Annotated in this window: 53 protein-coding genes and 2 pseudogenes (1 of these 55 running past the window's edge); 27 read left to right on the top strand and 28 right to left on the bottom strand. The window is 55.0% G+C overall.

All coding sequences use genetic code 11. The annotated features are described in order from the left end of the window. The 12 genes from A6U86_RS13550 to A6U86_RS13490 form a co-directional block, all read right to left on the bottom strand. Window positions 1-232: the start of a 5-oxoprolinase subunit PxpA gene (locus A6U86_RS13550; protein WP_068391866.1), read on the bottom strand. It extends 536 nt beyond the left edge of the window; the window shows 232 of its 768 coding nt (coding positions 1-232); the start codon lies at window positions 230-232; its stop codon lies beyond the left edge, outside the window. A gap of 31 nt (window positions 233-263) precedes the next feature. Next, the gene (locus tag A6U86_RS13545; protein ID WP_068391737.1) at window positions 264-1,259 is read right to left on the bottom strand and encodes a biotin-dependent carboxyltransferase family protein; all 996 of its coding nucleotides are present in this window, start codon (window positions 1,257-1,259) and stop codon (window positions 264-266) included. Next, the gene (gene pxpB / locus A6U86_RS13540; protein WP_068391734.1) at window positions 1,256-1,963 is read right to left on the bottom strand and encodes a 5-oxoprolinase subunit PxpB; all 708 of its coding nucleotides are present in this window, start codon (window positions 1,961-1,963) and stop codon (window positions 1,256-1,258) included. Before pxpB ends, A6U86_RS13545 begins: the two co-directional genes overlap by 4 nt. Next, on the bottom strand, window positions 1,960-2,388 hold the full coding sequence (locus A6U86_RS13535) for an acetyl-CoA carboxylase (RefSeq protein ID WP_068391732.1): 429 nt from the start codon (window positions 2,386-2,388) through the stop codon (window positions 1,960-1,962). Before A6U86_RS13535 ends, pxpB begins: the two co-directional genes overlap by 4 nt. Further along, the gene (gene accC, locus A6U86_RS13530) at window positions 2,385-3,773 is read right to left on the bottom strand and encodes an acetyl-CoA carboxylase biotin carboxylase subunit (RefSeq protein WP_068391729.1); all 1,389 of its coding nucleotides are present in this window, start codon (window positions 3,771-3,773) and stop codon (window positions 2,385-2,387) included. Before accC ends, A6U86_RS13535 begins: the two co-directional genes overlap by 4 nt. Continuing rightward, window positions 3,770-4,204 (bottom strand): acetyl-CoA carboxylase biotin carboxyl carrier protein subunit, encoded by a 435-nt coding sequence (locus tag A6U86_RS13525; protein ID WP_068391726.1) that lies wholly within the window; start codon window positions 4,202-4,204, stop codon window positions 3,770-3,772. The genes accC and A6U86_RS13525 overlap by 4 nt, the downstream gene beginning before the upstream one ends. A 350-nt stretch (window positions 4,205-4,554) precedes the next feature. Continuing rightward, a complete protein-coding gene (locus A6U86_RS13515; RefSeq protein ID WP_068391720.1) occupies window positions 4,555-6,207 on the bottom strand; it encodes a GMC family oxidoreductase in 1,653 nt (550 codons plus the stop codon). Further along, a complete protein-coding gene (locus tag A6U86_RS13510) occupies window positions 6,204-6,644 on the bottom strand; it encodes a gluconate 2-dehydrogenase subunit 3 family protein (RefSeq protein WP_068391717.1) in 441 nt (146 codons plus the stop codon). The genes A6U86_RS13515 and A6U86_RS13510 overlap by 4 nt, the downstream gene beginning before the upstream one ends. A 27-nt stretch (window positions 6,645-6,671) precedes the next feature. Beyond that, window positions 6,672-7,487, bottom strand: coding sequence for a carbohydrate ABC transporter permease (locus A6U86_RS13505; RefSeq protein WP_068391714.1), 816 nt, complete (start codon window positions 7,485-7,487; stop codon window positions 6,672-6,674). Between the two features lie 13 nt (window positions 7,488-7,500). Then, window positions 7,501-8,433, bottom strand: coding sequence for a carbohydrate ABC transporter permease (locus A6U86_RS13500; RefSeq protein ID WP_068391711.1), 933 nt, complete (start codon window positions 8,431-8,433; stop codon window positions 7,501-7,503). A gap of 1 nt (window position 8,434) precedes the next feature. Then, complete coding sequence (locus A6U86_RS13495) at window positions 8,435-9,730, bottom strand: ABC transporter substrate-binding protein (RefSeq protein ID WP_068391709.1); 1,296 nt, start codon at window positions 9,728-9,730, stop codon at window positions 8,435-8,437. Window positions 9,731-9,787: 57 nt separating this feature from the next. Then, entirely contained in the window at window positions 9,788-10,549 is a 762-nt protein-coding gene (locus tag A6U86_RS13490) for a sugar phosphate isomerase/epimerase (protein WP_068391705.1), read from the bottom strand. A 156-nt stretch (window positions 10,550-10,705) separates the two neighbouring features. Here A6U86_RS13490 and A6U86_RS13485 point away from each other — a divergent pair, with 156 nt between their 5' ends. Continuing rightward, window positions 10,706-11,746, top strand: a complete 1,041-nt coding sequence (locus tag A6U86_RS13485; RefSeq protein ID WP_068391702.1) for a LacI family DNA-binding transcriptional regulator — start codon at window positions 10,706-10,708, stop codon at window positions 11,744-11,746. A gap of 295 nt (window positions 11,747-12,041) precedes the next feature. Here A6U86_RS13485 and A6U86_RS13480 read toward each other — a convergent pair whose 3' ends face one another. Next, the gene (locus A6U86_RS13480; RefSeq protein ID WP_068391698.1) at window positions 12,042-12,956 is read right to left on the bottom strand and encodes an AraC family transcriptional regulator; all 915 of its coding nucleotides are present in this window, start codon (window positions 12,954-12,956) and stop codon (window positions 12,042-12,044) included. 135 nt (window positions 12,957-13,091) lie between these two features. Here A6U86_RS13480 and A6U86_RS13475 point away from each other — a divergent pair, with 135 nt between their 5' ends. From A6U86_RS13475 to A6U86_RS13450, 6 genes are all read left to right on the top strand, one after another. Then, entirely contained in the window at window positions 13,092-13,934 is an 843-nt protein-coding gene (locus A6U86_RS13475) for an SDR family oxidoreductase (RefSeq protein WP_068391695.1), read from the top strand. A 657-nt stretch (window positions 13,935-14,591) separates the two neighbouring features. Further along, window positions 14,592-15,401: a DUF3313 domain-containing protein gene (locus A6U86_RS13470; RefSeq protein WP_244509929.1), complete on the top strand. Its 810-nt coding sequence runs from the start codon at window positions 14,592-14,594 to the stop codon at window positions 15,399-15,401. 85 nt (window positions 15,402-15,486) lie between these two features. Further along, the gene (locus A6U86_RS13465; protein ID WP_068391688.1) at window positions 15,487-16,179 is read left to right on the top strand and encodes a response regulator transcription factor; all 693 of its coding nucleotides are present in this window, start codon (window positions 15,487-15,489) and stop codon (window positions 16,177-16,179) included. Further along, window positions 16,176-17,444, top strand: a complete 1,269-nt coding sequence (locus tag A6U86_RS13460; RefSeq protein ID WP_068391684.1) for a HAMP domain-containing sensor histidine kinase — start codon at window positions 16,176-16,178, stop codon at window positions 17,442-17,444. The genes A6U86_RS13465 and A6U86_RS13460 overlap by 4 nt, the downstream gene beginning before the upstream one ends. A 153-nt stretch (window positions 17,445-17,597) precedes the next feature. After that, entirely contained in the window at window positions 17,598-18,686 is a 1,089-nt protein-coding gene (locus A6U86_RS13455) for an efflux RND transporter periplasmic adaptor subunit (protein WP_068391681.1), read from the top strand. Beyond that, a complete protein-coding gene (locus A6U86_RS13450; protein WP_068391679.1) occupies window positions 18,683-21,820 on the top strand; it encodes an efflux RND transporter permease subunit in 3,138 nt (1,045 codons plus the stop codon). The genes A6U86_RS13455 and A6U86_RS13450 overlap by 4 nt, the downstream gene beginning before the upstream one ends. Window positions 21,821-21,866: 46 nt before the next feature. On the opposite strand, the pseudogene A6U86_RS34750 reads toward A6U86_RS13450, so the two are convergent. Further along, window positions 21,867-21,980 (bottom strand): annotated as a pseudogene (locus tag A6U86_RS34750) (ATP-binding protein); the annotation flags it as partial. Further along, window positions 21,950-22,885: a LysR family transcriptional regulator gene (locus tag A6U86_RS13445; protein WP_068391676.1), complete on the bottom strand. Its 936-nt coding sequence runs from the start codon at window positions 22,883-22,885 to the stop codon at window positions 21,950-21,952. The pseudogene A6U86_RS34750 and the gene A6U86_RS13445, both read right to left, overlap by 31 nt. 172 nt (window positions 22,886-23,057) lie before the next feature. Here A6U86_RS13445 and A6U86_RS13440 point away from each other — a divergent pair, with 172 nt between their 5' ends. Beyond that, window positions 23,058-24,086 carry an alcohol dehydrogenase catalytic domain-containing protein gene (locus tag A6U86_RS13440; RefSeq protein ID WP_083196830.1) on the top strand — a complete coding sequence of 343 codons (1,029 nt, stop codon included), beginning with the start codon at window positions 23,058-23,060 and terminating at the stop codon, window positions 24,084-24,086. A gap of 390 nt (window positions 24,087-24,476) precedes the next feature. On the opposite strand, the gene A6U86_RS13435 is transcribed toward A6U86_RS13440, so the two are convergent. From A6U86_RS13435 to A6U86_RS13425, 3 genes are read right to left on the bottom strand one after another with little or no spacing between them, the layout of a single operon-like run. Further along, window positions 24,477-25,331, bottom strand: coding sequence for an MBL fold metallo-hydrolase (locus A6U86_RS13435; RefSeq protein ID WP_068391670.1), 855 nt, complete (start codon window positions 25,329-25,331; stop codon window positions 24,477-24,479). A gap of 21 nt (window positions 25,332-25,352) precedes the next feature. After that, a complete protein-coding gene (locus tag A6U86_RS13430) occupies window positions 25,353-25,679 on the bottom strand; it encodes a hypothetical protein (protein WP_068391667.1) in 327 nt (108 codons plus the stop codon). A gap of 6 nt (window positions 25,680-25,685) precedes the next feature. Further along, window positions 25,686-26,231: a sugar ABC transporter gene (locus A6U86_RS13425; RefSeq protein WP_068391863.1), complete on the bottom strand. Its 546-nt coding sequence runs from the start codon at window positions 26,229-26,231 to the stop codon at window positions 25,686-25,688. Between the two features lie 170 nt (window positions 26,232-26,401). Here A6U86_RS13425 and A6U86_RS13420 point away from each other — a divergent pair, with 170 nt between their 5' ends. Continuing rightward, window positions 26,402-27,301 carry a LysR substrate-binding domain-containing protein gene (locus A6U86_RS13420; protein WP_068391664.1) on the top strand — a complete coding sequence of 300 codons (900 nt, stop codon included), beginning with the start codon at window positions 26,402-26,404 and terminating at the stop codon, window positions 27,299-27,301. 423 nt (window positions 27,302-27,724) lie between these two features. Here A6U86_RS13420 and A6U86_RS13415 read toward each other — a convergent pair whose 3' ends face one another. The 3 genes from A6U86_RS13415 to A6U86_RS13405 form a co-directional block, all read right to left on the bottom strand. Continuing rightward, window positions 27,725-28,738, bottom strand: coding sequence for a histone deacetylase family protein (locus tag A6U86_RS13415; protein WP_068391662.1), 1,014 nt, complete (start codon window positions 28,736-28,738; stop codon window positions 27,725-27,727). Between the two features lie 41 nt (window positions 28,739-28,779). After that, entirely contained in the window at window positions 28,780-30,090 is a 1,311-nt protein-coding gene (locus A6U86_RS13410; protein ID WP_068391659.1) for an MFS transporter, read from the bottom strand. Window positions 30,091-30,328: 238 nt separating this feature from the next. Further along, window positions 30,329-30,955: a TetR/AcrR family transcriptional regulator gene (locus A6U86_RS13405; protein ID WP_068391656.1), complete on the bottom strand. Its 627-nt coding sequence runs from the start codon at window positions 30,953-30,955 to the stop codon at window positions 30,329-30,331. 234 nt (window positions 30,956-31,189) lie between these two features. On the opposite strand from A6U86_RS13405, the gene A6U86_RS13400 reads away from it, so the two are divergent. The 7 genes from A6U86_RS13400 (at window position 31,190) to A6U86_RS13370 (ending at window position 37,635) form a co-directional block, all read left to right on the top strand. Continuing rightward, the gene (locus tag A6U86_RS13400) at window positions 31,190-32,269 is read left to right on the top strand and encodes a hypothetical protein (protein ID WP_068391653.1); all 1,080 of its coding nucleotides are present in this window, start codon (window positions 31,190-31,192) and stop codon (window positions 32,267-32,269) included. Window positions 32,270-32,321: 52 nt separating this feature from the next. Beyond that, window positions 32,322-33,431 (top strand): fatty acid desaturase, encoded by a 1,110-nt coding sequence (locus A6U86_RS13395; protein ID WP_068391650.1) that lies wholly within the window; start codon window positions 32,322-32,324, stop codon window positions 33,429-33,431. 29 nt (window positions 33,432-33,460) lie between these two features. Further along, window positions 33,461-34,525, top strand: a complete 1,065-nt coding sequence (locus tag A6U86_RS13390; RefSeq protein WP_068391647.1) for an alanine racemase — start codon at window positions 33,461-33,463, stop codon at window positions 34,523-34,525. A gap of 76 nt (window positions 34,526-34,601) precedes the next feature. Then, window positions 34,602-35,567 carry a succinylglutamate desuccinylase/aspartoacylase family protein gene (locus A6U86_RS13385; RefSeq protein WP_083196828.1) on the top strand — a complete coding sequence of 322 codons (966 nt, stop codon included), beginning with the start codon at window positions 34,602-34,604 and terminating at the stop codon, window positions 35,565-35,567. Next, window positions 35,564-36,538: a DMT family transporter gene (locus A6U86_RS13380; protein WP_068391644.1), complete on the top strand. Its 975-nt coding sequence runs from the start codon at window positions 35,564-35,566 to the stop codon at window positions 36,536-36,538. The genes A6U86_RS13385 and A6U86_RS13380 overlap by 4 nt, the downstream gene beginning before the upstream one ends. 346 nt (window positions 36,539-36,884) lie before the next feature. Next, a complete protein-coding gene (locus A6U86_RS13375) occupies window positions 36,885-37,208 on the top strand; it encodes a hypothetical protein (protein WP_068391641.1) in 324 nt (107 codons plus the stop codon). Window positions 37,209-37,218: 10 nt separating this feature from the next. Beyond that, on the top strand, window positions 37,219-37,635 hold the full coding sequence (locus tag A6U86_RS13370; protein ID WP_068391638.1) for a hypothetical protein: 417 nt from the start codon (window positions 37,219-37,221) through the stop codon (window positions 37,633-37,635). A 196-nt stretch (window positions 37,636-37,831) separates the two neighbouring features. Here the strand turns inward: A6U86_RS13370 and A6U86_RS13365 are convergent, their stop codons facing one another. The 3 genes from A6U86_RS13365 to A6U86_RS13355 form a co-directional block, all read right to left on the bottom strand. Then, window positions 37,832-38,791, bottom strand: a complete 960-nt coding sequence (locus A6U86_RS13365) for a S1/P1 nuclease (RefSeq protein ID WP_083196827.1) — start codon at window positions 38,789-38,791, stop codon at window positions 37,832-37,834. Between the two features lie 162 nt (window positions 38,792-38,953). Then, on the bottom strand, window positions 38,954-39,757 hold the full coding sequence (locus tag A6U86_RS13360) for a sugar phosphate isomerase/epimerase (protein WP_244509927.1): 804 nt from the start codon (window positions 39,755-39,757) through the stop codon (window positions 38,954-38,956). A gap of 112 nt (window positions 39,758-39,869) precedes the next feature. Continuing rightward, a complete protein-coding gene (locus tag A6U86_RS13355) occupies window positions 39,870-40,535 on the bottom strand; it encodes a hypothetical protein (RefSeq protein WP_068391632.1) in 666 nt (221 codons plus the stop codon). A 660-nt stretch (window positions 40,536-41,195) separates the two neighbouring features. Here A6U86_RS13355 and A6U86_RS13350 point away from each other — a divergent pair. Further along, window positions 41,196-41,780, top strand: a complete 585-nt coding sequence (locus A6U86_RS13350; protein ID WP_068391854.1) for a TetR/AcrR family transcriptional regulator — start codon at window positions 41,196-41,198, stop codon at window positions 41,778-41,780. 122 nt (window positions 41,781-41,902) lie between these two features. Beyond that, window positions 41,903-42,666, top strand: a pseudogene (locus A6U86_RS13345) (alkene reductase). A 601-nt stretch (window positions 42,667-43,267) separates the two neighbouring features. On the opposite strand, the gene A6U86_RS35195 reads toward A6U86_RS13345, so the two are convergent. Both A6U86_RS35195 and A6U86_RS13340 read right to left on the bottom strand, forming a co-directional pair. Beyond that, complete coding sequence (locus tag A6U86_RS35195) at window positions 43,268-44,278, bottom strand: hypothetical protein (RefSeq protein WP_141683702.1); 1,011 nt, start codon at window positions 44,276-44,278, stop codon at window positions 43,268-43,270. Window positions 44,279-44,374: 96 nt separating this feature from the next. Continuing rightward, complete coding sequence (locus A6U86_RS13340) at window positions 44,375-45,148, bottom strand: methyltransferase domain-containing protein (protein ID WP_068391629.1); 774 nt, start codon at window positions 45,146-45,148, stop codon at window positions 44,375-44,377. Between the two features lie 170 nt (window positions 45,149-45,318). Here A6U86_RS13340 and A6U86_RS13335 point away from each other — a divergent pair, with 170 nt between their 5' ends. The 8 genes from A6U86_RS13335 to A6U86_RS13305 all read left to right on the top strand — a co-directional run bounded on the left by A6U86_RS13335 (window position 45,319) and on the right by A6U86_RS13305 (window position 53,966). Further along, on the top strand, window positions 45,319-46,110 hold the full coding sequence (locus A6U86_RS13335) for a hypothetical protein (protein WP_068391626.1): 792 nt from the start codon (window positions 45,319-45,321) through the stop codon (window positions 46,108-46,110). A gap of 11 nt (window positions 46,111-46,121) precedes the next feature. Next, on the top strand, window positions 46,122-47,198 hold the full coding sequence (locus A6U86_RS13330) for a GSCFA domain-containing protein (protein ID WP_068391851.1): 1,077 nt from the start codon (window positions 46,122-46,124) through the stop codon (window positions 47,196-47,198). A 278-nt stretch (window positions 47,199-47,476) separates the two neighbouring features. Then, a complete protein-coding gene (locus A6U86_RS35450) occupies window positions 47,477-47,647 on the top strand; it encodes a hypothetical protein (protein WP_158008757.1) in 171 nt (56 codons plus the stop codon). Window positions 47,648-47,697: 50 nt separating this feature from the next. After that, window positions 47,698-48,324 (top strand): hypothetical protein, encoded by a 627-nt coding sequence (locus A6U86_RS13325; RefSeq protein ID WP_068391622.1) that lies wholly within the window; start codon window positions 47,698-47,700, stop codon window positions 48,322-48,324. Between the two features lie 64 nt (window positions 48,325-48,388). Continuing rightward, entirely contained in the window at window positions 48,389-49,465 is a 1,077-nt protein-coding gene (locus tag A6U86_RS13320; protein WP_068391619.1) for an NAD(P)-dependent oxidoreductase, read from the top strand. A gap of 12 nt (window positions 49,466-49,477) precedes the next feature. Next, a complete protein-coding gene (locus A6U86_RS34745; RefSeq protein WP_083196825.1) occupies window positions 49,478-51,490 on the top strand; it encodes a glycosyltransferase in 2,013 nt (670 codons plus the stop codon). 22 nt (window positions 51,491-51,512) lie between these two features. Then, complete coding sequence (locus tag A6U86_RS13310) at window positions 51,513-52,667, top strand: glycosyltransferase family 2 protein (protein WP_083196824.1); 1,155 nt, start codon at window positions 51,513-51,515, stop codon at window positions 52,665-52,667. A 516-nt stretch (window positions 52,668-53,183) separates the two neighbouring features. Beyond that, on the top strand, window positions 53,184-53,966 hold the full coding sequence (locus tag A6U86_RS13305) for a sulfotransferase domain-containing protein (RefSeq protein WP_068391616.1): 783 nt from the start codon (window positions 53,184-53,186) through the stop codon (window positions 53,964-53,966). A gap of 295 nt (window positions 53,967-54,261) precedes the next feature. Here A6U86_RS13305 and cysC read toward each other — a convergent pair whose 3' ends face one another. Then, a complete protein-coding gene (gene cysC, locus A6U86_RS13300; protein ID WP_068391613.1) occupies window positions 54,262-56,169 on the bottom strand; it encodes an adenylyl-sulfate kinase in 1,908 nt (635 codons plus the stop codon). Then, window positions 56,169-57,068, bottom strand: coding sequence for a sulfate adenylyltransferase subunit CysD (gene cysD, locus A6U86_RS13295; protein WP_068391610.1), 900 nt, complete (start codon window positions 57,066-57,068; stop codon window positions 56,169-56,171). Before cysD ends, cysC begins: the two co-directional genes overlap by 1 nt. A gap of 388 nt (window positions 57,069-57,456) precedes the next feature. Here cysD and A6U86_RS35845 point away from each other — a divergent pair, with 388 nt between their 5' ends. Next, entirely contained in the window at window positions 57,457-57,558 is a 102-nt protein-coding gene (locus tag A6U86_RS35845; protein ID WP_244509925.1) for an ATP-binding protein, read from the top strand. Window positions 57,559-57,671 lie beyond the last annotated feature (113 nt).

Raw genomic sequence — 57,671 nt, 5'->3', positions numbered from 1 at the left:
ACGGCATCTCGCGCCTGCCGAATCCGGTTCGGTCCGGCAGGCCCGGATGCGCGCCGATACCGACGCCATTTTGCTTCGCAAGACGTACCATGCGCGCCATCGTATCCGGGTCGCCGCCATGAAAGCCGCAGGCGATATTGGTCGACGAGACGATCTTCATCATCGCTTCGTCATCGCATAGCCGATAGGGGCCAAAGCCCTCGCCCATGTCGGAGTTCAGATCGATCTTCACCATTTCCCTCCCCATGATCCCCTCGAGCGCGTCAGGCCATCGCCTTCAAGGCGCGCTTGACCATCTGCGAGGTCTGCCTGATGTCCTCGACATAACGGGTAACTGCCTGCTCTACAGTGCGTGCCTCGGCATGCGTCGAGCGGACGAACCGCAAACGGTTGCCGATGCGAGCCTGGCCGAGACGCCACAGATCGCATTCGATGACGCCCGCGATCTTGGGATAGCCACCCGCGGTGTTGGCATCGCTCATTTGAACGATCGGCTCGCCACTCGGCGGAACCTGGATCACCCCAGGCACGACACCATGAGAGCGCATCTCGATGGCCTTTACCGGCCTGATCGGCTCGCCGGAAAGGCGATAGCCGGTGCGGTCGCTACTCGATGATATCCTCCAGGTCTGGCCCCAGAAGGCCTCGCCATCGGCGGCAAACAGATCATGTTCGCCAGCGGCGATCGCGCGGACTGGCAATACCCCATCGACCATAGCCGGGAAGGCGTCGCGCAACGCTACCGCCGGCTCGATGACCGCCATGCCGCTTGGCAGCAGGGGGAGCGCATCGCCAGATATGCCAACTCCAATTCTGTCGCCTTTGGCAAGCGGCCGGCCGGCATTTCCGCCAAATCCGCCGCGCAGGGCTGTGCTTCGCGAGCCCATGAGAACCGGCACGTCCAGACCGCCGCCGAACACGATGTAAGCACGCGCCAATCTCGGTGGTTGCCTGAGTTCCAGGATCTGACCAGGCTCGGCGACATAGGCACACCATGGCAGCAACTCACGGCCGTCCAGTATCGGATTGCCATCGGCACCCGTCACGGCAAAGGCCATGCCGGCCTCAAATCGCAGCCTGAATGGAAATGTCTGAACTTCTATCGCTGCCGCATCATCGCCGTTGCCGATCAGGATGTTGCCGATCCTGACAGCCAGGCAATCCATAGCGCCGCTGGCCGATACCCCGATGTCACGATAGCCGGGGCGCCCAAGATCCTGGACGGTGTTGAACGGACCGGTTTCGATGATCTCGATCATAGCTCGATCCTTGCCGGCAAAAACCGCACCGTATCGCCGGGCGCCAAAAGAGCCGGCGTCGAGGAAGACGGATCAAACATCTGCAATTCGGCGTGGCCGAGGGAGTTCCATCCATTCGGGCCGGTCAGCATGGCAATGCCCGTCTGCATTCCGCCGATTGTCACGCTGCCCTTTTCCATCTTCAACGAGGGCACGGTCTTGCGAGGCATGTATATGCGCGGATCGAGGCCATGCAGGTAGGCGAAACCGGGCGCGCTTCCCAGGGCGAAGACGCGGTAGCTTGCCTCATGGTGAATGCGCACGACCTCGCGGTCGCTCAATCCGCAAAAATCGCAGATGGCTGGAAGGTCGATTGCGTAGGGACCACCGTAATGAACGGGAATTTCGACAATCTTTCCCGCCAAATCGAGACTTCCAGCGGCATCCCACGCCTCAAGAAGCCGGCTCACGATGGCTTCCGGATCTTCAGGCGTCTCCTTGAAGATCGCCAGGAGATTGGTCATTCCGGGGATCAATTCAGCGATATCCGCCCAGCCCTTTACCGCTTGTGCCAAGGACCAGATCCATCGCTGCGCGGGAAGATCGAATTCACCTGGTGCTTCGAGCAGGAAGGATCGAGCACCGATGCAGGAAACCTGCGGCGCGCCTTTGGTAGCGGAAATGATCTGCCTCGATGCGGCGAGATGGTTCGAGGTCGCAATCATGATATCGGCTCGATTTCGAACAGGGGATCTCCAAAACCGACGAGGGCGTTGGGCTCAGCCAAATGCCTGGTCAACGATCCCGCCCTTCCAGCGGCGATCGGAAGCAGAATCGAGCCGATGCGGATGAAGCCGATCACGTCCTGTTCCGAGACCATGCGTGGTAGATGCAGTGCTGCGTCGGAAGCGGTAGGATGCGAAGGGCAGAAGTGCCCTGCCATCGGCGCTTTGACGATCAGCGGCAGTATTCCTGCCGGATTTTGCTGGGTATTTCCTGTCAGGCTGACTTGAGCGCCCTCAAGCTTCGAGACCACGATGCGCAACTTGCCAGCGGGTTTCGAGATTTCTATCCCATCTACGCCGGCTACCGTCAGTGCATCGGTCAGCACGGCAATAAGCGAAGGATCGCTGAAATCGAGCGTGCTCATTGCGCCCTGCTCCGCTTTAACCATTGCTCCAGGTAGTGGATGTCCGTCTCGCCACAGGCAAAGGCATCATCTTCGAGCAGCGCGCGCAGCAATGGCAGATTGGTGGAGACGCCTTCTATCCGCGCGGCGGCCAACGCCTCGCGCATTTTCGCCATCGCCTCCGCGCGCGTCGGCGCGTGAACGATCACCTTGGCGATCAGCGAGTCATAGTAGGGCGAGACCCGATAGCCGGGATGAAGGTGGGTATCGACCCGGATACCCGGCCCCTCGGGTAGGGCCAGATCAGTGATGGTGCCGACCGAAGGAAGGAAATTGTCGGGATCCTCGGCGTTGATACGGCATTCGAAGGAATGACCGTCGCAGGTTACGTCCTCCTGATGCAGCGCCAGTGGAGCGCCTTGTGCCGCCATTATCTGCGCATGAACGATATCGATCCCACTGGTCATCTCGGTAACGGGATGTTCGACCTGCAGACGCGTGTTCATTTCGATGAAATAGAAAGCGCCGTTCTCGTAAAGAAACTCGAAGGTTCCAACGCCATTGTAGCCGATCTGCCGGCATGCTTCGACGCAGGCTGCGCCGACAGGCTCAATGGCTTCAGGCGAAATTCCGGGTGCCGGCGCCTCTTCAACGACCTTCTGATGTCGGCGCTGCATCGAACAATCGCGGTGCCCAAGCCAGACGGCGTTGCCATGGGTATCGCATAGAACCTGTATCTCGATATGGCGGGGATGCTGGAGGAATTTCTCCATGTAGAGCGCCAGAGAACCAAAGGCTTGACGCGCTTCCTCGCGCGTAAGCGCAATCGCCTCGTGCAGATCTTCAGCGCGCGGAACTACGCGCATACCCCTTCCGCCACCGCCCGCAGCGGCCTTGATGATCACGGGATAACCGATCTCCTGCGCGATGCGCTCGACGGACGCCGGATCGTCTGGAAGTGAGGTATCAGGACCGGGCACGCAAGGCACGCCCGCCGCGATCATCGCACGCTTGGCCGATATCTTGTCGCCCATGGTCGCGATCGACGCAGCGTCAGGGCCGATGAAAACGAGGCCAGCTTTCTCGATGGCTTCAGAGAACCCAGCATTCTCCGACAGGAAACCGTAGCCTGGATGGATCGCCCCGGCTCCGGTCAAACGCGCCGCCAGGAGGATCGCATCCTGGTTGAGGTAGCTTTTGGCCGCATTCGAGGGACCGATGCAGAGAAAACTGTCGGCGGTTTCGCCGTAATGCGCCTGCCGGTCGGCCTCGGAGCAGATCGCAACCGTCTTCAGGCCAAGTTCGCGGCAAGCACGCTGAATTCGTGTGGCGATCTCGCCTCGGTTGGCAATGAGGACCGTATCAAAACGCCGTTCCACTGTGGCTGTGCTGTCAAACTCCGTCACCTCGAAATCTCCGCCAGCACGTCGCCTGGTTCAACCTCTTCGCCCTCGATCTCGGTCAGGGACAAGACGCGGCCAGCATGCGGCGCAGCGATTTTGTTGAAGACTTTCATAGCCTCGAGGACAAACAGGGTTTGGCCTTCCTGCACCGCGTCGCCAACCTCGACGAAAGGCTCCTGGCCGGGCGCCGGCGCGCGATGCAGGATGCCGAAGATCGGCGCCTTCACGGTAATGATCGAAGCGCGCTCATTTACAAAGGCGTCGCGATCATGCTCTGCAGATCCAGTTTCCACGCCCTCCAGCGCCTGCGCCAAATCAACGCTAGCCAACATGCGGAAAATTCGGACAGAGACATCTTTTTCCGTTACCGTGAGTTCAGTAACGCTGGATCGCCCAACAAAATCGATCAATGTTTTTATCTTCGACAGGTCCATGCGGAGGCTCGCGATTTCGCAGTGCCTCCCGCAATCCAATCGGTGACGACTGCGTTTGGCTGACCTCCTCCCTACACGATGGCTCTCGCGATGGGGTCAAACGAACTTTTGATGGCACTGGCTATCAACTGGTGCGCCAGCCGGTTCGAGAAGAGTCGCCGTGCGATCTTCGTGATTGCGGCGTTCGGTTCGTGTGGAAACTCTATCTCCAGCAAACAAGCGGCGGTCTTGAAGGGATTCGAACACATAGTATCAGCAAGCACCGTGAAGCCGAAACCGCCAGCTGGCTCCCGGTTCAGCCTCGATATGGGCCTCGCTGTCGGCGATGCGGCTGTTTGTAACAGAGGTGTTTAAAATGCCGTACCGACAATATGATCCGCGTTTCGGAAGGCCAAGGCTAGAATCGTCAGGACGGGATTGTAGCCGCCATTGGTCGGGTGCAGCGAGGCGTCGCATATGAAAAGATTGTCATGGCCCCACACCCTGCCGAAACTGTCGGTAACCGAGGTAGCAGCATCTTGTCCCATACGACAGGTTCCTGCCTGATGCTGCCCAGCGGATAGACGAAGTGTCTGCTTTTTGCTCCATGTGCGAACTGCTCCCGCCGCCTGCATCCAGGCATCTGCCTTGCCCAGAATATGGTTGGCGGTACGCACCGTTTCGGGATGGGTGGTCCCCGACAGCTGAGCGACTGGCCTCCCGTATTTATCGCGAACATCGGGATCAAGGCTAACGCGACAATCGGCGTTCGGAATCTCGTGCACGGGCCCCTTGATTTGTGCGATGCGCGTGAAATTATCACGCATGAAGTGTTTGGCCTTTAGTCCATAACGCGGCAGATCATCCGGCAGTCCGGATTTCCATAGAATGATGGGTAACAAGACGAAATCGTCGGCCAACATCGCGCCGCCGATCACACCTTCATTGTCGTGATTATAGTCAGTCGTTGCAATCGTGACGCCCGGGCCCCTGCTGTCTTGAACAGGCTCGTCAAACAGCCCGAAGACCGTCGGATAGTAATGGCCCTGCAGATTGCGGCCGACCTGATCGTCGTTATTGCCGAGCCCGTGCGGCTCCCGGTCGGTGCGCGTCAACAGCATGAGACGCGCCGTTTCAATAGCACCGGCCGACAGGATGACGACGCGGGAAAGAATCCTGCGGCGTGAAAGCAGCCCGCCCTCGCCCGCCTCGAGAATATCGACACCTATGACATTGCCGCGATCATCGGTGGCGACCCGCTCCACTACCGTCTTGGTCAAAAGATCGCAGCGCCCGGTCGCCAGCGCGCGCAGCAGGACGGTGTTCTGGGTGCCGTTCTTGCCATTGCTTGGGCAGGGAAAGCCCACGCATGAACCACAGCGCATGCAGGCACCGCGTCCGGCACGAGGCACGGTATTGACGAGAAGCGGCGGTGTGAAGGTCGAGAGGCCGAGCGTCTGTGCCCCGGCCCTCAGATGGACGCTTGTCGCATTGTCAGCGACAGGAGGCATCGGATAGTTGCTGCCGCGAGGCCCGGAATTTCGATCGCCTGTGCTATCGCCCGAAACGCCGATCTCCTGCTCGGCCTTCCCGTACCACGGCTCCAGATCCTCGTAGGAAATCGGCCAATCGACCAGAGAGGAGCCTTTGGGGCGCCCATAGGACGACGCCATGCGGAAATCCTTGGGATGAAAGCGCCAGGCGAGGCCGCCGTAGACGAAGGTGCCACCACCGACGACCGCGGCGTTGACGTGGTAATTGTCCTGATGCGGCCTGACAACGTGCCGTCCACCCTGTTGATCGACAAAAACGCGCGGATTGCCGTCGAGTTCGGGACCTGTATTAAATCCATAGGCCTGAAGGCGGTGATTGCGAAGATGGTCGCGATGCCCGTCCTCGGTATAATTGCGTTGCTTGCCGCGCTCTATAAGTAGGACGCTTTTGCCTGCCTCGGATAAGACGCAAGCCGCGACATTGCCGGCAGCGCCGGCGCCCACGATGATCACATCATAGCCGATTTTCATGCCCACAATCTCCCGCGCACAGCATCTTGCGGATTTTCATCCGGGCCGCTTGGTCCTTCCGGCAGGCTTGGTCGATAACCGATCATCTGCCACGAGACCGCATCCGGATTCGCACCGTTGCCGGGGTCGGCGTAGAAGCCTTCGGCCGCAAGTTCGCAAATTGCAAGGAACCACGCTTCCCCCTCGCATTCGGCAAGCAGCCCGTCTTGTTCCTCTGCCGTAAGAGCCTCGAAGGCGGTCGATGCCTGCTCGTCCAATGCAAGAAGGCCTGACTCAATTGCCGCAGGATCGGCAATCAGCCCTGCATCCAGGAGCGCGAGAATGAAGCGGTCCACGCCATTGTCGGTCGCGCTGGGAAAGTCATCCCTCGGGATGATGCGATCAAGCACGGCACGAAAGGTTTCGGGCCTGAAGGCATGGGTATTGGAATGAGACATTTGAAACCTCGTGTCAGCGATCAGCGATCAGCGACCGGCGAGCGAGCCGCCAATGCCCCCGACGCTGAAGAAGCGATTGAGCACGGCAAAGACGATAACCGGCGGCGCCAGCATGATGACGGCACAGGCCATGACGGGTCCCCAATCGGTCTGGTTCTGCTGGAAGAAAGTCTGCAAGCCCACGGGCAAGGTGAAACGGCTATCGGTGCGCAGGAATACCAGCGCGACCAGGTAATCGTTCCACGCCACCAGAAACCCGTAGATCGCGGTGGATAGGATGCCCGGTAAGGAGTTTGGCAACACGATGCGCAGGAAGGCGCCGAAAACGCTGCAGCCGTCGATCCAGGCCGCCTCTTCAAGATCTGCCGGAATTGTGTCGAAATACGCCGCCATCATCCAGCAGGCCACGGATACGCTGGAGGCGACGTAGATGATGGCGACCCCCGGCAACGTGTCGATGAGCCCGATCTTCGACAGCATGATGAAAAGCGGAATGACGAAGACAACGATCGGAAAACTCTGAATGACGAAGATGAGCATCGAATAGGCAGACACGGCCGTGCCGCGCGCTCGCGACAGCACGTAACCTGCGGGAGCTGCGACGAACAAAGCCAGACACGAGGCAATAACCGAAACGAGAAGGCTATTCTTCAACCAGACGAGAATGTCGGTATTCCGGATCACGTAGACAAAGGTTTCGAGGGTCGGACCTGTGGCTTCGGAATAAAGACGCGGTCTCAGCGCCAGGCCGAAGATCACCAGGATCGGGCTTAGTGCGACAAGCGAAATCAGCGACAGAACCGCCGTGCGCGCCCAGCCGGAGCGCTTTACCATCATCGACATGATAGCCTACCTCCTAGAAATTGGATTTCCGCACCTGCCTGAAAAGCAGAAGCGAAAGAGTGACCAAGATGATCGTCATCATGAAGGAGATCGCGACGCCGTATCCGGGCAGGAAATCCTGGAAGACCGAACGATAGGCAAGCACGATCAGTGACGTTGTTGCGTTGACGGGACCCCCGCCGGTCATAAGGTAGATCGTGGCGAAGTCGTTGACGGAAAACATCGTCATCAGGATCCAGCTGATGTAGGTGGATTTCGCGGTCATCGGTAGAACGATGTAACGGATCTGCTGACGCGGCGTCGCACCGTCGAGTGTCGCGGCTTCATAGACGCTGTTGTCGATACCCTCGAGTGCAGCAGCCCCTATCATCATCATGAAGGGGTAGCTGATCCAGATCTTGAAAAGACAGACGGTGACAATCGCCATCGTTGGATCGGCAAGAAACAGGACCTGTCCGAGACCCAGCGTCTCGGCAAGCTCGGGCAGGATGCTGCGCGGCGTCGCAACGAGCCAGTTCCAGCTCATCGAGGTGACGACGATCGGAACGATCCACGGCAGCAACAAAAGCACCTTGAACAGGCTTCGCCCCGGAAATTGCGGTTTCAATAGGATGGCGAGACCAAAGCCAACCAGCCAGCTGCCGAAAACACCACAGACGGTGAACAGAAATGTGAACCAGGCGGCCGACCAGAACGCGGGGTCGGTGAGAACATTCTGATAGTTTCCAAGACCAATGAATTTGCCGAGCCGCAGCAGGCCGCCATTGTGCAACGACTGCACAAAGGCGAACCCCAGCGGATAGGCATTGATCAGTGCCATAAGCACAATGGAGGGCATGGCGAGGCCGGCCATCGTCATCCTGCGCCCGGTCTGGGTGCTGGAACGAGCACGAGCAGATGCCTTGCCGCCCTGCCCCGCGCCCACCAATACCTGCGCTTCAGCCATCTTACTGCACGACCTTTCGCAGCGATGCCTGCAGCGTCTCTAGGATATCCTTGGACTTGGTCTTTCCCTGGATAATCTGCTGGACAAACGCCGCACTTGCAGCGCCGCCATCAACTGCGTTAAGTGCCGCAAAGGCATGCGGTGCCTGTGCGCCGATCGTCTTGCCGACCGGCTGCCATTCATTGATGGAGCGGACCAGATTTGGATTGCTTTGTATAACGGGCAGATCCGCGATGCTCTTCTTGACCGGAACGTCGATCGCGACGCCGCTCGTCCAAAAGACATGCATATTGTCGAGATACCATGCCAGAAACGCTTCTGACGACTCTTGCGAAGGCGTGGTCGTGAACATCCAAAGCGAGTTGATGTAGTAGACGGTGCCGAGATCGCCATGGCGAGCTTTGACGGGATGGGCGACGACTGCGTCCGCTTGGGTTTCCTTCGGAAGCGTCTTGTCGAGGCCAGTTTGCCCGAAGCCCATCGCGACCCGGCCGGATTTCCAGTCCCCCGCCAGATTGTCCGAGGTGTAGCTGGCGGCATAGGGATCGATGATGCCCTTGCGCACGAGTTCGTTGATGAAATCAAGGGTCTCGATATTGCGGTCGCTGACGCAATCCAGCGAGCCGTCAGGGGCAAAGAAACCGCCGCCATTGTTGATCATCAGGGCCGAGACGGTGTGCTGCGCGTCGGTAGTCGTGCTGCCGGCGGCGAGGCCGAGGCCAACAAGGCCGTTCTTCTTGAGCGCTTCGCCGGCCTTGATGTAGCTGTCCCAATCTGTCGGTGGTTCTACACCCGCCTTTTCCAGCAGCGATTTGCGATACCAGATGACGCGCAGATCCATGGACCAAGGAACACCGGCATAACCATCGTCCGCTTTCATGGCGGGCAACAATCCCGGCAGAAAGTCGTTCTTGCCGTCCTTGTCCAGTTTGGCGATCAGATTGTCGGCCGAAACCGACGCGCCTTGCTCGAGAAAGTAGAACGGCAGGAAGGCCGCGCCGGAACTGACGGCGGGCGTGGTTCTTGACGCCGACGCCGAGGTAAAAGTCTGGTACCAGTTGGCCCAGGGGATCGACTGATAGCGCACACCAAGCGCGCCGTTGGCGGGCGTATATTGGCCGGTAAGATCTCTTGCCGCTGCCGTATAGGTCGCGCCCGTTCCCCAGACCATGTCCCAAAAGGTCAAGGTTTCACCGGCCGCGAAGCTTTTACCGGCAACGCTTGCCGCAAGCGCCGCTGCCGAAGCGCCCAGGAATGATCGACGGTTCATTGTCATGCTATCCGACTTGCCGTTCATGTGTGGTTCCTCCCCCTTATTGAACGAAATCGATCTGCATTGATTTTGATGGTCCGGCTAACGGACCTTCTGAAGATAAACGAAGCTCCTGGCAGCAAACCCCGCCGGATCCTTCGGATTATCATGCTCGACGACCATCAGGCGGGCGCCGTATCCGGTCGCGGATACCCAGAGATCGACCCAATTCAGGATGCCGGCACCGACATCGCACCAACCATCCTCGTCTTCATTCTCACCCGCAGGCGCTTGATCTTTCACATGAGCCGAGACCAGCAGCCGCGCATATTTTTGCAGCAGGGTTTTCGGATCAGCGCCGCCGCGTGCAAGCCAGGCGATATCTGCCTGCCAGACAAGCGGGCTGCCTCCAGCACCCTCGAAGAGACAGTCGAGCGGTAGCTCTCCATTGCTGAATGCCGCAAGCTCCCAGTGATGGTTGTGATAGCCAAGCGATATGCCGCGATCTATCAGCCGGCTGGCGATTTCGCCGAGTTCCGCGCCAGCACGACGCCAGTCATCGGCATTGCCGCCGCGCTCGTCGGGTGGAAATGCCGGCATGAAGAGTTGCTTTATTCCGGCCTCGCTCGCCGCATCGGCGACGCGTCCAAGATCGCTGCGCAGAGCCGGCATGCCGATATGGCCGCTCGGCGCATCAAGACCTCGACCGGAAAGCGCGGCCTTCAGCGCCTTTGGATCGTCCAGATGGCTGCCGATCGTTTCCACATGGGTAAAGCCCGCCACTGATGCAGCGTCGAGCTGAGCATCCAGGCCGCCCAGATGGCGAAGTGAATAAAGCTGAATCGAAAGTATTGGCGCCGTCATCGCATCTCCTCCCGGAATGCATAGCCAGCGTCTCCTCGCCTGACCGTGCATCTACGCAATCGATTGCGTAAACCTAACAGCGCAATCGATTGCGTGCAAGAGCATCATGACATATTCATGCTAGGAAGGATGAAATGATCCCGTCGCAGAGGGCCGATGCCAAAACGCAAGCCGACCATAGCCAATGAGGCACGCATTCCAACGATGGCCGATATTGCCCGCATTGCTGGCGTATCCGCTTCGACCGTCAGCCGAGCGCTCGCCGGCCTTCCGCCAATTACGGAAGAGACAAGACAAAGGGTTGCTCAGGCTGCGAAGGAGGCCGGATATGCGGTCAATCGCCACGCGCGCTCCCTGCGGTTGAAGCGCAGCAGGTTGATGCTGGTTCTTATTCCGAACCTTGCCAATCCCAATTTTCCCGACCTTTTGATGCACATCGATCAGGCCGCCTATGATTGCGGTTACGACATCATGATCGCTCATATAGCGGTCGATCCGCATCGATCGGACCGCTATGTAGACGAACTGCTCGCCGGAAGCATCGACGGCGTTCTCCTGACCTCCAATTACTGCCCGCCGAGGATTCTTGAATGCATCGCTGCAGGACGGCGTATGCCGATTGTCCGAACGTTGAGCCCGACACCCAACCTTGACGGCATCAGCGGCGTTCAGATCGATGAGGTAAAGGCCGCTTACGATGTCGTCGATCATCTTGCAAAGCAGGGCTACAAGCGCATCGCCCATCTTGGTGGCCCACCCAAGGAAGCAGTCGCCATCGCCCGTAAGCAAGGCTGGAAACTGGCACTTGCTGACCACGGCCTGCCATCTTCCCGCGACCTCTTCATCCAGGCAGGTTTCAGGATAGAGGATGGGCGACAAGCCGCAGCCCGGATAAGCGGCATGCCGCCACGACCGGACGCCATTTTCTGCTCGAACGACGAATCCGCTTATGGCCTGATCGCAGCTCTGAAAGAACAGGGATTGCGGGTACCGCAGGACATTGCCGTCGCGGGCTTCGACGACCTCAGCTTTTCGAACGTTATGGATCCACCGCTAACGACAGTCCGCCTTCCCCGACGCGATATGGCGGAACTATCCGTGCGGAAGCTGAAGGCGCTTATCGAGGATGAGACGGAAAACGACATCACGGTCCTAGCTCATGAACTCGTGGTACGGGCAAGCAGTCTGAAAACTTGAGTGGACAAAATGGCTTGCAACGCCGAAAAAACAACGCGGCTAAAGGGAAACGCTCCAAGCGTAGCGGCGCGGAAGGTACCAGCCTAGAGATCGACAGCCATTATCTGCTCTTCCCTAAGCATGTTGTCAAACTCGACTGCGGGCTGGCGCCGGATCTGAGCCTGACACGATTGAAATAGTAAGGATCATGACTTGCGTTGCTCGTGACCTTACCGCCACATAGATTTACGCACAAACATCAATAAGTTGCGTGCCATCTGAAAGGCGTCCAACCTAGGCTTCGTTCGAAAATTTGTCAGCCCGCTGCATTTTTGAAGCGCATCGGAGGACGCCCGGTGACGCGCTTGAAGGCGTTGCTGAACGCGCTCTCCGACGTATAGCCGAGCGATCGTCCAATGTCGCCGATATGGACCGAGTTTTCGCGAATGGCTTGCTCCGCAAGTCGCATCCGCCACTCCGTCAGGTAGGACATCGGCGCAATTCCCGCGACGGTTTTGAAATATAAGGCGAACGTCGCGCGCGACATGGCCGCAGCCCTCGCCAATTCTTCGAGCCGCCAGGATCGACCGGGGTCGTTGTGCATCAACCGGAGCGCCGGAGAGAGGCGCCTGTCGGTCACCGCTCTTAGCCACCCCGCCGTCAAGGGTTTGGTCGTCTCGAAGTGAGCGCGCAATATCTGGATGAACATCAGATGGGCTAGCTGCGTTGAGGCAACGTATGCACCCGGTGGATCGTCCTCACGTTCTTGGATGAGTTGGTCCATGAGCCAACAGAGTGTCTGCGCTCGTCGCGATCCCGCGTGAACGTGAATGAATGGTGGCAGGGCTCCGGTCAGAAGCTGACCATATTCTGCATTCAGTTCAACATTCCCGCCGATCACGAAGCAATCGTCGCCGGTTCCGTGGTGGGCAACGGCACCCACACGGTATTTCAAGACATCGTCCAGGTCGACTAGGGGCGCAGCCAGGTCGCTGGCCATGACGACTGCGCGAGGGGCGGAGAGGAGGAACACATCGCCTTCCTCAAGATGGATCGGTGCTGCCTCGCCCTCAATCAAGAGCCAGCAGTTGCCTCGTACGACGCCCCAGAACTTGATCTTATCGGGCGGTGGAATGGCGATCGCCCATGGGCCACCCGCCACCAATCCACCCGACAGGACAGACCGCGCGCTGATGAGATTGAGGAAATCCGAGAATGGGTCATCCTGCATAATCAGACGATGGCGCTAAAAATTGAGAAGATCAAGCATTAATAATCTGATCCCCCAGCACTACTATCCACTTGCTGGATGTAAGGGGCGCCGCCAGGCGCCGGTAACCAGTCACTGATCTAAAAGGATTGAACAATGACACAACGCACCTGGTTAATTACCGGCGTGAATAGCGGTTTCGGTCGCGCCATGACGGAACAACTCCTCGCACGCGGCGATCGCGTCGCCGGCACCACCCGCAAGATGGGTGCGATGGACGATTTAGCGGAGAAGTATGGCGATCTGCTGTGGCTGGACCACCTGGATATGACGGACACGACCGGTATCCAACGAGTCGTAAACAAGGCTTTCGCTGATCTCGGCAAGATCGATGTCATCGTTAGCAACGCCGGCTACGGCTTGTTCGGCGCTGCGGAGGAGTTCAGCGACGAACAGGTCGATCATCAACTGTCGACCAATCTTATCGGCCCGATCAGGCTTGTGCGTGCGGCACTGCCTCACCTGCGTACTCAAGGCGGCGGCCGGATCATCGGTCTGTCCACGTTCGGTGGCCAGGCGGTCCTTCCCGGTGGATCATTGTATCATGCGGGAAAATGGGGGCTGGAAGGCTTCCTGGACGCGTTGTCGATTGAACTCGCACCCTTCAAGATCGGGGTGACTATCATCGAGCCGGGCAGCGCCCGCACGAATTTTCGTTTCGGTGGGGCACAGCTTGGCGAGCCTTTGGAGGCGTACAAAGGTACGCCGGCGGCCATGGTTCACGCGATGATGAAAGACACGTCACGCCAGCCTCTGGGCGACCCTGCAAAGATGTCGGCAATCATCCTCGCAAGCGTTGATCAGGAGCCGGCGCCGAAGCGGATCGTCCTTGGCTCAGATTCCTGGGGGATCATCTTCAAGGCGCTGACTGATCGCCTGGCAGCGCTCTCGACACAGAAGGACATAGCCGCGTCAACGGACATTTCCACAAACGCCTAACCTTCCTTACCTTCTCGTGGGTTCATTATATAAAGTGTCCCCACGAGAAGAGCTGCTTGAGCTTTCAGATGGAAGTCGCAAATGATGCGTTTGGGAGGACGCGTACGCGCCTCCGAGTTGCACGCCTCACTCCTAGGTCAGGCAGCATCTCACAGCGTTCGCAAGGCCAAAGGAATTTCGGTCTCATAGTCGCCACTCCGACGTTAAACTGTGCCTTTCTATCAAGCCCGCACTTCGCCCCAGCGGTTGCCAATGGCGACAAGGGGAATACGTCTTTACACAACTTTACGATGGTCTAACGGAGCTTAACAAAAGATCTGCTACATCCGGTTTCGAACGGCGACATAGCGGGATGCAATTTTCCTATGCCAGAAACCGATCCAAGTAGCCAATGTCCCCTCGTTTCGTACCTATTCAATACTCGAAATTGTGTTCCGCCTCTCTTCCATTGGAATTCGGGAAAATGCGATCTGAAGAAGATTTTGGCCGACTGCCTGCTCTCAGCCTTTCATCTGTCAGTTCCAACATAACGGATGGAAACCTTTATAAAAATTGCCACGTAGACCCCTTACTAAAAGAGAGTTTATGTATCCGGTGAATCAAAATCCTCAAGATTGCAACCTCCGACCTACGCAGGCCTCGGGAACGAAACTAACAATGTCTGTCGCACTCATGATTTGCCTTTCAGGCTGCGCCAGCATGCCTCTTCAACGGGGCACGACGCTTTCATCCTATCAAAACCTGAAACCATCGAATGGAACCATGACCAAGAGCGAGATGAGCGTAGACCCTCACGCACTTGCAATGGCAAAGACCGTCCGGATTGTCCCAACTACCATCTCGGTCAACGTGGCTGCCACGGTTCCAAATCTTCGCGAACAAGCTCTTACATCGAATGCGGTGGACAGAGCCTTATGTGTGGCATTGAGTGACAGGTTTGAGATTGTAGGGCCTGGTCAGCCTGCAGATTTGACAGTGCGTGCATCAATCGTCGCGATCAAACCTACCAATAAGACCGCGGCAGGGGTGTCAACGGTAACGTCACTTGGAACGGCCGCGGTACTGCCAGTGTCGGTGCCGCGACTACCAATCGGAATGGGTGGCCTTGATGCAGAGGCAGAAGCGATAGGCGCAGACGGAGCGCAGAAGGCGGCCATGGTCTGGTCGCGAGGCGCGGATTCCTTTACAACGGCAGCACGCGTCTCGGCGGTGGGCGATGCTTACGCTCTTGCTGGTTCATTCGGAAATGACTTTGCCAAAATGCTGGTAAAGGGGGACACACCCTTCAAGGGTGTCGGTTCACTCCCTTCAAAGCAGAAGGTCTGGTCGGCACTCGGCGGACGGAATAAGTATACTGCATGTGAGAGCTTTGGCCGAGGCTCCGGTATCGCGGGTGCCATAGGCGGAAAACTTGGTCTGCCGCCAGGGTGGACCGACAAGAAGAGCCAAGCCAACAGCAAAACCTGAGTGCCCATCGCGGATGCGGTCAGTATTTACAAAAATTGCCCGGCACGCGTTTACTGATCACTCCAAAAGGCTTGGGATTACGTCAATGACAAAAGTTCTTCTCATCGATGACGACAGGGAGCTGACAGGGCTGCTCGTCGAATATCTAGCAGAAGAAGGCTTCGACGCCAGAGCCATCGACGATCCTCGCCTTGGCCTTCAGGAAGCCACCTCAAACTCATATGAGATCGTCATTCTCGATGTGATGATGCCGCGCATCAACGGCATAGATGTCCTTCAACGCATCCGGAAGACAAGCAGTATCCCTGTTCTCATGCTGTCTGCCCGAGGAGAAAATGTCGACCGAATTACAGGGCTTAACCTTGGCGCCGATGATTATGTCTCGAAACCATGTTCGCCGGGCGAAATCGTCGCAAGGCTGAGGGCGATCATGCGTCGTCTCAATCGAGGTACCGACCCCGATCTCGACATTAACCTCGTCCAGGCTGGAGACCTCATCCTCTATCCGTCCACGAGAAGTGCCGAATGGAAGGGACAACCCCTGGATTTGACGGGCGCAGAATTCAATCTGCTTGAGGTTTTGGTGAGGAATGCCGGGCAACTCGTCTCCAAAAGCGAGATCTCCCGTCGAGCGCTTGGGCGCGCATTGACCCCGTTCGATCGAGGCATCGACGTCCATGTCAGCAGTATCAGGCAGAAACTTGGGTTGCGCAACGACGGCCAGTCCTGGATCAGGACGGTGCGAGGCCAGGGATATCAACTGGTCCAGGATCGATGAGCAAGCTGTTCTGGAAACTATTCGTTGTTGTCTGGCTATCTATTGCCGGCCTGATTTGCGTTCTCATCCTGTTGACCAATGTCTTTGGATTTCAGCCGCCGCAGCGTGAGTTCGATCTTCGAAAGCAGCGTTTTCTGATTGAGATCGCAGAAGCACTGGTTGTCGATCACAATCTGACCGCTCTTCCCTCGGTCGCCCGTATGGCGCGAACCTCGGGCTCTCCAATCGACCTGAAAGTCAGCGTTTCAGATGATGTCAGTTGTGCGAAGGCGAACGGCTATCAGCGAAATGAGCGATATTTGAGTGCCGATCAGAAATGCTATCGAATCACTGCCGATTTTATTGATAATGGTGCGCAGACATACGGTTTTCTGATCTTTCCGTTTCTTGTCGATGCCGTGGCAAGTTTGATCGCGGCCTGTGCCTTGGCATATTATCTCGCCGGTCCGATCGTGACCTTGAAAGACGGCCTCAATGCCTTGGCGCGGGGGGATTTTCGCATCCGCATTGGTAAAAAATTCGGTGGCCGCCAGGACGAAATTTCCGACCTCGGGCTGGACTTCGATTCCACCGCATCCAAACTGCAGGCACTTCAGGAGATCCAGCAGAGACTCTATCACGATGTGTCACACGAGCTTCGATCGCCACTTTCCCGCATCCAGGCCGCGATCGGCGTGCTGCGGCAAAACCCGTCCAAACTGGATGCTATGATGGAGAGGATGGATCGCGAAATCGAACGATTGGATACACTGGTCGATGAAATCCTGACCCTGGCCAAGCTCAACACCGGCTACGCTTCGTCATTCGAGAAAAGCAAGATCGATATCATTGATCTGCTGGGTGCCATCGTTGACGATGCCGGGTTTGAAGCCAAGGCGAAAGGCGTTGTCGTCAGACTGGAAGGCGTGGCATCGTTTGTCAGCGATACCAACGGTGAACTGATTTATCGCGCGCTCGAAAACGTCGTGCGAAATGCCGTTAAATACACTGCGGATGAAACCGAGGTGATCGTCGATGCACACTTGGACCAAGCCCACCCACATATGCTGCGAATAACTGTTTGTGATCATGGGCCTGGCGTGCCGGACGACGAGATCGAGCGCATTTTCGAGCCGTTTCAGCGCGGTGTGGACAGCGCAGAGGTCACCGGCCATGGACTTGGCCTTGCCATTGCGCGTCAGACTTTAGAGATCCAGGGTGGGAGCGTTCGCGCCGAAAACGGCCCCAATTCGGGGCTCAGGATCATCATTCAAATTGCAGCCTAAGTCTGTTGCTCCGGATCTTTACATAACTTTACGCATTCCTAACAGCACTTAGCGGTCGAGCCATTATCGTCTGTCCAATTAGCGTTCCGTGTGATCGAGCCTTGTCGCGCCTCGACCGATCATTCGAACGTTGGATCACGCAGGACAAACGATATGTATCGCCCGATCTCATGTATGACCTTCGCTTCTTTTCTCTTTGTCGCCTATGGCGTCAATTCGTCCGTTGCACAGCAGACCTCTACGGCAGCTCCTGCCGCACTCACGGTCGAACTGGTGAAGCCGCTCGTCCAGCAATGGCCGCAAACGGTACCTGCCTCCGGGTGGTTGGCACCATGGCAAGAGGCTATAATCTCATCCGAGACCGGAGGCTTGAAAATTGCCAGTATCGCAGTCGACATCGGCTCCAAGGTCAGACGCGGAGAACTGCTGGCAGAGCTCGCGTCGGAAAGCGTTCTTGCGGATCTTCATAAGCAGGAGGCGGCTGTGGCGACTGCCGAGGCAAATCTCGACGAGGCCAACGCAAACGTTGATCGAGCCCATAAGCTCTCGGGTACCGGCGCGCTATCAGATCAAACAACGACACAGTATCTGATCACCCAGCGGACGGCCGCAGCCAGTGTCGCCTCGGAAAAGGCAGCCCTTGAAGGTGAAAAAATCAAGCTGCAACAGACCAGGATCATCGCTCCAGACGATGGCATCATTTCTTCAAGGTCAGCAACGCTTGGTGCGGTGGTTTCGTCGGGAACAGAGATGTTCCGGATCATCCGTCAGGGTCGCGTCGAGTGGCAGGCGGAGGTGCCGGCGCAATTCCTGAACTCGGTCCGGCAAGGACAGACAGTCCAAATCGAACTGGCGAATTCTTCTAGGCTGTCGGGCGTGGTGAGACTCATCTCGCCGACCGTCGCAAAGGAAACCGGTCGCGCTCTTGTCTATGTCTCGCTCAAAGACGCCGCGGCCCAATCAGGTCAGTTTGCGACCGGCTCCTTCGATATCGCAGTCACAAAAAGCATTGCCCTGCCGCAAACCTCAGTGATCCAGCGAGATGGCATGAGCTACGTTTTTGTCATGACGGACACAACCCACGTGGAGCGCAAGTCCGTTTCGATCGGCAGGCGCCAGGGAGACCTCATAGAGATCGCCAGTGGCATCGATGCGGAAGCAAATGTCGTGAAGGCCGGTGGCGCATTCCTGGCCGACGGCGCCACCGTGAAAGTCGTGACGACGTCGGAGGCCGGCGAATGAATTTCTCTGCCTGGTCCATCCGTAATCCCGTTCCCTCGATCCTCCTGTTCGCGCTGCTAAGCGTCTGCGGCATTCTCGGCTTCATGGGCCTGTCGGTGCAGAATTTCCCTGACATGGATCTACCGACGATCAAGATCGCGGCAACGCTGGACGGGGCAGCGCCCGATCAGCTCGAAACCGAAGTTGCACGCAAGATCGAGGATAAGCTCCCTTCCCTCACCAAGCTTGACCACATTACAACGAAGATCACGGATGGGTCAGTGTCGATCACCGTGACGTTTGAGGTCGGCAAGAACACCGAAGCCGCGCTCAATGAGGTTCGAAATGCAGTCGACAGCGCGCAGGCGGATCTACCAAAGGAGATGGATCCGCCCACCGTCTCGAAGGTGACAGTTCAGTCGTCCCCACTTCTGACTTACGTGATCAAATCTGATCGCCTGAATGAGAAGGAGCTATCTTGGTTCGTCGACAATGATCTCTCCAAGATGCTGTTGTCGGTGAAGGGTGTCGGAGAAGTCGACCGAACGGGGGGCGTCGACCGCGAGGTGCATGTCGACCTCAATCCGTCTGCCATGCGATCGCTAGGTGTAACGGCCTCCGATATTTCGACGCAGCTCAAGGCGGTACAGGTCAACCAGTCCGGCGGGGTCGGAGAGGTTGGAGACGCGCGGCAAACACTGCGCACACTCGGCGCCGTCGCCTCGGTCGACGAGCTGAAGGCGGTTGCGGTTCCCCTGTCGAATGGCCAGCATATTCGCCTGGACCAGATCGCCACGGTCAGTGATACCTTCGCGGACAGGACATCGCTTGCCTATGAAGACGGCAAGCCGATGATCGCCTTCCAGATAAAGCGATCGAACGGCTATTCCGACACCGGTGTTGCAACCGCAGTGCGAAAGGCGGTTCAGAATTTCAAGGCAGCATACCCTCTGATCGTCATCAACGAGGCGAGCAATACTGTCACCCCCATCGAAGACAATTATCATGCGTCGATGGAAATGCTCTACGAGGGGGCAGCGCTCGCCGTGATTGTTGTCATGCTTTTTCTCCGTGATTGGCGCGCTACCGTCCTGTCAGCGGTCGCACTGCCGTTGTCGATCATTCCGACATTTCTGATGATGTATCTCGCCGGCTTCAGCTTGAACATCGTTTCGCTACTGGCGCTTTCACTTGTTGTCGGCATTCTCGTCGATGATGCGATTGTGGAGGTTGAAAACATATCGCGTCACATCGGCATGGGCAAAAAACCCTATGAGGCAGCGATGGAGGCCGCAGACGAAATCGGCCTGGCGGTGATCGCAACGACGTTTACCCTGGTGGCTGTGTTTCTTCCAACGGCATTCATGGCCGGAATTCCCGGCCTGATATTCCGCCAATTCGGAGTGACTGCAGCTGTGGCAGTGCTTTGCTCACTGCTGGTCGCACGTCTGCTAACGCCGATGATGGCCGCCTACTTCATGAAGGCCCATCCCGTCGAGGCGAAAGATGGCTGGCTCATGTCGGTCTATCTGAGGATCGTGGGCTACTGCCTTAGCCACCGCAAAACGACGGTACTAATCGTCGCTCTCTTCGTCGCCCTATCCTTTTCCATCATTCCATTGTTGAAAACCGGATTCATTCCGGCATCCGATAACGCCCAAACGCAGGTATCGCTGACAATGCCGCCTGGCAGTTCTCTTGAGCAAACAAAACTGACCGCGATGAAGGCAGCAGAAGTCGTCTCGAAAATCCCGAATGTGACGCATGTTTTCAACGCTGTTGGAACGGCGCAATCCGGTAGCGGTGCACTTGATGCTTCGACGACAAGCGACGCAACCGCTGCAACCCTGATCGTTGATCTGACGCCCATCGGCAAGCGCTCTGAAAAGCAATGGCAGATTGAAAACGCGATCAGAGAGGCGCTGACAGCACTGCCAGGGGTGCGTGTCCAGGTCGGATCCGGGGGCAATGGAACGAAGCTGGACATCACCTTGGCGGGCGACGATTCAACGATCCTGGATAATGTTGCTGCAGATCTTGAGTCTCAGCTCCGCACGCTTCATGGCATCGGGAACGTGACGTCCAGTGCAGCTCTGCAAGCGCCGGAAGTTCAAATCAGGCCGAATTTTGAGAAGGCGGCGGCGTTGGGCGTAACGTCGCAAGCGATTGCCGATGCGATCCGGATCGCGACCAACGGCGATTATTCATCATCAATGCCCAAGCTCAATCTTCCCGAGCGACAGCTTCCGATTCGCGTCCAGTTCGACCAAGGCATCCGCAACGACCTCTCGAGGATCTCCGAATTGACCGTGCGCGGAGCCGGCAACGATATCGCTCTCTCATCCGTGGCCTCAATCGCGATCGGTGGCGGTTCGTCGCAGATTGACAGAATAGACCGGTCGAGGAACGTCACCCTTTCCGTCGAACTCAACGGCCGCATATTGGGCGATGTCATGAAGGATGCGCGCCAGCTGCCCGCCTTGAAAAACCTCCCGGTCGGCGTTCATCTGGTGGAGCAGGGAGAGCTTCAGCGCTCGTCAGAACTGTTCGCAAGCTTTGCCATCGCGATGGGCATTGGCATCTTCTGTGTCTACGCTGTTCTGGTCCTGCTCTTCTCCGACTTTCTGCAGCCGATCACGATCCTGATGGCGCTGCCCCTGTCTCTTGGGGGGGCATTGCTCCCCTTGGTCATCACGGGCACGAGCTTCTCGTTCCCGGCCGTCATTGGCCTGCTGATGCTGATGGGTGTGGTGACCAAGAACTCCATCCTCCTGGTCGAATACGCCATCATGTCCCGGCGGGAGGGTGTTGAGCGAATGGCCGCTTTGATCGACGCATGTCACAAGCGCGCCAGGCCAATCGTCATGACGACGATCGCGATGGGCGCCGGAATGTTGCCTGCCGCTCTGAGCCTGAGTGGCGGAGATCCGAGCTTTCGCCAGCCGATGGCCATTCTCGTCATTGGCGGGTTGCTGACCTCGACGGTCCTGAGCTTGCTGGTGATCCCGGTGATCTTCACCTTCGTGGACGACCTGCTGCTATTGTTGTTGCGGCCGTTTCGAAAGGAGAAGCGGCTCGGCGAACCGGCAAGCAACGCGGACGTCGACGCCACGACAGTTGCGGAGCTGCCCCGCTCCGCAACGGCTCGGAGGTAACAAACGGAATACCGTGGAGAAGAATGGGATTGCCGGTAGAATCCGTTGAACTATTTCTGAATCGGAAACTGTCGTTTCCAGTTCCAAGGATGCGGCAATGGTGGGTAAGCCGGTCGAGCAGCGCGGTTGTCATCTGGGCATCATCGAAGACGCTGGCCCATCCGATGAAGTCAGCGTTGTAATCAACGCGCGAAGGCCGGAGGAGACATGACGGTGGCCCGGATAGTACAGACACAGACCCGGAAACTCTGGACACCAATCTTCCAGGACCCGCTCCAGGCGGCCATCGCGTAGCCCACCGATTGCAAGGTGGTCTGGCACGAACGCGATGCCGAGCCCGTCCATTGCCGCTTCGACCATCAAAGGTTGATCGGTCAACGTCAGCCGTCCCGTAACGTTGATCCGTTCGGTGCCCCCTCGACGTTCAAACTCCCAGCGGTAGATTGCACCGCTCTCAAACCGGAACCGAATGCAATCGTGATGGAGTAAGTCTTGAGGCACGGACGGGCGTCCACGCTCAGCAAAATAGCCTGGCGATGCGACCGCCGCAAAACGTACTGGCCCCATAACGGTAACGGCGATCATGTCTTGCGGCACGGCTTCCGCCAGACGTATCCCCGCATCGAAGCCCTCGGCAACGATGTCATCAAGTCTTCCATCACTGACGATGTCGAGATGAACGTGAGGATAGGCCCTAAAAAACCGCGCAAGCACCGGCTTCAGTACCAGGCGGATTGCACCCTCGCTGGCGTTAATCCGCACCGTGCCGCTCGGAATATCTCGATTGCCTTCAATCTCCTGAATGGCCTCATCAATCGCAACCATTGCGGGGCGCAATTTGTTTGCTAGGCGCTCCCCTGCATCCGTCAGAGAGACGCTACGCGTCGTTCGATTGAAAAGCCGAGCCCCCAGCCGACGTTCCAGCGTCTTGATCGAATGGCTGATCGCCGATGGCGTAATGTCGAGTTCAATGGCCGCGCTGCGAAAGCTGCGATGCGCAGCAACCGCCAGAAAAGCGACGTATGCCGACAGGTCATTGGTTTTTGATTGATGAATTTCTTTCATTCCAACATCAAATATTAGCGAGATTGTTTCCACAGTCAAGGCGACTTAAATCTCAAAAGGTTCGCATGAAAAGATCGAAGACGGACGACGCGGTTGGATTGAGTTTCCCGCTTTGCTGAGGCGAAGACTTGCGTCCCCGCCCCGCGGTCGAGAGTAAAACAAGGAGCTGACGATGAAGATGAAAGCTGTCGTGATGACGGGTGCCAACCGACCCTGGGAGATTCACGAGGTGCCTGTTCCCAAAGCGGAACCGGGAAAGGTACTCGTCAAAGTTCACGCGTCGGGAATGTGTTATACCGACATATGGGCCACACAAGGCTATGGAGGCGACATCTACCCACAGACGCCAGGGCACGAGGTCGTCGGCGAGGTCGTCGAAGTGGGTGCGGGCGTCCGCACGCGAAAGGTCGGTGATCGCATCGGGACGACTTGGGTGCAATCCGCTTGCGGTCGCTGCCCCTACTGTCAAGAAAACCGTCCACTGACTGGCCAAACGGCAATGAAGTGTGACTCTCCCACGACGACGGGATTTGCGTCACAGGGAGGGCACGCGGAGTATATCGCAATTTCCGCCGAAGGTACGGTGCTTCTGCCTGATGGGTTGGCTTACACGGACGCCGCCCCCATGATGTGTGCCGGTTATACCACGTGGAGCGGGTTACGGGACGCGGCACCCCAGCCGCGTGAGAAGATCGCCGTTGTCGGCATAGGCGGCCTGGGGCATGTCGCCTTGCAGCTTTCCAAGGCATGCGGTTTCGAGACCATCGCGATCACACACTCAGCCGACAAGCGCGACCTGGCCATCCAACTCGGCGCGGACAAGGTCGTAGCGAACGGTGAAGAGCTTCGCGACATCGGCGGCGCGGATATCCTTCTCGTCACAACCAACGACTTCAACACCGCCCATGATGCAATTGCGGGCCTAAGGGTCGATGGACGGATCGTCCTTTGCGGTTTGGATTTCACAAAGCCGTTCTCCATCTCGTCGGAGGGCGTGCCGTTTCATATGATGCGTCAGCGCGTCATCGGTTCGACACATGGTGGTCAGCACTATCTGAGTGAAGTCCTCGATCTCGCCGCCAAGGGCAAGGTCAAACCGATCGTCGAGACCTTTACACTTGACCAGGCCACAGAGGCATATGATCGGCTGGCTTCCGGCAAGATGCGCTTTAGGGGCGTGTTCATCCCCTCGGCGGGTTGATGTCAAAGAGCGCTTGCTGCTCGTAACTTCAAACTCCGGGTACAATTCCTGCACTGTGCCCGGAGTGATTTGGAAAAGCTAACCCAAGTGTGCATCATGCCTGCCGATATGCGCAGCCGCTGTCGGCCGCCATGGCAGGACTTGGAGTACCTCGACAGACTTCTGTGTCTGCCGAGTTGCAGATGGAGATCTTGAAAAGATCAGAGCCGACGACCCTGTTGTCACAAAAATCCTCCTCCTCAGATTTTCCAACAACATACACGGTTTAGCCCCGAGGGAATGGCTGATTTTGGAGCCGGAAGGGGACTGACAAGCTCCTAAGAAGGCTATCGCGAAAAGTAGGCATCCAATGCGCTGATGCGGACGGTCGGGATCGGCCCAAGGCGGATGTCAGATATCTCGCGAAAATCCCACATACTTGATGCCGTAATTTCCATCCATTCGTTCGATGCGCGCAAAACCGAGTTCGCCGAGGTGCATACCGGCGATCAGAAGCCTCTCCGAGCTGACGAGATCCAACAACCTCGACCGTGTGGCTGCTGCGAGATGTGCATCCTGATCGAAGGCGATCGACACATCCGGTCTCGGCACCTGAATCCGAGGGAAGTGGACCACATCTCCCCAAACCAGCAGATTCCGGCCGCAAGATTCCAGACGAAAGCCTGTATGCCCAACCGTATGGCCCGGAAGCGGCATCGCCATCACACCGGGAAGTACCTCCCCGGCATCGAAGGTGCGCAGTCTCTCGCGATAACCATCGAACGCCCGACGCGCCAATAGAAAGCTATCATGAGCACGTTCGGGCGCGCGGCTCAGGTTGCCGTCATCCTGCCAGAATGCGATTTCGCGATGGTGAGCGACAAGCTCGGCATTCGGAAAGGCGGCCTCTCCTGAAGCATCCACCAGCCCTCCGACATGATCGGGATGGGCATGTGTCAACAGGATCGTGTCGATCTCGGAAGGCTGAATACCGGCCAGCGCAAGATTGGCCTTCAGCCGACCGCCCCATTGCTTGAAGCCACCGGCTCCTGCGTCGATCAGGATGGTACGGCTACCGCCACGTAACAGATAGCAGCCGATGTGGATCGCGGCATGATCTTTTATTCCCGCCCTCTCCTGCATGCGGGTGGCATCAGCAGGGTCGATATTCGAGAGCAGAGCGAGGCTGCCAGCGAGATAACCATCGCTGATGGCAGTGATTGTTAAGTCGCCGACCCGCTGGCTGGGAAATGCAATATCTGTCATCGGTTCTCTCCGAGCTTCCGCTCAATTTCGCGCGTGAATGTTCGACGCTGCATAGCCGAAGCAACGGATGCGCGCGGTGAGGTCGAGATTGCGCCTGATGGCATCATCCAGGCCTTCCATGAACCGAGCCATCACCGGCGGCGTCCGAAAGGGTTCAAGGCGATATTGAATTTCTGCAAAGGCGGGGTGCCCCCGCCCATGCCGAACAGCGACATAGGCGACATGCATATTCATCAATGAGGCTCTGAGGATGCCGGTGCAGAGTTCCGCGCATTGCTCCGTGAGGTCGGCGAGTGCACCGTCCGGCGGCATCCTGTCTGAGGGGATGAATATCGTAACATTCGGCATCGGCGCTTACCGTGCCTTGGCGAAGGCGGCGCCATCGTCACTCGTCAATTGCGCCGTCATCGGTTCATAGATATGGACGCCTTCCGGCAGACGCTCGCGGTCAGGCGTCTGGGTGCGCTCCACCTTGGCGAGCCAGCGGTATTCAGGGGATTTCTCCATGGCGACCGCGTGCATCGCCTGCGGATTGAGGCCCAGCCGGATCAGAGGCTCGGGGCCCTTTGCGCTCAACGCCAGATATTCGCTCTTACCGATTGCCGGCGCTCGCTCGACGCCACCATAGAGGTTTCTATGCCAGTCGGTAATGTGTTGCTGCCAGCGCGCAAAATTGCCGCCGCCCTTTTGGCGATATTCCTTACCCGTCAGGATATCGAGGCCATCGATGGAATGAATGGCGAGATAGACGGGGCAGCCGGGGCTCAACGCCTTGAAACGCTGCGAGGTGTGGAAGCCGTTCACCGAAATGAGGGCTGGCAATTTGTCCAGGCTGTAGAAATCATTCCATTCCGCTTCGCTAACTGGATCGGCAAAGCTGCATTCCACCGTATAGATCATCGTATCACCTCCGACCGCAAGCACAGAGCTTCCGGTCTTGTTTCTCATTGATATTTGATCATGATAGAACGACGATCGCCGCCAATATATCGACAATAGATCATGCTTCAGTGATCTAATATCAAGGTAACAACGGCTCGCCTACAGAACCATCATGCCGGGAGCCATCCATGCGCCGCAAGATTCCAAGCAATTCAGCCCTCATGGCATTCGAGGCATCGGCTCGTCACGGAAGCTTCGCTCGTGCTGCAGATGAGTTGGCACTGACCGAGGGAGCAATCAGCCGCCAGATTGGCCGGCTCGAAGCTTTCCTCGGCGTTACGCTGTTCGAAAGGGTCGGCAATCGCGTTCGGCTTTTGCCGAATGGAGAGCGTTATGCCGTTCAGGTTCGCGAGTCACTCGACCGGCTGGAGCGGGACAGTCAGTATCTGATGGGTGAGCCGAGCGACGGCGGGAGCATCGACATTGCTACCATCCCGACCTTTGCCGCGCGTTGGCTCATCCCCCGCTTGCCAAGGTTTCAGGAAAAGCATCCGAACATCATCGTGCATCTTGCCGAACGCATGGAGCCCTTTGTCCTTGCCGGAAGCGGTTTCGATGCTGCGATCCATTTCGAGCATCCGGCATGGAGCGGAATGAGAACGCACCGGCTGCTGCATGAAATGTTGGTTCCTGTTTGTCATCCCGCACTTCTCGATAGAGGGGAGGGCGCGGCATCCCTCGATGAACTCCCACGCCTTCATCGGCGCCAGAACCCCGACGCCTGGCAACGCTATGCGCAGGAGACCGGGGTCGCGCTGACCAATCCTGCCATCGGTCCCCGGTATGATCTTCACATTATGCTGATTGAGGCCGCGCTGACGGGACTCGGCGTCGCGCTGGTGCCGCGCCTCTATGTTGAAACAGAATTGGCGGAAGGGCGCTTGATCGCACCTTGGCCCGATGGCCGATCGATCTCCAAAACCTTCTGCCTCATCCTGCCGGAGCCGATCCGATTGAGTGACACTCCAATACAGGTTTTTGCGAATTGGCTTATTAAGGAAGGGCAGTCCGCAAACTCCATGCTTTGAGGCGAGCTCTTGATATTGTCGAGAAAGTTCCGATTGACGCGGAACTTCCATTCCCACTTTTGCGACATCGTAAAATAGATAGACTTGCGGCAACCACAATGCCTCATTCTGCAGGCGCAACACGCTGCTGCGCTCCGTCCACATGTCTGCTAGCGAGGCTCTGCTACAGGATGACCTGCGGCGGGGATAAGACGCAAACCCGTCATAGGCCGAACCATTTTCAGTAATGCTCCCTTGGATTTTATGATCGTGAACGGATTTGAAACCGCGACCCGTTCAGATATTTTGGCATATCATTCAATCACGGAATTCTTACGTTGCGACGACGTTATAGAGATTGAGAAGCGTGATTGCGATCATTCGCGCTGGGACGTGACTATGCCACGAACTGATACCTGGCAAACGCATCATGCAATGGCCCTCTCAAAACGCATGCATGAAGCTGCGAAGGTAGCTACCGAGCTGCGGACTGAGATAGCCTCCCTCTTGCACCAATAAAGTCGGCAACCCAAGACCCCGAAATCGGCTTCCCGCCGCGGAAAAGCCGTCGTGGGTAATTTTAAAGGCCGACACCGGGTCATATTCTGCCGCGTCCAAACCGAGAGACACCACAAGTGCCTCCGCCCCATAGTACCGTACCTTCGCAAGAGCCCGGTCAACGGCTTCCAGCCACACAGCATCTTCGGTACCCAGCGGGAGTGGTTGGTTAAAATTGAGATCCTTGCCTGGTCCAGCACCGGTTTCGTCCGCATATCCTGCATAGTATGGCGCAGCTTCCGACGGATCGACGTGAATGGAGCAAAACAGGACGTCCGCCCGATCCCAAAATATAGATTGCGTACCGTTGCCATGATGGACGTCGATATCAACGATCGCAACCCTTCCATATCGTTTGGTCAACTGATGCGCGGCCATGGCAGCGTTATTCAGGAAACACATTCCCGACATTAGGTCAGAGTAAGCGTGATGGCCCGGCGGCCTGCAGAGAGCGTAGACATTGCCGGTTCCGGCTTGGAGCAAGTCGGCGCCATGCAATGCCGTTTGAGCGCTGGCATAAACGGCTTGCCAGGTTCCCGCCTGCATTGGGCAGGAGGTCGAATTTGAATACCATCCCAACTCGCCCAAAAGTTCGGTCGGCTTGCGATGCATGCGCCGGGTGGCGTGCACATTCGCGACAACCTCGGGTCCATAGTCTCCGTGCGCGGACCACCGGTCATAGGCCGTTCGGAGGAATTCGATGTAATCGGCACAATGAATCTCTGTTATCCGATCCAGTTCTCCAAAACGCGCCTCGGTGATTTGGTGGCCCCCGTCAATCATTGTTGACAGAAATATTCGGTATCTCTCCGCGTGATCTGGTTGATCGATGAATTTCCCGCCCCGAAAGACGACCGCCGGATCATGAAGGGCTTGGTCTGGATGGTGTACCACGAGCATGTTGGCTCCTTCTTTTGCGAAATTGCGTCTACGGAATCCTGTCAATCGAGCGAGCGTCCGAAAGTCTCCGGCGCCACAAAGAGGTAGATGAGAATGCTGACAGCGCAGATGAGCATGACATAGCCGGCGATGTAGAGGGGGCCTCCAAGACCATGAAGCCAGGTTGCCACCATTGGGGCGGTTCCTCCGAAAAGAGCAGCGCAGATGGCATAAGGAATCCCTATGCCAGATGTGCGAACTTCTGTCGGGAACAGTTCAGCGAAGACCGTGCCTATCACCGCATTGTTCAATGCCAGAAATATCACTCCGGAAATTGCAACGAAGAGAAACCCGCTGAAGCTCACCTCACCAGGCAGGATCGAGAGCAATGGGTAGGAAAACATCAAGAAACATGCGGCAGAAGCAATAAGAAGCGGCTTACGGCCGATGCGATCGGAAATACTGGCAAACAGGGGTACAGCGACGCAATAGACCAATGTCGCAATCATATTGGCAACAAAGCCAGTTGATCGATCAAGCCCACCTATCAAATTGGCATATGTCGGCAGAAATATAAGCCACAGATAATACTGAACAGTGTTCATCTGGATAACGAACACAGTCAACGCCTCTCTGGGGTAATTGAACAGGGACTTGAGAATGGCAATCAATGTCCTGCCCCGATGATCTTGAACCTTGAAAAAGGCCGGCGTTTCCTGAAGGCAACGGCGAATATAGAGGCCATATAGCGAAAGAAATGCGCCAAGCAGGAACGGGATTCTCCATCCCCAGGACGACAACGCATCCGGGCTCAGAAAGTAAGTTGTCATCGATGCAACGCCGTTGGCAACAAGTACCGATGCGCCGATTGAAATCATCTGCGGCGATGCCGACAATGCTCGCCACTTGGGGCTAGCGTGCTCATTGAGGAATGTCAGGGCAATCTGGAATTCACCACCCGAGGAAAACCCTTGCAGCAGTCTGGCCGCTATAATGATGAGCGGAGCTGCAATGCCGATCTGAGCGTAGGTGGGACATAATCCGATGATCAGGCTGCCAATGCCCGACATGATGATCGTTGCCGCCAGGAGCGCTCGTCTCCCGTATTTGTCAGCCATCGGAGACAGGATGAAAGCTCCGATCGGTCGGCCGGCAAAGCCGATGGCAAATACGGCAAAGCTTGCCATCACTGACGCGGCCACGCTGCCTGCCGGGAAGAGTTGCGTTGCAAAGATACCGGCAAGCAAACCGTAAATCGACCAGTCGTACCATTCGATGAAATGGCCAATCGACCCACCGACCAACGTCAAGGCTTTCCGATTTAAGGTCTGATTGCGTGAAGTGGCCCCAACTTCTAAAGCATCCGTGCCCATCTTATCGACCCTCTGGTTAAAGTACCCCCACCCCGGCACGGCACAAACCTGCGCCGTTGGCGCAATTCCTGCACGAACCAGACCAAATCAAAATTGGCAATTTCCTCGAGTTTGAATGAAGTGCGATAACGTAACATACATATTAGTTAGTATGTCAATGGATGTCTACAATTTTACGCCAGGATTTCGCCCACAGGTTTTAACACCAATATACCAGATACACTCGAGTGAAACTGCGCTACTCAGCCAGCGATCTGCGCTCGGCGAATATCGGCTCGATGCTCGCAACCAAAAGCGTCAACTGGTCGTGAAAATACTGCTCGTCGCTCCGCATAAAACGATCCATACAAAGGCCGCGAATGGAGGAGAGCAAGAGGTCAAGCACCCTCGCGGTCCTTTGATCGATGAAAGTCAAGTTTGGGTTCATCGTGAGCCAGCATTGGTTCAATGCTTCCATCGTCCGCTCGCGATGCTGGAGAAGGCGCTCCCGCATCCGCTCATCTTCCCGCGAACCCATGATGATTTCCCAAATCGACCAATATTGAGGGCCACCATAGATGCTCCAAAGCTGTTTTACCAGCAATTGCAGATCGATAGGTTGCCCCCTACCCTTCCTGCCAAAGGCACGGAACTCAAGCACGATCCGTTCAGATACATAGTCAAGAACACCGAACAGCAGATCATCCTTTGTCGAAAAATGATGATGAAGAGCCCCTGTCGTCACCCCCGCGCAGGCCGCGATGTTCGCAGTCGTCGCTCCGGCGAACCCTTTTTCGCAAAGCATCTCGATTGCCGCCTCGATTAGCAATTGCTGGGTTTCGGCGCTGCGCTCGACTTGCCGTTTCTTGTTCAGAGCCCGTCGCATCAACATTCTCCGCGTTCGGTGTGCTGGTCTCTTATAGCCCGGGCGTCTCTCGATAGGGAGAAAATACTCGCCAATATTAGAAAACGCTTGACACTACCTCTACTTCCGGTTTGGTTATCACATTCTTCGTAATACGTACTGTGCAATATGGATTAATCCACAGATCTGGTTGGCTTAGGCCGCCGGCGCTGGGAGGCCGGCTGCGCGCTTCGGAAACAATATCTTTGGTGGACAATGAAAACGATATGGGTCCGTGGAGAAGTAAATCCCAACGAACGTCGCTCGCCCCTCACCCCGGACGATGCGGCGAGCCTGATACGGCAGGGCTATGAGGTTCACGTCGAGACAGCGCCGAAGCGGGTCTTCTCGGACAGCGAATACCAGCAACGTGGCTGCATCATCGAACCGCGTGACAGCTGGCGCCGACAACGGGATGAGGCTGTAACGCTCGGCATCAAACTGCCGGAGCTGACCGAAGATCCGCTGTTTGGTGAACATGTTTTCTACGCCCACCAGTATACGAAGACGCGTATCCTCCACGAAAAGCCAACGGCGCGTAAGATGCTGGACGGGTTTTCAAGGGGAGGAGGAACGCACTACGACACCGAGTTCTTGACGGACGAAACGGGCGCGCGGGTGCCAGCCTTCAGTACCGTCGCCGGCGGAGTTGGTACGGTCCTTGCCATCGTCCTTTGGTCGGAAATAGAGGGGCCTGCAAAGACCACCCCGAAAAGACTATTTACTGCTCCAACCAGAATGGATGAACTCAAGGGTCAAGCGCGCTCGGGCCTCGGTCACTGCTCACGTCCATCGGTCGCGCTATTGGGGGCTCGCGGTCACTGCGGAATCGGTGCCGCAGCTGTGCTGAATGAACTGGAGATTCCCTACGCCACCTTTTCACGTCAGGCCCTTCTTGACCCTCGCATCGATCAGGATCTCTCCGGCTACGACATCATTGTCAATTGCATGGCCGTCGATGAATCGACCCCGAAGTTTCTAAACCCGGCGAATATTGGGCCGGACAGTAAAATCCGGATCATCTCCGATATCGGATGCGAGACCAATAACAATAATCCCATTTTGCTGAGGGGCCGCCTCTCAAACATAGATGAGCCCTTCTACGAGGTCTCCACAAACGGAAGGCCGGTCTACGTCATCGCGATCGATCATCTGCCGGCGATTACACCGCTTGAAAGTAGCCAGGCCTTCTCCGCGCAGATGACACCACTTCTTCTTTCCCTGCTCGGAGGCGGCGACAAGAGCCCCCCTTGGGTAAATGCCCAGTCGGTATTTTTGCGCGCTCTGTCCCTCTAACAGCGTCACCTGCTCTCATCTCGCCAGCTCTTGAATTGAAGGAGGCAATGATATGGTTCTCGCGCTATTTCTGTTTGCAGTTGCCAGTCTCATGCTCGCGGCAGATGCTCTATATCATCGCGCCGATCTTTCCCATGTGCCACGCCCGGCCGACGGCACTGATGCGGTGCGGCACTATCGCAAATACTTCAAAGGCCTCAGTTATAAGCCGCTGGATTGGTTCTTCGGGCCGATGGCATTTGCCTGGTCCTATCTGTTTATTCTGGCGGCGGTACTGGCATTCCATAACACCGACAGCTGGGCGCTGAAGTTTCTGGCGATCCTGTTTGTCACCGGCCGCTTCAGGGCCCTGCAGGAAATTGGTCACCACGCTGCCCATGGCTCGTTGGGACCAAACCGACGCTTCAACGAAATCATCACGAACCTCCTCTACCAGTTCCCGGCGTTCATGCCCGAAATAAGACGCAGGCACCAAGTCCACGTCATCGAGCATCATCATTCGGTCAATACGGAAGACGACCCTGACAGGCTTGAGATGGTGGAAAAGGGATTCGTGCCCGGAATAAGCGCAATGCAATATTGGCTTGGCGTCTTTCGCCCGCTCACTCCGATGGGTATCGCCGAACGGCTGAAGGAATGCTGGGGCTACATTGTGATCGACATGTGGAACTGGAATTTGCTGCTTCGCATCCTGTCCGTTGCAGCGGTGGTCACTCTATTCGCCTATTTCGGCTTCTACACGGAATTGCTGTTCCTCTATGTCGTTCCAGTCCTGATCACCTATCCGCTCTTCTACTGGTTGGCCCATATTGCGCTGCATCGCTGGTTTGCCACATGCGAGACGGATATCCCCTATCACCAGCGAGAGCTTGCGCTCGGCAGGCCGACGGACTTTCCAGGTGTCATCGGCGCCGTGGTCAAGCACAATATTTTTCCATTCGGCGACTCCTATCATCTGGCACATTCGCTTTTCCCGGCCGTTCGATGGAACTACCTGCCAGCCGTCGACAACCTCATGAAGCGCGACAGTCCGGAATACGCCAATCATGGAAGTGTCGGTCTGTTCTTCGGCAGCAAGGGAAAACCGTCAGCTCTTGGCGAGCTGAGACTGCGGATGATCCAGAACGACGGCAAGAGCCTAAGCGAGCCTCAGGTTGCCTAAAGTCTCAATCAAACCTCAAGGATAATAGAATGGCTGAGCTCGCAGTTAATTTGAAATCCATTGAAGCAAACCTGCGGTTTATCAAGAACGAGGCCGATCGAAACGGGCTCGAATTGGTTTTCGTGGTCAAGCCCTGCCACGATTACGCTCCGATCCTGCAACTCGTCGATCGGCAATCGCCTGCCTATCTCGGAATGTCGAAGATTCAAATCGCCAGGAACTTTTCTGAGCGCCTGAGGACACCTGTCCTGACCACAAGTTTGCCGACCGCACATCAGGCCGACGACATCGTGCGCTATTCGAAGGCCAGTCTCAATTCCGATCCAAGCATCTTGGATGCACTGGATCGAGCGGCAGAAAAATATGGCGTAAAGCACGGCTACTTCCTGATGGTCGATGTCGGTGACCTCAGAGAGGGCGTCTTGCCACATGAGGCACCCGCCGTGATGCGGAGGATATTGGCGAAGAATCATCGCAATCTGATTTTTGAAGGACTTGGCACGAACTACGCATGCGCCAATGGCGTGCAGCCCACCTATGAAAACCTGAATAGCCTCTACCGCCTGGCCCGTGGCCTGGCAGAGGAAGGGATAAGAGTTCCGAAGATATCGCTCGGCGGGTCGTCCATCATTCACTGGATGAGCTCTGAAATCCTAGCCAGTTGGCCTACCCAGGTCAGGATCGGGCAGGCAGCCTTCTTGGGAACGATACCCGTCGCCGATGAACCGTTTGTCGGGCTACGGACCGATACCCTCAGATTTTGCGGCACAATCGTTGAAATTCAGGACAAGCCAGCCGCCATAAATGGCGCGTCGCCCCTTGGCGAGCAGTCGGCAGTTGAAGCAATTGGCATCCGAAAGCGCGCTATTCTCGATTTCGGCGTTGTCGACGCTGATCCGAGAGCGCTTATTCCGCGCGAATCCGGCGTGAGGATCGTTACTGCAAATTCCGATTACACGGTGATTGACGTAACCGGCTCCGCCGAGAGCCTTCACATCGGATCTTCGATCTATTTTGACCTCAAATACCGGGCGATGCTCCAGGGTTTCCTGTCGCCTTATCTCTCGAAACGGGTCGTGGAGCAGCTTTCATGAGCGGTTCGGCCCTCTTGCAGCCTTCCACCCAAGGCCGCCGATTAAACAGAATTCTACTCTTTCCAAGAACGAGCCAATGACCCTTCAGATACTTAATCAAGCACAGAGCAATGCCGGCGCTATTCGCCGGATACTGAATGAGGCCTTGCCAGGTTTGACGAAAATCGAGTGCGAGCCTATCGACGGTCACGTTCTGCCAATCGTCATTATAAAAGGCCTTTCGGCAGGGCCCACCGTCTGCATCAGCGCCGGCGTTCATGGCTCTGAATATTGCGCTATCGAAGCAGCACAGCGCCTCCTGACCATCTCCCCGACAGCTGTCGTCGGCACATTGGTGATATTGCCGCTGGTCAACGGCGGCGCCTTCAAAAATAGAAGCGTCTATCTAAATCCCGCCGATGGGAAAAATCTCAATCGTGTCTTTCCCGGCAATGCGCAGGGCACAGCGAGTGAAAAGATTGCGGCCTGGCTGGTCGAGGAGGTTCTCCGCGGTATAGATGCTCTCGTCGATCTTCATTGCGGAGACCTGAGCGAGAGCCTGACCCCTTTTACGATTTTCTGCGATGGAGATGATCGTTCGAAAAGCCTCGCTCTAAGTTTCGGGCTGCCTTACGCGATCGCGAGCCAGGCGACGGGAATGATGATCGCCGGCGCCCTCAGCGTTGGTGTGCCGGCGATAATCGCCGAGGCGGGAGGAGCTGGCAAATATGACGAGACAGCAATCCGGGCTCTCGTTGACGGCCTTCACAGGCTGCTGAAGGCCACTGGGTCTCTTGACGGACGATCATCAAGCCAAATGCCTGATCGACCTGTCCAAGTGCTGTGTTGTGAGAGTGTTGTTGCCAAGGAATCTGGCCTTTGGTATCCCTCGTATTCGGTTGGGGACGCGGTGGAGGCCAAAATAAAACTGGGAACCGTTCGCAATCCATATGGCGAGGAAATTGGGGCACCCATTTCCCCTGTCGGTGGGAAGATAATGTTCCAGATTTCGAGCCTTGCCGTGAACGGCGGCGAGACGATCGCGTGGATCGGCACCCAATGAGCGTCGAAAAGCAGGACACCCTTCAAGGCAATGAGAGGTTCAAACGGCAGACTGGCAGCGGCGGATTCGGGCCGACGGCTTCGCTAGCCGGCGCCATGGCACTGTCGGGAACCGTTGGCGTTTTTGCAATTCAAACCGGTCAGCCAACTCTAAACATTGTCTTTTTCCGCTGCCTGTTCGGAGCCTTGTCGCTTGTCACCTGGTGCCTGTATCGCGGCACCTTGTCGGGCATCTGGCGAATTGAACGCAAGCTGATTGTACTTACGATTGCCAGCGGCCTCTGCCTGGTCCTGAACTGGGCCGCATTGTTCCAAGCCTTTCGCTCAACGTCGATTGGCTTTGCAATTATCATCTATCATTTGCAGCCATTTTGGATCGTTATCGTCAGTGCCGTTTTTCTTGGCGAACCGCTCTATCGCGACAAACTGCTTTGGTTAGCCATTGCGTTCGCCGGGTTGCTTTTTGTCGTCTGGCCTCATATCGGCGACATCATGGGCAACGGCACATGGGCTCAAGGAGTCGCTTTTGCCATTTTGGCGTCACTTCTATACGCGGGCTCCACTTTGACGGCCCGGAGGCTGAAAGCAGTCGATCCGTCCGTATNGACAATCATTCATTGCTCGATAGGTCTCGTCTTGTTTGCACCTTTCCTGACCCTTGAGCCGCTCCACAATGCGGCTCTGCCGGTCTGGGGTTGGTTGATCGGACTTGGGGCGCTCCACACCGGTGTCGTCTACGTGTTGCTCTACGCGAATTACCCTAAAGTCCAAACTGCGACGATCGGCGTCTGCGCCTTCCTCAATCCGGTAACAGCGCTGCTCAGCGACTATGTTTTCTATTCAAAGGAAATCAGTCTCGTTCAGGCGCTGGGTGTTTCCTTTGTGCTTCTAGCGGGCCTTGGAACAACACTTGGTTGGGGCAAGCTGCTGCGACGCAGCGAACAGCCGCAGATGACTCGGGCCACTCGGTAAAATCCGTTTTCAAACGGGTCAAATCATGGTGGAGTTCAAAAGGAGAGCGATGATCACTGACACTAAATCGCCCGAGCATTCATTCCCTTCAGATTGAGCCGTTTCGCACAGAGCGGGGACAAGCAGAGAACGCAGGAGCGACCAAACAATACTCTCGTTGTATTGCGTCCCCCGGGCACGTCGAGCAAACCGCTTTACATATGAGACAAGTTTGTTGAGTATAGCGGCTGGAATTCCAAGAATAGATGCAAGGAGAACGCTGGGGTCCTTCACGCTGTAGGTCATTGCCGGAGGCACCGCAGATAGAGCGCGTTAAAGCAAGCGACGATTGAGAAGGGACGCAGCCGTGGCGGACAATTCCAATGAGCTCATCGATGATCTGGCTGCCAGGCTCGGTGTGCCTCGAGATGTCATGCGCGCCGCGCTTGAAAATTTCAGGGACAAGGATATCTCGGATTTTTCCGATCAAGATGAAGCGACAGTGCGCAATATCGTTCAGAGGAACATAGAGCAGGTCTTGGCGCAACGCGGCGGATCGAAGGGCTTCGTCGGTGGGATCACGCCGGCCGTCGTCCACCCTGCCCTTGTCCGCTCGCGCCAGGATCTGCTGGCTGATCAGACGGTCAGCGACAAGGTCAAGGCATTCGTTAAGGATCACTGCCTGTGCTGAGGGCGCTTGAATGGACAAGCTGATCGACTACACGAAATATACGACCGCAATGGCGGTCGCCCTTCTTCTCTACATACCAGCCAACCTGCTTCCGACCGAGAGCCGCCTGCATCATTGGATCCTCGGCCTCACCACCCTTGCCGCCGGCCTTTCGGCCCTCGCCGGCATCCTGTTTTACACCCGCACGACCAAGGTCCTTCTTGAGAATCAAACGACCGATCCGAAAGGGTACATGACGCTCTGGGGCAATATTCATATGTGGCTTCTCGTCGCCAGCTATATTGTCGGCGCCGCTTACTTCTTCGCCGACAAGGTCATCGCGCCTGAACCAGAGTCAGAATGTTCCGCATCAATCCCTGGGACCGGAACCCCACCGATGACGGTAAAGTTCAAGTGCTCCAGTTCCAAGCCCGGTCCGACATCCTGACGGTAAATCCGCCTTCCCGCCTTGAGGCGCACGACCACAGGCGCTCCAAAAATGCATTCTGAGTCAGGGATGCGCGTCCGCAGCAGGAGACGGAGCCTGCCGATCGCCACGGCCGGATAGCCCGACATATCGGCAAGCCGACGCAAATCAACCCGGGCGCTGGAACCGCGCAGCTATCACCAGCCTCTCCAGCAATCTATTGAAGGGTCGCGGTAATGAGGTTTGCCAGCCGCGCGGCGGCAAGGGCTGCCTGCTTGCGTGCTGCCGCCATCGCGTTGACTTCATAGGTGCGATCGAGGATCACCGGCGAAGTCCCGGATTTCACCGGTTCGGCATAGGCGACATCAACTGCAAGCTTCTGGCTCTCTTCGAACCATTTCTGCGGATCGGCTTCGGCTGCAAGCACCGGATCAGGCTCGGGAAGCTTCGTGTCCGGGTTGGTCAATCCGTCGAAGATTGCGCCATAGGGCGTCGAGTAACCACCGAACAGGCCATCCCAATAGGCGTGGAGTCTCATTTTCACACCCGTCGCATTGACGACTTCCGACAGATTGCCGCCCTGGTCGCCGTGCGGTTGATCATGCGAAAAACGCGCGGTGGCGTGCAGCGGCTGGTGTGCGTCACCAACCAGGTGAAGGAGCCAGACGAGATCGTAGGAACGAACGTCGTCCGGCAAGCCAGAGGACGCCGACAGCCCCTTGCGCAGGGCGAGGATCTGCGAGAGGGCATTGACCGGATCCGCGTCCTCGATCTGCGTGCCGTCGGTGGAAAAGCCGATATCCTCGAAATGCCAATAGGCATGCGAAAGATGGTCATAATAGCCGATGTTGCGGCCGGCATTGGCGTTCGTTGCATTATCACCACTGCTGGAATAACCAATAATCTGGCCCTTGATGTCGTCCGCCCAGGTTGCCGCCTTGACGAAGGCATATTGTGCCTTGAGGCTCTCGGGAACGCCTGCAACCCATCGGTCGTATTCCGGATTGAGCCTGATCAGTGCGTCGGCCCTCAACCGGATCTCGGGGCTTAGGCGATCGTAGGCGACAGCGGCAATCTGCATATGACCTTCGTCCCACCAGGCGCGGGCAGCGGTCGGAACGCTTAATAGCGCGCAGGTCACTACCAAACCAAGCATCGAGTTCGCAGCATGCCTCATGTCGATGAACCTCCGGGAGAATGGGCGATCATGTCAGAGCTTATGTGTCTTGTGTGTCGCTAATATTGATGCCAGCCATCTGCATGCCAGACCGGTGCTATCGCCTGCGAGGGAATTTTCTCGTGACCATGAGCTCAGCCGATGCTCGGGTGCAAAAGAACCCTACCCCGAATGGGCCATGAACCTGCTGAGATAAGCAAAACTCGCCTGCGCAAACTCAAATGGCCGGCGCGGACTGTCATGCTCAACCACCAGCGTCCGGGCGCCATTCGCCAGCGCCAGCCGCCAAAGAGACGGCCACGTCAAGGTTCCGGTTCCCACATCTGCCCATCCGTCTTCATCCGGACTGGCATCCTCAGGTGCCCGGTCCTTCACGTGAGCTGAGGCGAGGATTTTGGAATACCGCTGCAACCACTCGGCAGGGTTCGCGCCGGCACGTGACATCCAGGCGATATCGGCCTGCCAGATGAGCGGACTTCCGCGTGCTGCCTCGAACAGCACCTCGATGCCGTATCGGGCAGTCGGCAGAAGTGCGAAGCCGTCGGCCATGTTGTGATAACCAACCGAAACGCCGTACTGTTTGTATCGCTCCGCCAGCCGCCCGAGCTCGGCTCCGAGCCGCTGCCAGGCAGTGGTGGTTTTCTGCGGCAGAAATCTCAAGGATTGCGGTATGAAGAGCTGCTTGATGCCACACGCACTGCAGGCCTCCCCGACCCTGCCGGGGTCATCGCGCAGAGCGTCGAAACCAATATGAGCCGTGGGAGCCGTCAGCCCATGCAGGGCAAGGGTCCTGCGCAAGCCGGCGGGATCCTCCAGATGATGGCCTAATGGCTCGACTGACCGAAAGCCTGCCCGTGCCGCGGCCGAGAGCTGGTCATCTAATGACCCGAGCTCACGCAGCGAGAAAAGTTGCAGGGATAATGTCGGCTTTGTCATCATCACAGGATAGCACGACAAAACCGCCATGTCATAGCGGCCCCCGACAGGTAGCGTTCTTGCAAACACTACCTTGGCGGCTCGCGATGTCGCCGGAAGGGCCTCCACCCCACTAGGTCTCCGACGACATCGACCATCAAATCTATTGGAGCCGTGTACTCCATGTCCCGTCGGCGTTCAAGGTGATATCGCACTGGGTGTGGCCGCCGGTGAAATCGGCAAGACCAGCGTTCACGCTCGATTCCGAGAAGTCGATGACTGTATCCACGTTGCCGTATCCGGTCTGAACGTAGAATTTCAGGATTGGCTGGCAATCAATATTGGACATCGGATTTGCCTGCACGAAGTTGGACAGCACTGTACGGTGCATGGCGACTATTGCAGAGCCGGCATTGTATGATTCGTAGGAGTTGAAGCTCGGCGTGGTAATACGGAAGGCTCCCGGTTGTACGCCTGGGGCATTGGCCGGGTCAGAAAGACCGAGTGGTGAAACGGTCGCAGTCGTCCAGTTCTTCGGGGCGCCACTGCCGCCATCAGCAAGGTCGATCGCACGACTGACAGTGGGCCAGCCCGAGCGTTGGCCAACTTGTGGTGGCGCGCCCGCCTTCTCGATACCGGCAAAATATTGCGGTTTGACCTGGCAGACCAGGACCGCGCCGGATTGATCGTAACTTAGGAGATCCGAGGAATAGAGGCTGTTCGAATAGGCCGTTCCACCACCGGTATAGATGGCTGGCTGCTGGAAGAAATAGAAGCTCTGCATCTTGGACTGTTTATTCATCACATAGATGTTCAGCGGCGTGGTCATGGTTGGCGATCCTTTGGTGTCGTGGAGCCAACAAGCGAACGCACGTGTGGTCTCGCCCCTGAGTGCAGATGGGGCATCCGAAGCCCCGCCGAGACGATGCATGTTATTATTTGGCAAAGCAACCTATGGAAGTTTAAATAATCATAAAAATCGCCAAATGCGATAGGCATGTGGAGCCGGCGACGAGCGATGACGGGTTTGAAAGCCTCTTCATTGATGATCATCTCGTTTTCATCTTGGTGCCAGCCTCGCATGCCGTTACGCGCGAGAGCCAGAGTGCTGTGCTCCGACCAATCCTGTGTATCTTCATGGATCAATGCAAAAATGCAGCAGCTGGATCACTTTCTGATGGCAACCAAGATACCCAGCCCAAAGCCGCAGATAGAATTTAAAGCTCTGCGTGTTGAATCCCATGTGAAACTCACCCAATTTTCCATTTCGAGACTACCTGCAGATGGTTCAAAATTATGAACGATTTCAAATGCCTGTCTCGGCCTAATTGGGTCAACGCGAAGCGGAAAGACGGGTCAAACCATGGTGGAATTCAACGCTCCACCGCAAAAATTACGATCGAGCGAGAACCAAAAATTAATTTTGGACTTTAACATCCGAAATAAATAATGGATGTCGGGCGAAATCGAAAATTCGAGGAAACCCGTTATGGCCAGGCCAAAATCGTTTGACAAAACCGAAGCGTTGCAGCGGGCGGTTCAGATATTTGGCGAGCAAGGTTATGCAGCTACCTCGCCGGACGCGCTAATGGCCACGCTAAGCATCGGTCGGCAGAGCATGTACGACACGTTCGGCAATAAGCGATCCCTCTTTCTTACGGCTCTTGATCTGTATGTTGGCCAGAGCGCTGCCATTCTGCTTGAACACCTACTGGGCCCCCGGCGTGGCCTCGATGCGATCAAGGGTGCAATCACAGCCTTTGCCAACCGGGACGATATGGCATTTGGCAAGGGATGCATGGCAATGAATGCTATTGGTGAATTCGGTTCAAGCGACCCTGACATTATGGCTATTTTTCATAGACACGGAGATCCGCTTCGCGCGGTCCTTCGAGATGTATTTGAAGACGCGATTGCGCTTGGTCAGTTGCGCAAAAATATGCACCCCGACGAGGCCACCGATTATTTCGATGCCGTTCTCATTGGAATACGCGCAGCAGCGAAAATGGGAAAGTCCCAAGCCGAGCTTCAGTCGATCGCAAGCATTGCCATTGGCAACTTATCTGGCTGCTAGCGAACAACCAGAGCTGAGGCAAGAACTACCTCGACACCTATCCTCCAAATGTGGAAAGACGCAACGTGAAACTTCTTGAACCTTATCAGCTGGGCGATCTCGAGTTGAAGAACCGTGTGGTTATGGCCCCGATGACACGAAGCCGGGCATCGTCTGATGACGTCCCGGGAGCATTGGCTGAGCTCTATTACGGGCAGAGGTCCTCTATGGGTCTCATCATTTCTGAAGGGATCAATATCAGCAAGCAAGCAGTTGGCCTGCCCTTTACGCCCGGCCTTTTCAAAGATGATCAGGTGGACGCTTGGCGCAAGATCATTGATGTGGTTCACGACGCCGGCGGACACATTTTCGCTCAGCTTTGGCATACTGGACGAGTGGGCCATTCGCTATCGCGCGATGGCGAGATTCCAGTTGCGCCATCGGCGATCCGCATCGAGGGTCAGAAACCGTTTACAAAGAACGGACTACAAGAGTATGAAATTCCGCGCGCCCTCGAGACGGACGAAGTGTCTTCGATTGTTTTCAACCATGGGATCGCAGCCGAAAACGCAAAACGCGCCGGGTTTGATGGTGTTGAGCTCCACGGCGCGTTTGGATATCTTCCAAACCAATTCTTGGTTGATGGCGCCAACAAGCGGAAGACCGTTATGGCGGTAGTATCGCCAACCGATGCCGTTTTACACTCGAAGTAATGCACGAGCTTCTGCGCGCTTGGGGGCCGGGGCGCGTAGGAATCAAATTATCTCCATCAATCGCCTACAATGGCATGACTGATAGCGATGTTCGCGCGCTCTACACGCATCTTATCGCCGCCTTGGACAGGTTACCTCTTGCCTATTTGAACCTCATGCAACCTATGTTCCCTTTGGACGACTTTCCGACGTAGCCGCGGAATACCATTGAGGCTTTCGGGCCGCTCTTTTCCGGCACTGTGATTGCCAATGCCGGTTACACGCAGGAATCCGCCGAATCAGAGCTGAAGTCCGGCCGCGTGGATCTTATCGCCTTCGGTGCACTTGCACTTGCACTTGCTAATCCAGATCCGCCTGTTCGTTTCGCACAACGTGGTCCATTCAACGCCCCGGCCCGAGATACCCTCTACAGTGGCGGAACTGAGAAAGGGTACACGGACTATCCCAGCCTAAACAGCTGACCTGCGGAGTTGTAGCACGGGTGTTAATTCGCAGTAGAATCACCCGTTAAGCCGCAGACAACGGGATATCGATCCACCGGGACCGACTTGCTCTTGTTGGTCTTGAGAGGAGTCGAACCTTTGACAAATGCTTCCGGCAGCTGAAATACAGGCAGAACAGCTATTTAAGCTGAAAGTCACGAAAAGACCGGCCGCATTCTTACGTTTAAGTGCCAAACGACACTTCCCGCAGAGCACCGTCAATGGCCTCGAAGGCCGCTATATGCTCTCAGCGCCTCGGCTTCTTGATCGAAAAGTCGGCAAGCGAATAATAATGGAGAGCTGATTTTTGGATTTAGAAATCTGACAATGCGCTGCGTTTCCATGTGTTTACCGCGACGCAAACATAAACATAGTTAGCATCTGCTTGGATTGTCCCTTGCGCGCAATCCGAGTGAGACGAGGCTGGAGTCATCAAGGGTTGCGTAAGTGGCGCTTGCGCTATGGTGCCGCCCGCATCACTGATTTGAAATTTTGAACTTCCAGAAACACGGTAATTCAAATGCGAAGATGAAAAATCAAGCGTACGGTCATTGGAAGCAGAAAAAGAGACGTGCTGCCCTGTAGCAAGAAGCAGAGCCGCTCCACCGCTTGAAAAGGATGCATTTGTTAGATCGATGCCTGTATCAAAATCGGTTGGCGACGCGCCAAAGCCGAACATTAGCCCTCTTGAAATCCTGGCGTGTCCTTTATCCGTCACCTGTCCCACTAAACGAATGCCAACACCAAGTGTCATATCGGAGCCAGAGTAGTATCCCCCAATGTTCGGCCGAGATGCCACGACATCCAGCCCAACACGATTGAGGCCATTATCGCCTCCATTGCCAGATACAATCTGCTCTATTCCAAGTCGCGCACCCTTCGGGTTTGCAACACCCGTATAGTCCGCCGTTTCATTTGCCAGCGACCAGATCGCGCCATCGCTGCGCCCCTGTGCGACAAAACGACCTGCGGTGTTTTCCGATCCTGTAGCGAGCGCTGAATGGTTATTTAAGATTGAAAGTAAGCCATCCTCATAGTTTGCGTTTCCGGAAGAGGTCTGGTTAATTGCACGCAGTGCAGCGTTCTCGAACCCTGATGTTCCCCCGGAATATGAACTTATTCGCTGGAACGACCACGACGCTGCCTGATCTGGTAAGCTGGCAACATCTTGTGCGATGAGGTTAGTACAAAACATCGGTATCGCGACCGACGACTTTTTGTTGCACCAAATTGAATATGCTGGCGCCAGTCCAAGAACGTGGTTGTCTGAACTCAACCGCACACCGTCTTGCGCAGAGGCACGCGAGAGAACGATCGCCAGCATGAAAGCCAGTGCCGATAGAAAACGGTATCTCATGTGCCACCTAAACGAATTTGGTCACCGTCGAAGATGTCGGCAACGAAGAGAGAGCCATGGCTCCTACTTCATAAACCGAACTGTCGTACCACATATCATCAAGTCTGAGAGCGTAGCGTCATTGGGCGCCTCGGTAAGCGTCGTCTCGTAGCTCAGCAATTCCCAAGCATGCCGTGAAAAACCTATAGACTTCACATCTCGGTAAAACTCTTCTGGACTTTTGCGGTTCAATGACTTGAATTCCTGCCACATATGGCGCGTCACCAAGTCACGAGCCTGCGGGTTTTTATCAGCATATTCCTCTAATTTAACTTTGGTCCACTCGTCGGTTTCTTTCAGGTGGAAAAATGGCTCGGGAATGTAATCTGAGAGATGGCTGCCGTAATATGACGGGAACCAGGGAAAAACGCTGACCATTCCCCAAGAAGAGGGCTTCATGACACGGCGCATTTCTGACAAAACTTGGCGAACATCTGCAACGTGTTCAAAAACACCCCATGAATATACCGCATCAAAGCTGGCATCTTCGAAGGGGAAATCAACTCCGTCGTATTGAACGTATTCCATCCGACTCGAATAGTCTGCTGGGACACTGAAACCGTTAGAAGAGAGTTTATCGGCTGTAGTTGCGAAAGATCCTGCAATCTCGGGCACGATATCTAATCCGACAATGCGCTTCGCACCTCGCGACAGCACACCGAATTCTATCAGTGGCTCCCCGCAACCTACGCTCAACACAGTTTTCCCTTCGATACCGAAAACGCTCGAAACGATTTTCTCTGCGGCAGTATCGAAATGAGACTTAAGCCATACATCAGGCTCAGGTATGAAAGACATTTCAGATTTCCTAAATTGTGGAGGAACTTACGAAACTCATATCATCAACGCGCAGAAGGTCCAGTGATCACACGAATGCCGTGCTTCGCTTATTGACGACGTAGGAGAAATGCGAAACATGGGCGATACCTGCCATCGTTTGTTTCAGTCAACGGAAATCAGGAGTTCACATGCCCGGAAAGGCAGCGATTGTTCTTGGTCACAGCCACCTTTCATCGATTGTATTGCATCTCCACGATCGTCCGGCCGAGGTGTACGGTGGCGAAAATTCTATCCAATATTACGTGTTTGACACAACTCGCATGGGCGTCGACTTTTTGTTTTCGATCGATGCAGGCGGCGGCCACTATGTTCTGAACCCAGAAATCGCGGTAATGGTTGATCAAAAAGTGCCGAAGGACAGAGAGAAAATCTATATCTCCATGTTCGGCGGGAACGCCCACAATGCGCTGACCTTGATGGAGCATCCGAGACCGTTCGATTTCGTTCTTCCAGAGATTCCTGATCTGCCTCTTGATGGAACTGCGGAGTTCGTGACGGCAGCCTATATAAACAAATTCATCGCGAAGTTAGCCCAATCTTATATTCTGAATATGCAAACATTGAAGAACTCTACGAATGGCAGCGTTTTTCATTTTGAATCCCCGCCGCCCATAGAAAGCAACGAATTCATCCTGAGAAACCTGGAGCAATGGTTTCAGAATGTTAGGGATCCAAAAATATCGGCTCCGTACCTGCGATACAAATTGTGGCGTGTGCACTCCAAGATCATTAGAGACTACTGCTCGGCGGCGGGAATTCATTTTCTTCCCACTCCAAAATCTGCCACCAACCAAAACGGTTTCTTGCTTGAGGAGCATGGAAGAGATTCTACTCATGCAGGACCATCGTTCGGCGGCTTAATTTTGAAGGAGCTTGAAAACCACCTGAACGTAAAATATGATGGTTGGCTTTGGCTATGAGTGAGGTCCCTATGAAATCTCCTTATCATTCTCTTCCCGCATACACTCGCTGGAAAAAGGCTATTGCCGAGCCGGACTATCCGAGCGTTGACCCCGTCACTAACTTTCCTTGGAAAATAGCTAATTCCGACAAGGTGGCCACTGCTGGCAGTTGTTTCGCACAGCATATCGCGCGCCATCTGAAACAAAGTGGGTTCGACCATTATGTAGTCGAAGACGGTCATCCATTGGCCGACGAACACCAGCGGGACCATTTTAACTACGGCACTTACTCCGCCAGGTATGGCAACATCTACACCCCTCGACAGCTAGTTCAGCTATTCGAACGGGCTTTCGGAACGTTCGAGCCCCAAGAGGAAATCTGGACCAATGAACATGGAAAGTTCGTTGATCCTTTCAGACCAAATATCGAGCCGGAAGGTTTTGCCACTAAGGAAGAGCTTGTAGCCGATCGCCATCAGCATCTTGCGAAGGTACGCGACATGTTCAGTACGCTGGACGTGTTTGTATTCACTCTTGGTCTTACCGAAGCCTGGCTCTCGAAAACCGATGGTGCCGTGTTCCCCGTATGCCCTGGCGTCGCTGGCGGCACCTTTGACGTGCAGAAATATGAGTTTCACAATTTCCGCGTTTCTGAAGTGATCGCAGACTTAGAGCGTTTCCTTGATCTATTAAACAGTGTGAATCCGAAAGCCCGCGTCATTTTGACCGTTTCGCCAGTCCCCCTGATGGCTACCGCCGAGAATCGGCACGTGCTTACCTCGACCACCTATTCTAAATCGGCGTTGCGCGTAGCCTGCGACGAAATCGAGAGGGCACATAAACATGTCGTGTATTTCCCGAGCTACGAGGTAATAACGGGCGCCTACAACCGGGGCCGTTATTTCGCCGAGGATCTTCGCAACGCGAATGAAGAAGGTGTTAGCCACGTCATGAGGATATTTTTGCAGCATGCAACCCAGGCAGAAGCGATTCAAGCACCAGCTCCGAAGGTGGACGAAGATCGAAACTTCATCGAGCGTATGATGCATGTTGTCCAAACGACTTGCGAGGAAGAACTTATAGAAGTTTCTCTCAGTAGAAGATAATTGGGGTTTGGGCGTGCTTTGGCCGGATGGGCGATTGAGATCATGGGCAATAAGGTGCGCCAGAGCTAGAAGCTCGATGCAGTGTGCGGTTGGGCATTACTTTGAGACAAAGGTATTCGAATAGAAAGATTGACGGCAACCAAAAAGTAAGCTTCAAGCGATGAGCCAATTGTTCTCGTCATTATAGGAATAAGACGTTTTCAACGTGCGCGACAAGTCATCGATTAATTTTCGGTAGCTAGCGTTGGCTAATAAGGCGATCGGACGGAATTTAGGATATGGATAGAAAAAAACTTGCCGAAAAGCTGCTTGAAGTCGAGATGGCTAACAAAAGAGCCATGGCCTTGACGCAACGCTTGGCCGAATTGCAGGTCGAAATTACTCACACTAAAAACACCCTAGCAAATCAAAAAAACAATTTACGCGCGAGTGGCCAAAATACTGGCTAACAGAAAGCGCTAAAACGATCAGAAATTTTGATTTCTATGGATACATAGCAATGGATTTAACAGACGTTTCTTACGCGCAGGCAATTGTAGATCTCACAATTGCGAACAACCGCGTATTGGTGCTTTCGCAAAAAATTACTGAAGTCAGCGACGAGCTCAGAAAGCTTCAGGCTCAGTTGGACAACCTCCCCTCGCCCGCCAAGGTTCAAACCAATGAACCATCCTCAATCGCAACGATTGAGCGAAGGCTAGCTAAAACGCCATCAGCTTTTCGTCAGCTATTTCGATCAGGAATTACGAAGCCGAAAATTCTTACGCACATTGACGAAATTGGTGGAGCGGCGCCGAATTCATCCGGCAGGCATACAGTTTCATTGGGGCAACTTAGAAACCTATCGATCTCTGGATGGGCGGTACCGACAGGAAACAGTGCGCCATTCGAGTTTGTCGAAGTGAAGATTTCTGGCAACGCCCTAAGCACCAAAAAGAAAGTCGAACTTCGAGATCGACCCGACGTCGCAAAGCATTTCGGAAACGCATCACTTGTTAAGTCTGGATTTAGTGCGGCCTTTTCGCTGTCCGAGCTGCAACCGGGTGTTTACTCTATCGAGATCGAAGGAGGCAGAACGGGTACTCCGTCAGCGAGCATTATCGTAAATGAAATTGAAGTCCGTTAACCGATTTGTTCTCAAAGAACAGAGACGGCGCGACGATAAGCATGATTGACAAAGGGGTATTTTGATGGAGAAAACAACGATTCTCACCGGAGGGGCTGGATTTATCGGCAGTCGTATAGCCTCAGGACTCACGAATGGTGATGAACGAATTGTCGCGATCGACAACATGCATCCGCAGGTCCACAAATCGGTGGATCGTCCGTCTAATCTTCCCGAAAACGTTGAACTTATTGTTGCGGACGTCACTGACGCGGATTTTTGGGATCGCTTTTTGGCGAGCTGTACTCCTGGCACTGTGGTCCATCTCGCTGCTGAAACGGGAACTGGACAGTCACTCACAGAGTCCAACCGGCATGCGATGGTCAACGTCGTTGGCACAACCCAAATGCTAGATGCGTTCGCCCGCAACAAGCAGATTCCCGAACACGTGATTCTAACATCAAGCAGGGCCGTTTACGGTGAAGGTGCGTGGAAGTCCGCGTCGGGTGAGGTGTTTTACCCCGGCCTACGCAATCACTCAGCGCTTGAAGACAATAAATGGGATATATTTGATTCTGGTGGGATTGCGGCGACACCTCTTGCGCACCGCGCTGTCAATACTTTTCCAAAACCGTCTAGCATATACGGCGCTACCAAACTCACGCAGGAGCAAATTATATCCTGCTGGGCATCTGCGATGGGTATTCCAGCCACTATCTTCCGTTTTCAGAATGTCTATGGTCCTGGGCAATCGCCTTTCAATCCGTACACCGGGATCATCACATTGTTTCACCGAATCGCGAGTGCTGGCGGGACAATCGAGGTCTATGAAGACGGTCAGGTCGGTCGTGACTTCGTCTATATTGATGACGTTGTGGAAGCATGCTTGGCCGCAGTGAAAAATCCAGCTCGAGGCATTCGCTATCTGGACGTCGGAACCGGCGTTGCGACAACGATCATCCAGGCAGCGGAAATCATTTCGGCACTTTATTCTGCCCCTCACCCGCACATTTCCGGCAAATTTCGCGACGGTGATGTCCGTTGGGCCATTGCCGACACCGAGGATCTCGAAAGAGAACTTGGTGTTCGCAGTCGAACAGATTTCGCAACTGTGGGCGCCCGCCGGGTGGGCGAATGGCTAAAAGCCGAAAAAATTATTTAAGTAATAAGCGCGATGAATATGACGAAACGAGTTTCACATGTTGTCGGGCCGGCTTTGCCGGCAGAGGATGCTGTCGTTACCGACGGCCCCCGTGTTTCTGCAGTCGTTTGGATTGATCGAAATCCGGCGGGTTGGAACGAAACGCTTGCATCCCTACTGAAGGTCAAGGGTATAGGCGTGGTTTACGCCGGCGTGGCACATGCGCATTTTATGCACGAAATTAAGATCAAAGCTCCGCGGCTCGAACTCATAGCGGCCGATTCAATTTTCGACTTGGCGCAACTAGCGTTTTCTGCGAATACCGATCAGTGTTTTTTTGTCAGTTCCCCAACCGTTCTCGCGGCGAACACATTGCAATTCGCAAGCTTTTGGATGGCAGACGATCCGCGGATCGCAACTATTTCGTTTTTATCAAACTCTGCTGGCTATCTAAGTTTCCCACACCGCAATACGGGTACGCCTTTCGGCGTCGACGGTCATAATGAGGAAACGCTTACAAAGTTGTTGCGCGAGCGCAAAGTGGGCGATTCTGGGCTCATACCTTTGCCAATTGCCGATGGACCGGGAATTTTAGTAAATTTTAGCGCCTGGGAAGTAGCTGGCCAAATTGACGATAAAAATACAGGCAACCTATCGTTTGCTCTGGCGGAATTTTCGTTACGGGCATCTCGCAGGGGATTCAATAGCTTTCTCGATCCCTTCACCTTCATTACGAAGTCACCCGATTTCGGTGAAGCTTTTTCAAGTGTGCTCGAGAACCCAGAAGCTAGGCATGCACTACATAGTTTGCATCCGTTTTTTCCCGGAAGACACGATACGGAGCGCAATAGTGCCAAGTCCGTTCTGGGCCAAGCGCTAGATAGCGCCCGAGCAAAAGCCACAGGCCTCCGAGTGCTCATCGACGGTTCCGCATTGGGGCCAAAAGAGATGGGTACTCAGCAGCTCATTTTGCAACTGGCAACGTCGCTCGCCGGACACGCAGACATCCAATCTGTAGCGCTGGGTGTGCCCGATCCATCAAACTTACCTAAATACGCTCAGGAGCTTCGGAATACCGAGAAGATTCAGTTAGTTTCTGCCTCAAGCTTGAACTTTGACGGCGCGTCCCACGTGGACATCATCCATCGGCCATTCCAGCCAACTGGTCCGATCCCCTGGAATCGATGGAGAAATATTAGCAAGCGAACCATTATCACCGTTCAAGATCTGATCGCCTACAGAAACGGGTCTTACTTCAAAAATTGGGAAGAGTGGGAAGGCTATCGAAGCAATTTCCAACTCCAACTCTCCAACGCTGATTCCGTGTTTTGCATTAGCCACGATGTGATCAAAGCGGTCAAAGAAGAAAGAATGCCGGTCAATGAGCAAAATCTCTTCGTTGTCGAGAACGGCGCAGATGCCCGATCAAAGGATCAACCCAAGCGCATTCCGCCGTCAATCATTGAACGAGGATGGAGTGCTCGGTCATTCGTCATTGTGCTAGGGGCGACGTACGCTCACAAAAACCGGGACCTTGCGCTGCGTGTATGGGCGCGTCTGAAATCCCAGGGCTTCGACCATGCCATCGTGCTTGTGGGCGCCTCGGTGCCTTTCGGATCGACAAGGAATGAGGAAGCCATCGCTAGCCCCTCCGAATTCCAAAATGACATTCTTTCGCTGCCAGAAGTAGCGGCGGAGGAGCGAAACTGGCTGCTTCAGAACTCCAGTCTGGTTTTCTATCTAACCGCCGCCGAAGGCTTCGGTCTCGTTCCGTTCGAAGCGGCGTGCCTCGGTGTCCCTACGCTTCACGTATCATTCGGCCCCCTACGTGAGTTAATTGCGGATGCTGATTTGCCGGTTAGCTATGATCTCGATACGCTCACTGCTCGCGCCCAATCGCTGCTTTCTGACCCTATAGCAAGTAGCAGGTCTGTCCAAAATATTATGAAAACCCTAGGCGAATTGTCATGGAAAAACACTGCGGGGAAGGCCGTGGACAGCTATTTCCAGACCCTCAGCCTGCCCGCCAAGATTTCAGACTATTAAATTCGAAGGAACCGACAGCAAAATGAAACCGCGTGTCTTGCATGTCATAACCGTTTACAACGGCCGCTCTTTTGTTCCGCGAGCAATTAAAAGTGCGATGCAGATGGACCAGACCACTGCCGACGTGGATGTATTGGTCTTGGACGATGCAAGCCCGGAGCCGGGGTGGAGTGATGAGCTCCAGGTTCTGTGCAAAAATTTGGGTGCGCACTACTACCTAACTCCGCGCAACCTAGGTATCCCGAGGAACGTCTCCTTGGGATTGTTGACCGCGATCGAAAAAAATTATGACTTTGTTACCATCAACAACTCTGACGTAATATTTCCGAAGAATCTGATTAATTCGCTGATTGAATGCTGCAAACAAGAAAATGTAGGTTCAGTAACGGCTTGGTCCAATAACGTATCAATTTACAGTGTACCGAATTCGGATCCCGACTTGTTTCTTTCTTCCCAAGAGACGGTTGATTCGGTCTCTGAGATGCTTGCTGATAAATACTCCTCTACAATAATAGACATTCCAGCGGGAATTTCGTTTTGCATCATGATGCCAGTCGAAGTGGTCAAACACGTAGGGGTAATGGATCCTATTTTTGGCCGTGGCTATTGCGAAGAGACGGATTGGAGTTTGCGCAGCCTGAAGATGGGGTATCGAGTTTGCTTAGCCCCAGGGACCTTCGTCTACCACATGGGACGAGGCAGCAATCTGGCGGCAGGATTGGTGAGCGGCGCGCATTCTACGGTCCCTGAGAACGAGACGATAATTGATATGCGCTATCCGGATTTTCGAAAGCAGGTGTCCGATTTCCAATCCACCGGCGAAATGGAATTGTTGAAAACAAATGCAATCGAGCATTTGATCGATGAAGCGGCAGCGAAGTTTGGATACGCTCTTGTTCCGGAATGGGTTCGCCCCGCTTCTGACGTCGAGTTGCCGCCCGTGAAAATTGAGATTTCAACGAGCTCCAGTCCGCCATCGTTGAAGTTTTCATATGCTGGTTTCCAGCAAATATGGCATATAGACAATGGCAGCATAATCTCAAAGGCTGTGGAACGATTCGGGTTGCAATCATTGGTATACAATGGGTTTGGTTCCGTTTTGCTAAAAGATGGGAAATCCAAAACCGCGAGCAATGCGGAGGGTTTTACTTCACCATATCCCTCAAGCGTATGGTGACGATTGCGCATGCGGTCGATGTTGCCACTTGCCAAAATCGCGGCAGTGGCGTCCACCTCGACCACATGACTTTCGGTAAGGAATCCAAACATGGACAACTCAGAGAGCAAACTTACTGATCAGCGTCTGGCCGCTATGATGGAAACCCAAACGGATAATGGCGTGTCTTTGCGAATTGCTTATCAGCAAGGGCGTAATAGCTCGCCCAGAGATCGGAAACGATCTGCACGAGTTACTAACTCTCGCGCTTAAGGAATCTCCGCAGGGAGTGGGGCCATTGAACCATCTCCTCGCCTTAATCGATACATGATTTGGCCGGCGGACTTCCCCAATCCGCCAGCGCGCTGATAGGGGAAGCTTAGATGGATTTGTCGACCTCCTCGCGGCGGAGATAGCCTTCACTGGATGCACTCTCCGGTTGACAGGATCACCTAACTACAATACCCGACTTTGTGTAAATGGCCGCTCCGTCACGGTTGTCCATAGGATTTTGTCAGAGAATTGCAGAGCATAGAGATGCAAACTTTTGGTATTTACTCTTTCCCTCGGTCTGGCAGCAATTGGGTCAGAAATGTTCTTTATGCGTTACTTGCTAGACCTTATGTTCAGTCCTACGTCGAGGACCTAAATATAAAAGAAAAGATTGAAGCCGCGATCCCCGACCACCCTGATTTTGATCCAGAATCTGGGCCGGTGTTCGGTACAACGCAAGGCGAATTTAAGTTTTTTAAATCGCACTCGCCGTTTGCTGTTAAAAGCTACGAGGGACGACCTCTCGATACAAGGTTTTATTGCTATATTATGCGTCATCCACTCGACGTGTTTCTCTCATATTTGAATTTCCTTCATCATTGCCGATCATCCATCCAATGGGCTTACTCCATTCCTCTGTTGTCGGTAGATGAGCATATCAGATCCGGGTCTATTGATTACTTTTTTGGGATGTTTTTGGCCGTCGGAAATATTTCGCCGGGAATAGATTCCGCAGGAAGTTGGTGGACGTCCGCGGAATATTGGCAATTGCTGAAAAAGAAATACGAGGATTTTATATTCATATTGAAGTACGAAGACTGTGTTTCCAATCCAGAGAGAGGTTTCGCCCCACTAGCTAATTTTGTGGGAAATGATTGTTCATTGCCCAAAGCACTCGAGTGGAACAAAGTTATGTTTCCTCAAGATGGAGGTTTCTTTTGGAAAATGGAATCGGGCTACTATACTGAGGTGCTTCCAAGATCATTGATTGAGTCCTTCAATGCGGTGCATGGAGAGAAATTGCGAGAATTGGGCTACAACGTATAGAGGCTTGACCTTGCCTGAGGTGCCCCCCTTTTTAAATTAGGCTGTGATTAAGTATCGAATTAGGAACTCGCATTTGGATGCTGGTTGACAAGCTGAAATCCTCATCGACCGGATATGCTTGGAAACTTTACCGGCCGCGTCTGCTTCCACCTCGGGCCGCCCAGTGGGGAGATGGGTAAACACCTTCGGTCGGTCGTTTGTTTATTGATGAGGTAAACGCACGGTTCCTGATAGTCCTTGATCCGCTATATCCCCACAAACACCTGACATTTCCGATTGCTATTTGATGGTAGAGCTAAACGGATGCTATGTAATCGACCAAGCGTTTGACGCTCTCAGCAAGTGGTAGGCCTGCGCCCTGGATCGTGAGATCAGGGGTCGTCGGAGCTTCATACGGGCTATTGATGCCTGTCATGTTCGGCAACTGGCCGCCGCGCGCCTTTCGGTAAAGGCCTTTGGGATCGCGCTTCTCGCAGATGTCAAGCGGCGTGTCAACAAAAACCTCAAGGAAATTCTTGGAGCCGATGAGTTCGCGCGCCGTTTCTCTCTCTCTGCGAAAAGGTGATATAAAAGCGGTCAGCACGATTAGACCTGCGTCCATCATCAATTTGGAGACTTCGGCAATTCGTCTGATATTTTCGACGCGATCAGCATCGGTAAAGCCCAAATCCTTATTGAGGCCTTGCCTGACATTATCACCATCCAAGATATATGTCCGCTTACCCTGGTTGTGCAGCTCGATCTCCAGGGCATTGGCCAGTGTTGATTTCCCGGAACCAGACAAACCCGTAAACCAAATCACCTTGCCCCGATGCCCATTCAACCGTTCGCGATCTTGGCGGGCGATCGACAGCACCTGGCGGTGCACGTTCTGGGCACGTCGAAGGTTGTGGCGGATCATGCCGGCCGCCACGGTAGCATTCGTGAATCGGTCCACAAGAATGAAACCACCAAGCGTTTTTGATTTCGAATAGCTATCGAAAACAAGGGGGCGGCTCAGGGACACGTTGCAGACGGCTATATCGTTGAGCGCCAGGGCTCGGCTCGCTGTGTGCGCTAACGTATCGACATCGATATGGTATTTGATGCTGGTGATAGATGCCGACGCCCATTGGGTTGCCAGCTTGATGTCGTAGTTGCGGCCAATCAGACCCGGGTCTGCATTCGTCCAGATCACGGTTGCCTCGATGTGATCGGACATCTCCAAAGGGCTCCGCTCGTAAGAAAGAACATCACCGCGGGAAACATCGATATCTCGATCAAGTCTGAATGTAACCGCTGTCCCTTCCTCAACTTGCTTGATAGTTCCATCCATTGTCACGATCTCAGCTACACGTGCAACTTGACCTGAGCCCGTCACGCGAACTTCATCCCCAATCGTCAACTTTCCCTCGACGATTGTGGCCGAGATACCGCGGAAATCCGCATTTGGTCTATTTATCCACTGCACCGGAACAACAAGCCGGTCGGAGGGAGTGCGCGTTATCTCTATGGTCTCTAGGAGACCCATCAAGGTTGGTCCGGAATACCATCGTGTGTGGGCGGAGCGGGTGATTATGTTGTCGCCGTTGAGAGCACTAATGGGGATCTGCGTAGTACTCTCAAATCCAAGTGAGGTGCCAAATGTCGAGATCTCGTCGCATATCTGGTCGTATATCTGCTCGTCGTACCTGACCGCATCCATCTTATTGATAGCAGTGATTACGTGGCGAACTCCCAGCAGCGAGGCGAGATACGCATGCCGGCGTGTCTGTGTCAGAACACCTTTGCGAGCGTCCACCAACAGGACTGCGACGTCGGCGGTGGAAGCTGCAGTGGCCATGTTGCGCGTGTATTGCTCATGGCCAGGGCAATCACCGATGATGAATTTGCGTCTCGGCGTGGAAAAATAGCGGTAGGCTACGTCTATGGTAATACCCTGTTCGCGTTCAGCCGATAGGCCATCGACCAGAAGCGCGAAGTCGATCTTATCTCCCTGGGTACCGTGGCGTTTCGATTCAGCTTTCAATGCCGCGAACTGATCATCCAGTAAATGCTGCGATTCCCATAGGAGGCGGCCGATGAGCGTACTTTTGCCGTCGTCTACGCTGCCGCACGTAATCAGTCGCAGAAGATCTTGAGATAGTTGATGATGCTGAAAACGTGCAAATATCTCTTCGGGCGAGACGCGAGCTTTGTCGCTCTTCTGCTGCAGACGATGCATCAGAAATAACCCTCCAACTTCTTTTTTTCCATGCTCACCGACGAGCCAGTGTCGATCAGCCGGCCTTGTCTCTCAGATAAGCGCGCCTGAAGAAGTTCGGCGATTATTCCTTCAACTGTGCTGGCCTCGGATTCAATTGCGCCCGTCAGTGGATAACAGCCCAATGTTCGAAAGCGGACTTTCCGGTTAATGATCTCCTCGCCCGGCAATAGCCTCATGCGATCGTCATCAACGGCAAGGATCATATCGTCACGTATGACGACCGGACGCTCCTTGGCGAAATACAATGGAACGACGGGAATGCTCTCCTGAAGGATATACTGCCACACGTCCAATTCCGTCCAATCGGAGAGCGGAAAGACCCGTAAGCTTTCACCAGGAGCCTTGCGGGTATTGTAGAGGTTCCAAAGTTCTGGCCGCTGATTTTTGGGATCCCATTGATGATTGCGCGTGCGAAAGGAAAACACACGCTCCTTAGAGCGCGACTTCTCCTCATCGCGTCGGGCTCCGCCGAAGATCATATCAAATCCATGGTGATCGAGTGCTTGCTTCAGACCCTCCGTTTTAGTGATGCTGGTGTGGAGTACCGCGCCATGGTCAAAGGGGTTTATGTCTCTTTCGATCGCTTCGGGATTAACGTGAACCAGCAAATCCATTCCAGTTTGATGCGGAATAAGATCCCGAAACCGGTACATCTCCTGGAATTTCCATCTCGTATCCACATGCAATAGCGGCAAAGGCGGATTGGCCGGAAAGAATGCTTTCCTGGTAAGATGAAGAAGAACTGAGCTGTCTTTGCCGATTGAATAGAGAAGGACGGGTTTGTCTGCCTCCGCGACCGCTTCGCGTATAATGGCGATGCTTTCCGCCTCAAGTCGATTTATATTCATGCTTGTCATTGCCTTTATGGAGTCGCGAACAACCGCCAGGATAAGGGCCTATAGCTCAATAATTTGCCAAGGCCATCAAGCGAAAACTCTTCCTGAAGTCGGACGTGCCTCCCGCCAGGCATCCTCGAACTTCTCGCGCCTGATATCAACGGCCCTGAAAAATTCGTGCCGTTTGCGGTCTGGCAATGATTAAATCTGGACTTCATCTGTTGCATTCTTGTATTACGCAAGAGCCATTTCCTACGCCGCCGCCTTTTCAATCGTGGATAGTCGATCTTTATCTGGCACTACGACCATCTAAACCACTAAAACCATGTTCCTTTGGGGCACGACATGAAACCTTTAATGTATTTCTTGGAAAAAAAATACTCGATATTTTGAATTGTAGGAACAGCGAATGAAACCATTTTCTTCCATCATCGTCACCACGAACCTTGCATTCGGCGAGTGGCCGGCCGTGTTCGGCGAACCAAGCATCGCAGACTGCCTCTATTGCTGACGGGGTGGTGCATTTGTGTTGATTTCCGCTGAGATCTGATCCGGGGAGATGCGGACGAAAACTTGGACGACCAGGAGGTAGTTCATGTATTCCCATGCAGACAGACTTCGCGC

It is taken from the genome of Rhizobium sp. AC27/96 (genome assembly GCF_001692325.1).
GTDB lineage: Bacteria > Pseudomonadota > Alphaproteobacteria > Rhizobiales > Rhizobiaceae > Rhizobium.
This window is presented reverse-complemented; position numbering and strand designations above follow the sequence as displayed.

Excerpts from the sequence above, each read along its gene's own strand:
- A6U86_RS13390 (WP_068391647.1), top strand. The coding sequence starts at position 33,461 with ATGGCTGAGCTCGCAGTTAATTTGAAATCCATTGAAGCAAACCTGCGG.
- A6U86_RS13430 (WP_068391667.1), bottom strand. The coding sequence starts at position 25,679 with ATGCCGAATGTTACGATATTCATCCCCTCAGACAGGATGCCGCCGGAC.
- A6U86_RS13510 (WP_068391717.1), bottom strand. The coding sequence starts at position 6,644 with ATGTCTCATTCCAATACCCATGCCTTCAGGCCCGAAACCTTTCGTGCC.
- A6U86_RS13395 (WP_068391650.1), top strand. The coding sequence starts at position 32,322 with ATGGTTCTCGCGCTATTTCTGTTTGCAGTTGCCAGTCTCATGCTCGCG.
- A6U86_RS13515 (WP_068391720.1), bottom strand. The coding sequence starts at position 6,207 with ATGAAAATCGGCTATGATGTGATCATCGTGGGCGCCGGCGCTGCCGGC.
- pxpB (WP_068391734.1), bottom strand. The coding sequence starts at position 1,963 with ATGATTGCGACCTCGAACCATCTCGCCGCATCGAGGCAGATCATTTCC.
- A6U86_RS13500 (WP_068391711.1), bottom strand. The coding sequence starts at position 8,433 with ATGGCTGAAGCGCAGGTATTGGTGGGCGCGGGGCAGGGCGGCAAGGCA.
- A6U86_RS35845 (WP_244509925.1), top strand. The coding sequence starts at position 57,457 with ATGAAACCATTTTCTTCCATCATCGTCACCACGAACCTTGCATTCGGC.
- A6U86_RS13355 (WP_068391632.1), bottom strand. The coding sequence starts at position 40,535 with ATGACCACGCCGCTGAACATCTATGTGATGAATAAACAGTCCAAGATG.
- A6U86_RS13415 (WP_068391662.1), bottom strand. The coding sequence starts at position 28,738 with ATGCTCGTGGTACACCATCCAGACCAAGCCCTTCATGATCCGGCGGTC.
- A6U86_RS13440 (WP_083196830.1), top strand. The coding sequence starts at position 23,058 with ATGAAGATGAAAGCTGTCGTGATGACGGGTGCCAACCGACCCTGGGAG.
- A6U86_RS13535 (WP_068391732.1), bottom strand. The coding sequence starts at position 2,388 with ATGAGCACGCTCGATTTCAGCGATCCTTCGCTTATTGCCGTGCTGACC.
- A6U86_RS13465 (WP_068391688.1), top strand. The coding sequence starts at position 15,487 with ATGACAAAAGTTCTTCTCATCGATGACGACAGGGAGCTGACAGGGCTG.
- A6U86_RS13370 (WP_068391638.1), top strand. The coding sequence starts at position 37,219 with ATGGACAAGCTGATCGACTACACGAAATATACGACCGCAATGGCGGTC.
- A6U86_RS13425 (WP_068391863.1), bottom strand. The coding sequence starts at position 26,231 with ATGATCTATACGGTGGAATGCAGCTTTGCCGATCCAGTTAGCGAAGCG.
- A6U86_RS13505 (WP_068391714.1), bottom strand. The coding sequence starts at position 7,487 with ATGTCGATGATGGTAAAGCGCTCCGGCTGGGCGCGCACGGCGGTTCTG.
- A6U86_RS13330 (WP_068391851.1), top strand. The coding sequence starts at position 46,122 with ATGAAATCTCCTTATCATTCTCTTCCCGCATACACTCGCTGGAAAAAG.
- A6U86_RS13545 (WP_068391737.1), bottom strand. The coding sequence starts at position 1,259 with ATGATCGAGATCATCGAAACCGGTCCGTTCAACACCGTCCAGGATCTT.
- A6U86_RS13460 (WP_068391684.1), top strand. The coding sequence starts at position 16,176 with ATGAGCAAGCTGTTCTGGAAACTATTCGTTGTTGTCTGGCTATCTATT.
- A6U86_RS13400 (WP_068391653.1), top strand. The coding sequence starts at position 31,190 with ATGAAAACGATATGGGTCCGTGGAGAAGTAAATCCCAACGAACGTCGC.
- A6U86_RS13490 (WP_068391705.1), bottom strand. The coding sequence starts at position 10,549 with ATGACGGCGCCAATACTTTCGATTCAGCTTTATTCACTTCGCCATCTG.
- A6U86_RS13325 (WP_068391622.1), top strand. The coding sequence starts at position 47,698 with ATGGATTTAACAGACGTTTCTTACGCGCAGGCAATTGTAGATCTCACA.
- A6U86_RS13320 (WP_068391619.1), top strand. The coding sequence starts at position 48,389 with ATGGAGAAAACAACGATTCTCACCGGAGGGGCTGGATTTATCGGCAGT.
- A6U86_RS13360 (WP_244509927.1), bottom strand. The coding sequence starts at position 39,757 with ATGGCGGTTTTGTCGTGCTATCCTGTGATGATGACAAAGCCGACATTA.
- A6U86_RS13485 (WP_068391702.1), top strand. The coding sequence starts at position 10,706 with ATGCCAAAACGCAAGCCGACCATAGCCAATGAGGCACGCATTCCAACG.
- A6U86_RS13420 (WP_068391664.1), top strand. The coding sequence starts at position 26,402 with ATGCGCCGCAAGATTCCAAGCAATTCAGCCCTCATGGCATTCGAGGCA.
- A6U86_RS34745 (WP_083196825.1), top strand. The coding sequence starts at position 49,478 with ATGAATATGACGAAACGAGTTTCACATGTTGTCGGGCCGGCTTTGCCG.
- A6U86_RS13365 (WP_083196827.1), bottom strand. The coding sequence starts at position 38,791 with ATGAGGCATGCTGCGAACTCGATGCTTGGTTTGGTAGTGACCTGCGCG.
- A6U86_RS13455 (WP_068391681.1), top strand. The coding sequence starts at position 17,598 with ATGTATCGCCCGATCTCATGTATGACCTTCGCTTCTTTTCTCTTTGTC.
- A6U86_RS35195 (WP_141683702.1), bottom strand. The coding sequence starts at position 44,278 with ATGCTGGCGATCGTTCTCTCGCGTGCCTCTGCGCAAGACGGTGTGCGG.
- A6U86_RS13475 (WP_068391695.1), top strand. The coding sequence starts at position 13,092 with ATGACACAACGCACCTGGTTAATTACCGGCGTGAATAGCGGTTTCGGT.
- A6U86_RS13445 (WP_068391676.1), bottom strand. The coding sequence starts at position 22,885 with ATGAAAGAAATTCATCAATCAAAAACCAATGACCTGTCGGCATACGTC.
- A6U86_RS13435 (WP_068391670.1), bottom strand. The coding sequence starts at position 25,331 with ATGACAGATATTGCATTTCCCAGCCAGCGGGTCGGCGACTTAACAATC.
- A6U86_RS13385 (WP_083196828.1), top strand. The coding sequence starts at position 34,602 with ATGACCCTTCAGATACTTAATCAAGCACAGAGCAATGCCGGCGCTATT.
- A6U86_RS13470 (WP_244509929.1), top strand. The coding sequence starts at position 14,592 with ATGTCTGTCGCACTCATGATTTGCCTTTCAGGCTGCGCCAGCATGCCT.
- A6U86_RS13480 (WP_068391698.1), bottom strand. The coding sequence starts at position 12,956 with ATGCAGGATGACCCATTCTCGGATTTCCTCAATCTCATCAGCGCGCGG.
- A6U86_RS13450 (WP_068391679.1), top strand. The coding sequence starts at position 18,683 with ATGAATTTCTCTGCCTGGTCCATCCGTAATCCCGTTCCCTCGATCCTC.
- A6U86_RS13350 (WP_068391854.1), top strand. The coding sequence starts at position 41,196 with ATGGCCAGGCCAAAATCGTTTGACAAAACCGAAGCGTTGCAGCGGGCG.
- cysD (WP_068391610.1), bottom strand. The coding sequence starts at position 57,068 with ATGACAAGCATGAATATAAATCGACTTGAGGCGGAAAGCATCGCCATT.
- A6U86_RS13305 (WP_068391616.1), top strand. The coding sequence starts at position 53,184 with ATGCAAACTTTTGGTATTTACTCTTTCCCTCGGTCTGGCAGCAATTGG.
- A6U86_RS13405 (WP_068391656.1), bottom strand. The coding sequence starts at position 30,955 with ATGCGACGGGCTCTGAACAAGAAACGGCAAGTCGAGCGCAGCGCCGAA.
- A6U86_RS13310 (WP_083196824.1), top strand. The coding sequence starts at position 51,513 with ATGAAACCGCGTGTCTTGCATGTCATAACCGTTTACAACGGCCGCTCT.
- A6U86_RS13410 (WP_068391659.1), bottom strand. The coding sequence starts at position 30,090 with ATGGGCACGGATGCTTTAGAAGTTGGGGCCACTTCACGCAATCAGACC.
- A6U86_RS35450 (WP_158008757.1), top strand. The coding sequence starts at position 47,477 with ATGGATAGAAAAAAACTTGCCGAAAAGCTGCTTGAAGTCGAGATGGCT.
- A6U86_RS13525 (WP_068391726.1), bottom strand. The coding sequence starts at position 4,204 with ATGGACCTGTCGAAGATAAAAACATTGATCGATTTTGTTGGGCGATCC.
- A6U86_RS13340 (WP_068391629.1), bottom strand. The coding sequence starts at position 45,148 with ATGTCTTTCATACCTGAGCCTGATGTATGGCTTAAGTCTCATTTCGAT.
- A6U86_RS13495 (WP_068391709.1), bottom strand. The coding sequence starts at position 9,730 with ATGAACGGCAAGTCGGATAGCATGACAATGAACCGTCGATCATTCCTG.
- A6U86_RS13335 (WP_068391626.1), top strand. The coding sequence starts at position 45,319 with ATGCCCGGAAAGGCAGCGATTGTTCTTGGTCACAGCCACCTTTCATCG.
- cysC (WP_068391613.1), bottom strand. The coding sequence starts at position 56,169 with ATGCATCGTCTGCAGCAGAAGAGCGACAAAGCTCGCGTCTCGCCCGAA.